Source organism: bacterium (assembly GCA_036504735.1).
Lineage (GTDB): Bacteria > Electryoneota > RPQS01 > RPQS01 > RPQS01 > DASXUQ01.
In genome coordinates this window covers 288,358-338,902 of the sequence record DASXUQ010000002.1, presented here as the reverse complement: position 1 = coordinate 338,902, position 50,545 = coordinate 288,358, and the positions used below count along the sequence as shown (strand labels likewise).

The 50,545-nt window shown below is 57.3% G+C and carries 43 protein-coding genes and 1 pseudogene (1 of these 44 cut by a window edge); 24 read left to right on the top strand and 20 right to left on the bottom strand.

The features are described from left to right. The 9 genes from VGL38_01760 to VGL38_01720 form a co-directional block, all read left to right on the top strand. The coding region (locus tag VGL38_01760; GenBank protein ID HEY3294143.1) for a T9SS type A sorting domain-containing protein at positions 1-421 on the top strand (421 nt) is incomplete at its 5' end. A gap of 395 nt (positions 422-816) precedes the next feature. Further along, entirely contained in the window at positions 817-1,113 is a 297-nt protein-coding gene (locus tag VGL38_01755) for a co-chaperone GroES (GenBank protein ID HEY3294142.1), read from the top strand. Between the two features lie 110 nt (positions 1,114-1,223). Continuing rightward, entirely contained in the window at positions 1,224-2,861 is a 1,638-nt protein-coding gene (gene groL, locus VGL38_01750) for a chaperonin GroEL (protein HEY3294141.1), read from the top strand. A gap of 306 nt (positions 2,862-3,167) precedes the next feature. Further along, positions 3,168-3,710, top strand: coding sequence for a hypothetical protein (locus VGL38_01745; protein ID HEY3294140.1), 543 nt, complete (start codon positions 3,168-3,170; stop codon positions 3,708-3,710). Positions 3,711-3,733: 23 nt separating this feature from the next. Next, the gene (locus VGL38_01740) at positions 3,734-4,162 is read left to right on the top strand and encodes a hypothetical protein (protein ID HEY3294139.1); all 429 of its coding nucleotides are present in this window, start codon (positions 3,734-3,736) and stop codon (positions 4,160-4,162) included. Then, entirely contained in the window at positions 4,159-4,932 is a 774-nt protein-coding gene (locus VGL38_01735) for an ImmA/IrrE family metallo-endopeptidase (protein HEY3294138.1), read from the top strand. Before VGL38_01740 ends, VGL38_01735 begins: the two co-directional genes overlap by 4 nt. Positions 4,933-5,086: 154 nt before the next feature. Then, the gene (locus VGL38_01730; protein HEY3294137.1) at positions 5,087-5,275 is read left to right on the top strand and encodes a hypothetical protein; all 189 of its coding nucleotides are present in this window, start codon (positions 5,087-5,089) and stop codon (positions 5,273-5,275) included. Then, positions 5,275-5,964 carry a DUF5343 domain-containing protein gene (locus VGL38_01725; protein ID HEY3294136.1) on the top strand — a complete coding sequence of 230 codons (690 nt, stop codon included), beginning with the start codon at positions 5,275-5,277 and terminating at the stop codon, positions 5,962-5,964. Before VGL38_01730 ends, VGL38_01725 begins: the two co-directional genes overlap by 1 nt. Further along, the gene (locus VGL38_01720; GenBank protein HEY3294135.1) at positions 5,961-6,557 is read left to right on the top strand and encodes a Swt1 family HEPN domain-containing protein; all 597 of its coding nucleotides are present in this window, start codon (positions 5,961-5,963) and stop codon (positions 6,555-6,557) included. The genes VGL38_01725 and VGL38_01720 overlap by 4 nt, the downstream gene beginning before the upstream one ends. Positions 6,558-7,048: 491 nt before the next feature. Here VGL38_01720 and VGL38_01715 read toward each other — a convergent pair whose 3' ends face one another. Both VGL38_01715 and VGL38_01710 read right to left on the bottom strand, forming a co-directional pair. Further along, on the bottom strand, positions 7,049-7,591 hold the full coding sequence (locus VGL38_01715) for a hypothetical protein (GenBank protein ID HEY3294134.1): 543 nt from the start codon (positions 7,589-7,591) through the stop codon (positions 7,049-7,051). Continuing rightward, positions 7,588-8,202, bottom strand: coding sequence for a sigma-70 family RNA polymerase sigma factor (locus tag VGL38_01710; GenBank protein HEY3294133.1), 615 nt, complete (start codon positions 8,200-8,202; stop codon positions 7,588-7,590). The genes VGL38_01715 and VGL38_01710 overlap by 4 nt, the downstream gene beginning before the upstream one ends. A 173-nt stretch (positions 8,203-8,375) precedes the next feature. On the opposite strand from VGL38_01710, the gene VGL38_01705 reads away from it, so the two are divergent. The 4 genes from VGL38_01705 to VGL38_01690 all read left to right on the top strand — a co-directional run bounded on the left by VGL38_01705 (position 8,376) and on the right by VGL38_01690 (position 10,976). Beyond that, positions 8,376-8,702 carry a helix-turn-helix domain-containing protein gene (locus tag VGL38_01705; GenBank protein ID HEY3294132.1) on the top strand — a complete coding sequence of 109 codons (327 nt, stop codon included), beginning with the start codon at positions 8,376-8,378 and terminating at the stop codon, positions 8,700-8,702. Next, positions 8,695-9,168 carry an SRPBCC family protein gene (locus tag VGL38_01700; GenBank protein ID HEY3294131.1) on the top strand — a complete coding sequence of 158 codons (474 nt, stop codon included), beginning with the start codon at positions 8,695-8,697 and terminating at the stop codon, positions 9,166-9,168. Before VGL38_01705 ends, VGL38_01700 begins: the two co-directional genes overlap by 8 nt. 731 nt (positions 9,169-9,899) lie before the next feature. Continuing rightward, the gene (locus VGL38_01695) at positions 9,900-10,409 is read left to right on the top strand and encodes a DUF1579 family protein (protein HEY3294130.1); all 510 of its coding nucleotides are present in this window, start codon (positions 9,900-9,902) and stop codon (positions 10,407-10,409) included. 57 nt (positions 10,410-10,466) lie between these two features. Then, a complete protein-coding gene (locus VGL38_01690) occupies positions 10,467-10,976 on the top strand; it encodes a DUF1579 domain-containing protein (protein HEY3294129.1) in 510 nt (169 codons plus the stop codon). Positions 10,977-11,053: 77 nt separating this feature from the next. Here VGL38_01690 and VGL38_01685 read toward each other — a convergent pair whose 3' ends face one another. From VGL38_01685 to VGL38_01640, 10 genes and pseudogenes are all read right to left on the bottom strand, one after another. Further along, on the bottom strand, positions 11,054-13,804 hold the full coding sequence (locus VGL38_01685; protein HEY3294128.1) for a T9SS type A sorting domain-containing protein: 2,751 nt from the start codon (positions 13,802-13,804) through the stop codon (positions 11,054-11,056). 258 nt (positions 13,805-14,062) lie between these two features. Beyond that, positions 14,063-14,227 (bottom strand): stress-induced protein, encoded by a 165-nt coding sequence (locus tag VGL38_01680; GenBank protein HEY3294127.1) that lies wholly within the window; start codon positions 14,225-14,227, stop codon positions 14,063-14,065. 77 nt (positions 14,228-14,304) lie between these two features. Next, positions 14,305-14,445, bottom strand: a pseudogene (locus VGL38_01675) (KGG domain-containing protein). A gap of 384 nt (positions 14,446-14,829) precedes the next feature. Further along, a complete protein-coding gene (locus tag VGL38_01670) occupies positions 14,830-15,012 on the bottom strand; it encodes a KGG domain-containing protein (GenBank protein ID HEY3294126.1) in 183 nt (60 codons plus the stop codon). A gap of 313 nt (positions 15,013-15,325) precedes the next feature. Then, positions 15,326-18,622 carry a DUF2341 domain-containing protein gene (locus tag VGL38_01665; GenBank protein ID HEY3294125.1) on the bottom strand — a complete coding sequence of 1,099 codons (3,297 nt, stop codon included), beginning with the start codon at positions 18,620-18,622 and terminating at the stop codon, positions 15,326-15,328. A gap of 247 nt (positions 18,623-18,869) precedes the next feature. Beyond that, entirely contained in the window at positions 18,870-22,706 is a 3,837-nt protein-coding gene (locus VGL38_01660; GenBank protein HEY3294124.1) for a DUF2341 domain-containing protein, read from the bottom strand. Positions 22,707-23,247: 541 nt separating this feature from the next. Then, positions 23,248-25,260 (bottom strand): penicillin acylase family protein, encoded by a 2,013-nt coding sequence (locus tag VGL38_01655; protein ID HEY3294123.1) that lies wholly within the window; start codon positions 25,258-25,260, stop codon positions 23,248-23,250. A 320-nt stretch (positions 25,261-25,580) separates the two neighbouring features. After that, positions 25,581-27,890, bottom strand: coding sequence for a T9SS type A sorting domain-containing protein (locus VGL38_01650; GenBank protein ID HEY3294122.1), 2,310 nt, complete (start codon positions 27,888-27,890; stop codon positions 25,581-25,583). Between the two features lie 18 nt (positions 27,891-27,908). After that, positions 27,909-30,152, bottom strand: a complete 2,244-nt coding sequence (locus VGL38_01645) for a T9SS type A sorting domain-containing protein (GenBank protein ID HEY3294121.1) — start codon at positions 30,150-30,152, stop codon at positions 27,909-27,911. A gap of 388 nt (positions 30,153-30,540) precedes the next feature. Next, positions 30,541-32,022, bottom strand: coding sequence for an alpha-amylase family glycosyl hydrolase (locus VGL38_01640; protein ID HEY3294120.1), 1,482 nt, complete (start codon positions 32,020-32,022; stop codon positions 30,541-30,543). A 208-nt stretch (positions 32,023-32,230) separates the two neighbouring features. Between VGL38_01640 and VGL38_01635 the strand changes: the two genes are divergently transcribed. After that, positions 32,231-32,662, top strand: coding sequence for an FKBP-type peptidyl-prolyl cis-trans isomerase (locus VGL38_01635; GenBank protein HEY3294119.1), 432 nt, complete (start codon positions 32,231-32,233; stop codon positions 32,660-32,662). A 211-nt stretch (positions 32,663-32,873) separates the two neighbouring features. On the opposite strand, the gene VGL38_01630 is transcribed toward VGL38_01635, so the two are convergent. The 5 genes from VGL38_01630 to cutA form a co-directional block, all read right to left on the bottom strand. Then, positions 32,874-34,352: a T9SS type A sorting domain-containing protein gene (locus tag VGL38_01630; GenBank protein ID HEY3294118.1), complete on the bottom strand. Its 1,479-nt coding sequence runs from the start codon at positions 34,350-34,352 to the stop codon at positions 32,874-32,876. 1,020 nt (positions 34,353-35,372) lie between these two features. Further along, positions 35,373-37,880: a M20/M25/M40 family metallo-hydrolase gene (locus tag VGL38_01625; protein HEY3294117.1), complete on the bottom strand. Its 2,508-nt coding sequence runs from the start codon at positions 37,878-37,880 to the stop codon at positions 35,373-35,375. A gap of 161 nt (positions 37,881-38,041) precedes the next feature. Then, positions 38,042-38,371 (bottom strand): hypothetical protein, encoded by a 330-nt coding sequence (locus tag VGL38_01620; GenBank protein HEY3294116.1) that lies wholly within the window; start codon positions 38,369-38,371, stop codon positions 38,042-38,044. An 81-nt stretch (positions 38,372-38,452) separates the two neighbouring features. Beyond that, positions 38,453-38,896, bottom strand: coding sequence for a DoxX family protein (locus VGL38_01615; GenBank protein HEY3294115.1), 444 nt, complete (start codon positions 38,894-38,896; stop codon positions 38,453-38,455). Beyond that, complete coding sequence (gene cutA / locus VGL38_01610; GenBank protein HEY3294114.1) at positions 38,893-39,243, bottom strand: divalent-cation tolerance protein CutA; 351 nt, start codon at positions 39,241-39,243, stop codon at positions 38,893-38,895. The genes VGL38_01615 and cutA overlap by 4 nt, the downstream gene beginning before the upstream one ends. Positions 39,244-40,152: 909 nt before the next feature. Between cutA and VGL38_01605 the strand changes: the two genes are divergently transcribed. Continuing rightward, complete coding sequence (locus VGL38_01605) at positions 40,153-40,314, top strand: hypothetical protein (GenBank protein ID HEY3294113.1); 162 nt, start codon at positions 40,153-40,155, stop codon at positions 40,312-40,314. Between the two features lie 867 nt (positions 40,315-41,181). Here VGL38_01605 and VGL38_01600 read toward each other — a convergent pair. From VGL38_01600 to VGL38_01590, 3 genes are all read right to left on the bottom strand, one after another. Continuing rightward, positions 41,182-41,730 (bottom strand): hypothetical protein, encoded by a 549-nt coding sequence (locus VGL38_01600; GenBank protein ID HEY3294112.1) that lies wholly within the window; start codon positions 41,728-41,730, stop codon positions 41,182-41,184. A gap of 285 nt (positions 41,731-42,015) precedes the next feature. Then, positions 42,016-42,648 (bottom strand): YceI family protein, encoded by a 633-nt coding sequence (locus VGL38_01595; GenBank protein HEY3294111.1) that lies wholly within the window; start codon positions 42,646-42,648, stop codon positions 42,016-42,018. 181 nt (positions 42,649-42,829) lie between these two features. After that, positions 42,830-43,102: an HU family DNA-binding protein gene (locus VGL38_01590; protein ID HEY3294110.1), complete on the bottom strand. Its 273-nt coding sequence runs from the start codon at positions 43,100-43,102 to the stop codon at positions 42,830-42,832. 243 nt (positions 43,103-43,345) lie between these two features. Between VGL38_01590 and VGL38_01585 the strand changes: the two genes are divergently transcribed. From VGL38_01585 to VGL38_01545, 9 genes are all read left to right on the top strand, one after another. Next, complete coding sequence (locus tag VGL38_01585) at positions 43,346-43,813, top strand: OsmC family protein (GenBank protein HEY3294109.1); 468 nt, start codon at positions 43,346-43,348, stop codon at positions 43,811-43,813. A gap of 11 nt (positions 43,814-43,824) precedes the next feature. Beyond that, positions 43,825-44,061 carry an FmdB family zinc ribbon protein gene (locus tag VGL38_01580; GenBank protein HEY3294108.1) on the top strand — a complete coding sequence of 79 codons (237 nt, stop codon included), beginning with the start codon at positions 43,825-43,827 and terminating at the stop codon, positions 44,059-44,061. A gap of 335 nt (positions 44,062-44,396) precedes the next feature. Further along, a complete protein-coding gene (locus VGL38_01575; protein ID HEY3294107.1) occupies positions 44,397-45,326 on the top strand; it encodes a M23 family metallopeptidase in 930 nt (309 codons plus the stop codon). A 248-nt stretch (positions 45,327-45,574) separates the two neighbouring features. Beyond that, complete coding sequence (locus tag VGL38_01570) at positions 45,575-46,189, top strand: L-threonylcarbamoyladenylate synthase (protein ID HEY3294106.1); 615 nt, start codon at positions 45,575-45,577, stop codon at positions 46,187-46,189. Positions 46,190-46,347: 158 nt separating this feature from the next. Continuing rightward, positions 46,348-47,967, top strand: a complete 1,620-nt coding sequence (locus VGL38_01565; protein ID HEY3294105.1) for a hypothetical protein — start codon at positions 46,348-46,350, stop codon at positions 47,965-47,967. Between the two features lie 243 nt (positions 47,968-48,210). Beyond that, positions 48,211-48,960, top strand: coding sequence for an electron transfer flavoprotein subunit beta/FixA family protein (locus VGL38_01560; GenBank protein HEY3294104.1), 750 nt, complete (start codon positions 48,211-48,213; stop codon positions 48,958-48,960). A 718-nt stretch (positions 48,961-49,678) separates the two neighbouring features. Continuing rightward, on the top strand, positions 49,679-49,885 hold the full coding sequence (locus VGL38_01555) for a hypothetical protein (GenBank protein ID HEY3294103.1): 207 nt from the start codon (positions 49,679-49,681) through the stop codon (positions 49,883-49,885). A 3-nt stretch (positions 49,886-49,888) separates the two neighbouring features. Further along, positions 49,889-50,404 (top strand): GNAT family N-acetyltransferase, encoded by a 516-nt coding sequence (locus VGL38_01550; GenBank protein HEY3294102.1) that lies wholly within the window; start codon positions 49,889-49,891, stop codon positions 50,402-50,404. Positions 50,405-50,498: 94 nt separating this feature from the next. Next, positions 50,499-50,545 carry the 5' end (the start) of a hypothetical protein gene (locus VGL38_01545; GenBank protein HEY3294101.1) on the top strand. Its footprint extends 388 nt past the window's final position, so the window shows 47 of its 435 coding nt (coding positions 1-47); the start codon lies at positions 50,499-50,501; its stop codon lies off the right edge, out of view.

The window sequence follows — 50,545 nt, the reverse complement described above, 5'->3', positions numbered from 1 at the left end:
GGGCAATTCCAGCACGGCCCAGCAGTACAGCTACCTCGATGCCGATGTGGTGGCTGGCACCACCTATTCCTACTATCTGACCGATGTCTCCATCAACGGTGACCGCCGCGAACACCGCAACCTGTTGCGTTCGGCCACGGCCTTGTCGACCCCGGTGCCGGTGGAGTATGCCTTAAGCGTCTACCCGAACCCCTTCAACCCCACGACCACCGTCTCCTTCAGCTTAGTGGATGCGGCCAAGGTTAAGCTGACGGTCTACGATGTCACCGGTCGTGTGGTGAGCACTCTGGCGGACAAGAACTACACCGCCGGAACGCACACCGTACTGTTCGATGCGGCCTCCCTGCCCGCGGGCATCTACTTTACCCGCATCGAATCGGCCTCCTTCACCCAGACCAGGAAGATGGCACTGATCAAGTAAAAAAATCAAACCTGCTTACTCAAAGGCCAGAGGGGCACGCCCTTCTGGCCTTTGCTCTTTTTCGGAGCCTGCCCTACCCAAAGTGCTCCGGCAAAGCCCGGTTAGAGCAGGGTGATGATCCGGTATTTTTTGAAGAACCTTGAACAATTCCGTGGGATCCTTTTCCCCTCTGGTTTTTCTGATCCCCTGATTGCCTTTCCGCCCTGCGGAGAGGACTTCTGCCACTTTTCCCCGCCGATTTCGTAAGCTTAGAAAACACGCTATCCGCCTCATCGGGTTATGCTTGACAAGGAACTTTCCTCTTTTTATATTGTAGGATGGTTAGCACTCGCACCCAGAGAGTGCTAATAACCCTGCCCATAAGTTCAATCCAATAATCCAAACGGAGCCCATCCATGAAAATTACCCCCATTGACGAGCGCGTGCTGATCAAGCCGCTGAAAGAAGAAGCCCGCAGCATCGGCAACATCATTATCCCCGATACCGCCAAAGAACGCCCCCAGATGGGTGAAGTTGTCGCCGTCGGTGATGACGTCGAAATCGCCGATCGCAAGCAGAAGAAGCTCTCCGACATCGTCAAAGTCGGCGACCGCGTCGTCTACGCCCGCTACGGCGGCACCGAATTCAAGATGGACAACGAAGACTATCTCCTCGTCTCCCGCACCGACATCCTCGCCATCGTCCAGAAATGACCCTTCAGGGTCATCCTGAAGCCGAAGGCTGAAGGATCTCGGGTTTGTCTCTCCTTTTTGGTTTTTCATTTCTCGTTTTTCATTTGTCAACTACAAGGATTCCAAATACCATGCCCAGCAAAATCATTACCTTTGATGTGGAAGCCCGCACCGCGCTGAAGAAGGGTGTCGACATCCTCGCCGACAGCGTCAAGGTTACCCTCGGCCCCAAGGGCCGCAATGTGGTGATCGAGAAGAAGTGGGGCGCGCCCACCGTCACCAAGGACGGCGTCACCGTCGCCAAGGAAATCGAAATCGAAGACGCCGTGCAGAACATGGGCGCCCAGATGGTCCGCGAAGTCGCCTCCAAGACCAGTGATGTCGCCGGCGACGGTACCACCACCGCCACCGTGCTCGCCCAGGCGATCATCGCCGAAGGCCTGAAGAATGTCACCGCCGGCGCCGATCCCATGTCCCTCAAGCGCGGCATCGACAAGGCCGTCGCCGCCGTTGTCGCTCACCTCAAGGCCAATGGCAAGCAGGTCAGCGGCAAGAAGGACATCGCCGCCGTCGGCACGATTTCCGCCAACAATGATAAGGAAGTCGGCACGCTCATCGCCGATGCTATGGACAAGGTCGGCAAGGACGGCGTCATCACCGTCGAAGAAGCCAAGTCCGCCGAGACCACCCTCGAAGTCGTCGAAGGTATGCAGTTCGACCGCGGCTACATCTCGCCCTACTTCGTCACCAATCCCGACAGCATGGACGTCGAACTCGAGAAGCCGTACATTCTGATCTATGACAAGAAGATCGCCGCCATCAACGAACTCGTTCCCGTGCTGAACAAGGTCTCGCAGGTCGGCAAGTCCATCGTCATCATTGCCGAAGATGTCGAAGGTGAAGCCCTCGCCACCCTCGTCGTCAACAAGCTCCAGGGCCGCCTGCGCTGCGTCGCCGTCAAGGCCCCCGGCTTCGGTGACCGCCGCAAAGCCATGCTCGAAGACATCGCCGTCCTCACCGGCGGCCGCGTCATCAGCGAAGAAGCCGGCTTCAAGCTGGAAAATGCCGTGCTGTCCGACCTCGGCGAAGCCAAGCGTATTCTGGTCGACAAAGACAACACCACCATCGTCGAAGGCGCCGGCAAGCCCGAAGACATCAAGGGCCGCATTGGCATGATCCGCAAGCAGATCGAGAACACCACCAGCGATTACGACCGCGAGAAGCTCCAGGAACGTCTGGCCAAGCTCGCCGGCGGCGTCGCGGTGCTCAAGGTCGGCGCGGCGACGGAAGTGGAAATGAAAGAGAAGAAGGCCCGTGTCGAAGACGCGCTGCACGCCACCCGCGCGGCCGTCGAAGAAGGCATTCTCCCCGGCGGCGGCGTGGCCCTGCTGCGTGCCGCTTCGGCCCTCGATGATATGAAGCTCGAAGGCGATGAGAAGCTCGGTGTCAACATCGTGCGCCGCTCCCTCGAAGAGCCGATCCGCATGATCGCGCAGAACGCCGGCTGGGAAGGCAGCGTCGTCGTGGAGAAGGTCAAAAACAATGGCCAGTACTCCTACGGCTTCAACGCCGCCACCGAAGTCTACAGCGACCTGATTGATGACGGCGTCATCGACCCCACCAAGGTCGTGCGCGTCGCCCTCGAGAACGCCGCCTCCGTCGGTGCCCTTCTGCTCACCACCGACTGCGCCATCTACGAGAAGAAGGAGCCCAAAGCAGCAGCCCCGGCCATGCCCGGCGGCGGCGGTATGGGCGGCATGGACTACTAAGTTTCGTCCAGTGACCATGAGACGGGCGGCCACAAAGGGCCGCCCGTCTTGTTTCATAGGTCAATTCTCAGTCAACCGACAAAGGCTATTCTATTGGCTATTCAGCGTCTCCATGTGTCTGAATACTCCTCCCGCACTGTCGCATTTCGCAGCATGGAGGTCGCAACCTGCCACTTCGAGTCACCCGGGTACAAGAGTCACCTCTATTTGATAGAAATGAACTTTTCCTAAGTCCATATACTTATTAGCGATAAGGCTAATTCGAAACTAAATAGTATATGGTATTAGAAACATCAAGGAGCGGTAATGAGTCCTGACAAACCTGATCCACCGTACAAAGCGCTGATGGATGCTCAGCATTGGGAATCGATCTACAAGCAGTTGTATGTATTTCTTGACATTCATTATCCGGATTTGGACAAACAGGCCCGAAAGGAGCTTGTTGCCGAGGCCGTATTCAAGGTTTACACCCAAGCGCGGCCGTGGGATCCCCAATCGGGCCACAGTATCATAACGCATCTCAAGTGGACGATGCGCAGCATTCTCAGTAATACGCGTGCTAAGAAGTCCGCAAAGGACATCTCCTGGGAGTACCTGAAAGAGACTGGCGAAGGCGAGACTGAGCTTGCCCCGCTTTCAGGCCCGTCTATTGAGGAACTCGCCGAAACTGAGGACAATATCAAGGAATTGCTTAATCGCGTATCCGGTGACAGTGATTGCGAAATGGTTCTCCTTGCCATTTTGGACGGACACGAGAAAGTTGCGGACATATCGAAAGCGACCGAAATCTCGGTTGAGAGAGTCATTGATGCGATGAAAAGATTGCCACGATTGTTGAGCGGTCGCTAACCAAGGATACAAGAGGAGCAAAAATGTGTGGTGAAACCAAAATCCCGAGTTCTTTCGAGTATATCGAGAGGGCGTTTGAGAGCTTCTATGCGGAACATCCCGAAGCTCTCGACGAGCGCATTCGAGAAATTGGAGACGACCCAAAGACACTTTTCGTGCAAATAGATTCGCGAGTCAAGACTCTAGTGGGACAACACGTTGTTCAGGCGGCAAAGGTGAAGAAGGCTCTATTCGAGAGAGTAGCATCGAGAATCCGAGGGAGATATGATTCGCTATCAACCGCGGAATTGAGAACCCGTGTTAAAGCCATGTTTGAGCCTTCGCAAGCCGAACTCCAACCGTCATTCAGAGACTTCGAACGCATGGATGAGTCCACTATGCGATCAATGCTAGAGGATGCCGATATTCTGAGAGAACTCGAGAGAATCTCAAGGTCAGAGAGCGGCGAATGAGTAGTACGCTTGTCGCGCGACGGAAAGCGCAACAGTTGTTGACACAATACGGCTCCCTGCGCTTGTGTGAAATGGACATAGAGGACTTCGCTGCTGTGTTTGATGTCAACGTGGAGCGCAAGGCTTTGGTTGGTACCACGGCTACTCTCTTGCGCAGCAATGAGCGAGCGGTGATTTCGGTAGACCAGGCATTAGCTCCAAGTCAAGGCCGCTATCGCTTTACCATCGCGCACGAGCTAGGTCATTTCTTCTTGCATCGTGAGCTTCAATCGGCGTTCAGTTGCACCGACGAAATGTTCCTCCCTTGGTACCAAGCGAACGGTGCAGAATTCGAAGCCAACTCATTTGGGGCTGAGCTACTGATGCCGGAGGATGACTTCCGCACGAGGACCAAGGGTCAAAACGCCACGGCGGCTCTTGTTCGCCATGAGGCAGAGTATTTCGGGACATCGTGGACTTCGATATGTGTGAGATTCGTAGAACTCGCCGCCTATAGACTCATAATGTACGTCGTAGCTGACGGAAGGGTGAAATGGTTCAGAGCATCATCAGCCGTTTCGCTCAATGAGATCTTGCCGATTGGAACGACAGTGTCGGACGACACATCGGCTGGCAGTTACTTCCTGACACAAGACGATGACGAGTCAACTGGAATCCTGCCTTCAGACCTTTGGCTACGCGATACCACCAACTGGCACGAGCAGGTGTGTGAAAGCCCACTCTACCTAAAGAGCATGAATACAGTGATTAGTCTGATCTGGGAACCATAACAGCTAGCACTCCAGGCAAGGCGTTCACATACCTACAACGAGCTTCATCCGCTCAATCATCATTGTTCCGGACTCCGGCCTGTTTTAAAAAACGGTCTGGCCGAAGCCCATCAGGTTCTCGGTCACGCGTTTCAAAACAGAAAGGAATTGTCTAATGGCTGACAAAGGACTCAAACCCGGCCAGACCGCTCCGCGTTCTGGCCAGTACGAAATCATCGGCCCGCGCGGCGGCCACACTGGTGTCGAGCGCACGATCCCCAAAGGAACCATTATCCCGCCAACACCAGAGAAGGGCCAGACGCTGAAAATCGTCGACCCGACGAAGAACGAGAGTGGAAAGTAATGACGCAACTGCAAAGGGCGAACCTTTGGTTCGCCCTTTGCATATACAAGAAGGTCTTCAAGATGCCTGAAAACTTGCCGTACACGACCAATGCTGGTACGCTGCTCAAAATGTTGGAGAAGATCCAGACGGCAGCAGTGCCAATGAAGTTCACAACAGAGTTCCTTGAGAACACCCTTTTGATGAAAGGTGGCACCGCGCGTGGCCTCATGCCGTTCTTGAAGAAGATAGGGCTTCTCAAGGGCGATGGCACTCCCACTGAACTTTATAGCAGATTTCGTAACCCCAGCAGCTCAGGCCACGCCTTAGGTGAAGCGATGCGGCGTGCGTATCCTCAAGTATTCAATATCAACGAGAAGGCACATCAGCTTGGTGATGAAGATCTGCGCGGCATCATCATGCAGATTACCGGGCTCGAGAAGGATAACAGGATTGTGGGGGCAATCCACACTACTTTCAAAACACTCCGCTCAAAGGCATCGTTCAGTAACGAGCCACTGCCTCCAGCCTCGAGCAACGGGTCGCAGTCCATTCAACCCTCAGTGCTCAACGGACACGAAGAAGAGTCCGGTCAAGAGTTGCCTCTCAACTTTTCTTACACGATCACCCTAAATCTGCCGGCGACTTCCGATATTAATGTGTTCAACGCGATCTTCAAAAGTCTTAAGGAGCATCTCCTCAGCCGATGAACCGAACCCTATCCACAACAGAAAGGTTGAAGCTCTTTGGAGTCACGCACCAACTCATTGACAACGAATTGTCGAAAGTCGAGTCTGACTTAGGTGTTGATTTGGGACGGACTGCTCCGAGACTCGCCGAGATTGACAGCACATATTACCCACAATTTGAGCAAGCACTACGTAAAGAAGCTTCAAGCATGGCAGAGCATTACGAGGTGTTCTACTGTCTCGAAAACACTATCCGCCAGCTTGTGTGCGATACGATGGAAGGTGTCCATGGTGCCGATTGGTGGAATAGCGATAAAGTGCCTTCAAAACTGCGAGACGATGTCGCAATGAGAATGCAAAGAGAACGCGATTCGGGTGTCACACGTCGATCCAACGAGCCGCTAGACTATACCAACTTTGGCGAGTTGTCCGAAATTATCAAGGTGAACTGGGACGCCTTTGGGTCAATCCTAAACAGCCAGAAAGCCGTAGAGAAGGTCATGTCTGCTCTGAACACTCTGCGAGGGCCGATAGCACATTGCTGCACTCTTGCGGAAGACGAAGCCCTTCGACTTCGCCTGAGTGTTCGGGACTGGTTTCGACTGATGGAGTGACTGGTACGGTCCGAGACATGCGGCGAAGCCAACGGCTACTTTCTTCCTTTGCCTCCCCATCCCCCCACACCCCACCCCATCCTTCACCCATCCCTAACCCCAAAGCCTTCAACCCCTTCCCCGCAGCCTGCCCCCGCCTTCACAATCCACCTTCAGTCTGGACCAGCACTTGCACATCGGTTCACTTTTCTCTTGCCTTCCCCTTGAACATATGTTATATTGTAGCTGTGAGGTCAGCCGGAACACAACCAATTCGTCGCTCTTCCGCCAAACCCATTTTCACCCGTTCTTTGCCCCAAAAAGAGCCGAAAAATGCCTTCCTTTCAGCCTTTCAGAGTTGCAGAATTTCAGCATTTTCTAAGGGTAAGGGGGTTCGTTTGGTACAAAATAATTTCCGTGTAAAGACCACAAAAAAAGGCGAGCCGCATCGGCTCGCCCTTCATTGTAGGGGCCGATTGCATCGGCCCGCCTCCCCTTATTGCCGTGGATCGTTACTGTCCCGTCGAAATACTCCAGCTCGTTCCCGGTCCTGCGGTGTATGTGATGTGCCGCCCATCGCGCAGCGTCACACGATAAAAGCGCATGCCATCCTGCACAAGGAACTGCACCGCCTGCCCGCTGCGCACCTGGGCTTCGGCTTCGGTATGCATCGCTTCCAGAGCCGGATCAGTGCCCGAAGTCTGCGTGGCGGAAACCGATCCATCCCCGTTCACCGTGACATGTGTGGTGCCGCCTCCGGGAGGCGCATCGGTCTGATACGTGCGCACGGTGGCCTTGTGCCCATCCTGCGTCGTCACCTTGCTCTCGCGGATCAGCACTAAGTGGATAATATCTTTTGCCCAACTCGGATGGACGGCGGTCAACCCGCCCAGCAGAACCATCGCCAGCATTCCCAGTGCCAGTGCTCTGCGGCGATAGAGAGGGACTCTGGCCGGAACGGGGCGCATCAGCCGGTAGCCCAACTGGGTGCGGTGCGACTCGACGTGCACGTCCGGCGCGTGCACCTCTTTCAGACGGTCTTCTACGGATTTCATACTTGGCCTTTCGTGGGTTGCGGTCTTGCCTCAGTGAAGGACAAACCGAGACTCTCGCGCAGGCCCTGATCCTGCCGCAGTCTCGCCAGGCCCCGGTGAACCAGGGATTTCACCGTGCCAACCGGCCGCCCGAGGACAGCGGCGACCTCTTCAAACGTCTGCGATTCGAAATAGTGCAGCAGCAGCGGCGTTTCATATTTTTCGGGAAGGGCCGCAATGGCTCTGCGCAGTGACCGGTAGGCTTCGTCCTTCTCCAGCGCTGCGACGGCGGCGTTGACTTCCGTCAAATCCACGTGCTCCGCTTCCCAGTCCGTGGCAGAGGGTTCAGGCAGCGGCAGCAACCGCGACAGTTTGCGCCGCCGCAGTTCCCGCCGCCATTCATTCACCGCAATCCGCAGCAGCCACACCTCCACCGGCGCCGCAGACATCTCATAGCGCGGCCAGGCACGCACCGCGCGGTAGAACACGCGCGACGTCAGTTCCATCGCCATGTGCACGTCTGCCGTGGCATGCAGCACAAACCGCCAGATCCGGTCGTAATGGCTCTCGTAGACTTCGGTAAAGGACGGCTTGGATGGCATAATCGGTCCGGTGGAATTGACAGTCTTCATCCCGTAAAACCCCCGGCCCGCCCCAAGGTTGCATTCTTGGCCGTTTTCCGGGAACCCTTTTCCCGCATCCGTCGTTACATTTACGACATTGGTACCTTCCGTCCCGCGGCTTCGTCTCTGCGGGGCGGTTTTTCAAGATCTAACATGCAAGTAAATACTTGCATAAAGGCGCCGTGAAAGACGACGACAAAATATTCAAGGCCCTCGCCGATCCCAGCCGCCGCAGGTTGCTCGACCGCCTCTATGACGACAACGGCCAGACCTTAAGCGACCTGTGCTCCCGCATGAAGATGAGCCGGCAGGCGGTGGCACAGCATCTGGCGCTGCTCGAGGCCGCCAACCTTGTTACCACCGTCTGGCGCGGTCGGGAAAAGCTTCATTACCTGAACCCCGTTCCTATCCATGAAATCTATGATCGCTGGATTAAGAAATTCGAGAGTAATCGTCTGCAAGTATTAAGTAACCTGAAGCAGGATCTTGAAGGAGGCCGTAATGAGTAAAACGAAATTCGTATACGTCACCTACATCCGCACCACCCCCGAAAAAGTCTGGCAAGCCATCACCGAAGGGCCCGTAACGCGCCAGTACTGGGAACATGAAAATGTGTCCGACTGGAAGCCCGGTTCCCCTTGGGAGCATCGTCGGACCGATGCGGCGCACACCGTAGATCTGGTGGGCAAAGTGCTGGAAACCACGCCGCCCCGCAAACTGGTCATCAGTTGGGCTGCTCCGCAGGACCGCGATGTCCCCGCCGGGCACAGCCGCGTCACCTTCCTCATCGAGCCGATGGAGGATATGGTCCGCCTCACCGTCACCCATGATGACCTCGAACCCGGATCCAACATGGAGCAGGGCATCACCGAAGGCTGGCCGCGCGTGCTCTCCAGCATGAAGTCCTTCCTCGAAACCGGACGCCCGCTCGCCACCTGGTTCGGAAAAGAGAAAGCGGCTAAACAGGAAGCCTGAACTTTTCCATATCCGAACAAAGGGCGGGCTTTTGGCTCGCCCTTGTCGTAGGGATCGGTTCAAGACTGCCGGCCACCACTCATCCCTCTGTACTGAATAAACCTCGTGTAGTTGCGCAGCTTGCTGCGTCCGGGAAGACCAAACCATCCACACCCACCGTAGGGGCGCGATTGTGCGCCCGCCTGACGGGTCACCAAACCGTCCACGGGCGGTTGTCGGAGGGGCGGATCTCAGATTCGACCGCCATCATGAATCATCCGGCCCAGCTCCGCAAGGCTCGCCCTTTCTTTAGCCTCCCTCGCCTCCCCATCTTCCCCCAAACATCCTCATCCTCCACACCCAGCCAACCGCCTGAAAATCCGATTCTTCCAACTCTATTGCCCCCATTTTCACAACTCACCTTCAAGCGCACACGTCACTTGCGCATCAGTTCAATTCTTTCTTGTCTTCTTCTTGAACAGATGTTATATTATACCCGTGCATTCTGCGAAAAGGTGCTTCAACCATCCATCAGTCGGTAGGCCGAACCGAAAGCGATTTGATGCCCTGCAGCACTCATTTCGCCCCTTTTTCTGCCGTAGGGGCACGGCATGCCGTGCCCGCACTTTCTGTAAAGATGCCGGATCAAATCTGCCCTGCTGTGCGTGAGCAGGTATAGACGTATCCGTTTTGGCTTCTATAGCTCTTGGCTTCTTATTTTCAGACTTTCAGCATTTATGAGGAGAGTAGTCATGCCGGAACAAGAGACCATGCAGGATCTGATGAAGACCGCCCAGCCGGGAAAGGAACATGTGATCCTCGCGCAACTCGCGGGGGAGTGGAATACCGTGATGCGTGTGTGGATGTCGCCCGATGATCCGCCAGCCGAAGCCAAGGGCCTTGCAATCGTGAAGTCGCTGCTTGGCGGCCGCCTGCTGACAGAAGAACTGCACGCCAAGTTCGGGGACATGGATTTCGAGGGCTTCGGCACCATGGGCCATGACAACTTCCGCGGCAGATTCTGGCAGACATGGACGGACTGGGATACATGTCTCTATCATGGCGAAGGCACGGCCAGCGCCGACGGAAAAACAGTTACCATTTCCGGCATGACGGACCGGCACGAACTGAACCGCACGAACGTCCCGCGCCGCACCGTCTTTCATTTTGTGAATGACAACCTTCACACCTTCGAAGTCTTCGAGAAAGACCCCAGTGGCAAAGAGTCCCGCACCCTCGAGATGGAATACCGCCGCAAATAGAGTTTCACACACACCCTCATAAATCCGTCAGGTAATCAAATCACTAAGGGAGAGACCATGGCAGAGCAGGAAACCATGCAGCAGGAATGGATTAAGCGCGGAACGCCCGGCAAAGAACATCAGATGCTCGCGCGGCATGAAGGCGAGTGGAATGTCATCCTCCGCACGTGGATGAACCCCGATGAGCCGCCCTCCGAAAACAAAGGTACGGCCAGCTACAAGATGATCCTTGGGGGTCGTGTGCTGGTGGAAGATTTCCGCGGCGACTTTCAGGGCATGCCCTTTGAAGGCCACGGTATGATCGGCTATGACAACAACCGCGGCCGCTGGTGGCAGACGTGGAATGACAACATGAGCACCGCCATCTTCAAGGGCGAAGGCACCGCCGGCCCGGACGGCAAGACCATCACCATGACCGGCAAGTCGGATCGTCCGGATCGCAAGGATGTGGAGTCGAAGGGCGTCTACCATTTCGCAAGTGACAACGAGCATACCTTCGAGACCTACGAGAAAGGCCCCGACGGCAAAGAACGCAAGACCATGGAAATCCACTACCGCCGCAAGTAGCGGAGGCACCAAGGCGTAACAGAACAGGCGAACTCGGATGAGTTCGCCTGTTCTGTTTAGAAGAAATCTCCCGGCGGCTACTTCAGCAGCAGCAGCTTCTGAGTCATCACACGGTTTGACGTCGTCAGGCGCGAGAAATACAGCCCGGAAGGCAGTTCCGCGCCATCGAAGCTCAGAGTATGGCGGCCCGCGTCAAACGTACTGCTTGCCAGCGTGCGCACCAGCCGTCCCGCCACGTCATATACCTGCAGCTCCACATGCGCCGCCACCGGCAGCGTGAAGGAGAGTGTGGTGGAAGGATTGAAGGGATTCGGATACGCGGCCACCGAATAGTCCAGCGCCAGCGCCGCCGACTGCCACGTGGCCGAAGCCATCCTATCGCGATGCTCCGTCCGCGCACCGTTCACATCGACGTCCGACAGGTAATACCAGTAGGACTCTCCCGCCGTCACGTGCGTGTCGGTGAACTCATAACGCTGCTCAATGGCTGACGCGCCCTGCGACGGCACCGTCGTCACCCGGGAGAACTCCCCGTCGGCGGATGTACCGCGCCAGATTTCGAAATGGTCATTGCGCGTTTCCGATGCCGTTGCCCAATTCAATGCAATGCCGCGCTCCGCGGACGTTGCCGTAAACGCGGTCATCTCCACGGGCAGCATCTCATCGTACTGGAATTCAAGACACGCGCAATTCAGGTAACCACCATAGGACGCCTGCGCATCGCGAATCAGGATCTGCCAGATGCCCGCCGCATTGTGACCGTTCACCGCGCTCAGAAATTCTTCCGGACGGTAGCTTCCCCAGTAAGGCGGATACCCCGTGGTGATCGACGTGCTCGCCTGATCGTCGAAGACCGTATTGGAATAGTTCTGCCCGGAGTTTCCATTCGCGGTGGACAGTTCAAGCGTGTCGTTCCACGGAGTGATGAGATACATAAACAGATCGCGGTCGCGGCGATGATTCAAATCCACGCGCACATTCAAATCGGTAATGTGATATTGAGCCGCCACGACGATGGGATAAACCACGGTGGACAGATCCGTGATCGGTCCCACGCACGGACCGATGCAATGCTGGTTCGGCATCGGTTCTGCCGGACAGGACACAGGTTCGGTGGTGACTTCCAGCCGGTACGGTTGCCCCGGAGTATAGGCTGACGTGGGCCGCACGGTAATCCAACCGCCGTTCCAGACAGAATCGCATCCGCCGAACGTGTACAGCGGAGTTCCGATGGGATAGGCGCTCGTGCCGCAATCTCCATTGGGCAGCGTGGCCCAGCCGAGACGGATTCCCTGCGGCGGATAGGTGCTGCACCCCGGCCCGGAATAAAGTCTGACAACGGTTCTTTGCCCGGGTGTGGTCGGCGGCACCCGCCAGTAATCGATATCGTCGACATTGCAGATGATGCCGCCATAATGGACGGTTGATCCGGACAGACACGCCAGATCGAGGATGCGCATCTCATCGGCAATGCAGTTGCCGTTGGGCTCGACTTCGGCGGGATCCTGCGGGAAGCAGAGCGTTGCTCCCGAACAGAGGTTTGTTCCGGAGACTACAAAGCCATCGAACATCGGGCCGTAATCGGTGTTGGCCGAATTGGTCTGCAGGGCAATCCGGAACTTCAGCACATGGCCGGTGAGCGAGGTGAGGTCAATGACAGGGAGGTATGTCTGATTAAAGAGACTCCACGTCACCGGCAGATCGATGTACACATAGTTTTGGCCATTGACGTCACAAGTTGGATTCGAGATGTGACACCACGTCGCACCGGAATCGATGGAGACCTGCATGCCCCAGTAATCGCAATCGGGAAATTCCGCGCAGTCATAAAGGGAGCCGGTCACCCAGAGGTCGGCCTCCACCGGCCCATTGAACGTGCGCAGATCCACATACGGTGACTCGATCACCGTATTCATGTTGTTGTTGTACAGGTTCGTGCCCGCATTGTTGCACGCCAGAATGTGTTCTCCCGCGGGAGACGTAGCGTCGGTAGCTATGCGCCACAAGTTACCCCCGGTGGGTGTGATGGACTGGGTGCTCCAGTCCGCAGCATTATCCGCATTCGACGCAAAGATCGTATCACCTCCCGCCGCATAGACGCGAATGTTGTCCACCATCCAGCCGAACATGGCCGGATTGTCGGGCGTCGAGTAGGCGACGTCTGACGCAAAGGCCCAGCGCAGCATGACGCTTTGCCCTGCCCACGCGCTCAGGTCAACGGTTTGAAGATGCCACGCCGTGCGGGCGCCGCACCAGCCGGGAACGTTCAGGCCCTCCTGGTGCTCAAACCCAAAGCTGTAAAGACTTGTGCGATCATAGGCCGGACTCAAAGCAGTGGAGGGGACAATCGACCACGACGAGCCGCCGTCGGTGGAGATGCGGAGGTTCATCCCGTCCCAGCCGTTGTAGCCGGCAGGTTCGCCGCCGGGTGTCTCACAGCTATACCGATGCCAGAAGAACATGCCGGCGCTCGCCGGAAGCTGGATCGGCGGGGAGTCCAGCACCATGTACCACCCGTTGCGGTAGCCGTGCAACGCCGGATCGGCCATCCACCAGGATGTGCCGCTGCCGCCGAACGCGTTGTAGCTGTCCAGATGCCACATGCTCGGCGCGGCGGTCAGATCAATCGGTGTCCAGCCATCCAGCGTGCCGCTTTCCCAATCCTCATAGAAGATGACATCATCGAGGCTGTGGCGTGTCCCATGCAGTACGGCACCGGAGGGAGACCCTGCGGCTGATGTCCGGGGAGACACCGAAGGGGCGGCCGCCAAAGCCGTCTGCACTGCAAACGCCGTAAGAAAAAGAACAAACCAAAATGTGCGGATCATGATGTGCTGCCTCATGTTGTTCTGGAGGTGTGCTGAAGGTCCACTCGACGGTCGCTGCTGACCGTTTGCTCTCGCGTGTTACCTCAATAAGGTGCCTGCTACCGCAAAATGCAAGCAATCGTTCTGGATTTTTACCTAAAAATCACATCCTGTGCTACTAAGTATGGTTTGCTATATTGTGGAGCGAAAAGTCAACAAATAAAAAGAGGGCAAACCTTGCGGGGTTTGCCCTCTTCCATTGCCGTGTCGGCAGATCGGTTAACGGTCGCTTTGCTGACCGCCCATGCCGCCCTGCTGCCCGCCTTGCTGCCCACCCTTGCGGACGCCCTCGCCGGTTTTTCCGGGATCGTTGGGCATATTGCCCGGGATATTCTCTTTGTTCTGACCCTGGCCGGTTTGTGATCCTTGCTTCTGATCTGGCATGATTGTCTCTCCGTGATTATGATGGCTTAACGATGGTCAAACAATCCGCGAAGTTGACTTATTCCGCGGAAAAAAGTTCAGTGATCGGAACCGCCTCGGTTCGAATCATTGTCATGGCTGTGACGGCCCGCCTCCCGAGCCTTCTCCGGATCATTGGCGAAGTTGCCGGGATTGTTTTCTTTGCCCTGGCTTCGGCCGCCGAGACGTCCAGCTTCGGCCACACTCATCGACCCTTTTCCAGCTTTCGACCCGTCTTGCTTTTGATCTGGCATGATTGTCTCCGCTGTCATCCATCTCCCTACTTGCCCTTGCCGCCACCACTCTGGCCGCGTCCGGAACCGCCGGAATTGCCCCCAGATCGAGTAGTGGAACCGCCGCTACGGTTACTGCCCCCTTGAGAGGAGCCCCGCTTATTACCTGCCATGATTCCCTCGTCGTTGATGATGTTCGCCGGTTCTTCCTATTAGGCAGAACGTCCATCGCCTTGCAATGGACGTTCATGCTAAGAAGCCATTTCGGCCTCAACATAGTTGCCGCTTAACACGGCTGGATCTATCTTCACGGCCAGACTTAACATCTTTACCGCTTAGTTACTGCCGTGATCAGCGATTTCCCGGCTCGCGGCCGTGACCGCCGTGCGAATGCTCGCCGCCCTTGCGTCCGGCCTCGCTGGCCTTCTGCGGATCATTGGCGAAATTGCCCGGATTATTCTCCTTGCCTTGGCTCTGGCCGCCCTTGCGCCCAGCTTCTTCACGGGACATACCCTGACGTTCTTCCGGTGCCATGATTACATTCTCCTGATACACTTTAATCGTTCTAAATTATTCACGAATGTGTCGCTTGCTTGCCAGAATGTCTTCGGCAAGCTATTTGTTACACAAAACCGCTATATGAAAGTTCCCACTTGTGGAGCCTCATGTGGTGAATCTAAGCCGAAGCGGGAGCAGAATTTAACCACACTTTGGACCATCGCGTATGACGTGAGAGTAATTCCTAACGGGATTGGCAAATCCTATAATTCGTATCGAACTCTCATCTGCGGGAAACGCAAAGGGCGCACGTCTGTGCGCCCTTTGGCAGGCAGAAGAGTGCGAGCGATTACTCGGTGTTATCAAGGTGTTGCGGCGCAATAACCGCCGGTGCCTGAGGGTGCGTCGACAGTTGCAGCATGGCACTGGTCACGGTGCGGACCATGTATACTCTGCTCTGCGGCAGATCCGCGTTTCCCGCATCGACATAGCTGCTGTCACCGGTGTTGGCCACTATGGTGAAGGGCCCTCCCCAAGCCGGCGCGGCATAGACCCGGTACCATACGTCCGGCAGCGTACATCCGGCTACAGAATGGCTGACCGGCGGCCAGTGCAGGCGGATATCATCGCCATCGATGATAATCGTGACCTGCGGCGCAGGGGGTGTGGTCACGCGATGTCCCGAGAGCGGAATGCGGACAAAGCCGCCGTTCTGGTTGGCGGCATCGGTGGGGATCAGCAGAGTATCCTGAAACAGGCCGTCATGATCGGGCAGGCCGAAGGTCAGCACCATGTCACAGGCGCTCATCTGCCCCGGGGGCAGTGTGATGTAATCCCCACAGGAACTGCGCGTGGAAAAGACGCTGTCCGCAGGAAGCGGCACCGCGTAGACCGTTACATCCTGCTGTCCAAGATTCCGCAGGAGGAATGTATCCGTGGGCGTGAAAGGGCATTCCACCGTGCCGACGTCCCAATTCACTATGGGCACGCCGGGCTGATTGGGCCGGACCAGCGCGAGGTATCCCTGCGAGGCGGTAATCCCAAAGTCAGCATCGGACATATCCTGATAATCGGCGCCCAGGGTGCTGAGGCGAATCCGGCAGGCGTCGGAAACCGTCTCGCCCGCATCCGCAAAGGCCGCACCGTTGTTCGGCAAACTGTCCGCCAGCAGCGTCCATTCTCCCGATGGGTAGGATCGGTTCAGTTCCAGCCGCATAAGCCCCGGCCAGCCGATCGCCATCCACTGCACGGCGTGGGTCTCATGGATTCGCCACTGCTCGCCGCCGTTGGGGGTTAGCAGGCGAACATCCGGTCGAATGCTGAAATCCGCATCGGACACGTCGCTCAGAGTGTCTCCTATGACCTCCACGCGCACCCGGCAATGCTCGGCAAGTAGCCCGGAGACTTCTACCGTCAGCGGCCCGGGGTCAACCACGCTATCAGCCAGAATCTCCCAATCTCCGGTTGGAAAGGTGCGGTTCAAACTCACCCGGAGCGGATGCGATACCCCTTGGCCGGTCCACTGAATTCCGGCGGGCACGCCTATAGTCCAGATCTCACCGCCGTTGGGAGTGACAACGCGCACAAAGCGGTGAATTTCCGGCGTGCCAATCTGAAGGGCCGGCTCACGGTCCACACGCTTGCGCACCGCGACCCAGTCGATGTAGCGCACACCGCCCGTCGAATCCGCAAATTCACTTTCGGCCAGCATGATCTTCTTGGCATTGGCGTGATAGCCGGTGGAATCGAGGCTGGCGCGATACACCGCCGAATCGGCCATCGTCCAGATCAAAGAATCCCGCCCATGCTGCGCGTCCCAGAAGAAAGACAGCTTCTCCACGGCATAGTCGGAGAGGTCGCGGTTCAGGAGCAGCATCGTCGCCAATTGCGATTGAGCGCCATTGGCCGCCATCCGCCGCACGAATCCCCGGCCCTCGATGGTGAACATATATCCGGACAACAGACACGGTAGATTCCATGCTCCCGGACTGACCGTGGAAAAGGCACCGCTGCCGATAGCCAGTGTGGACCGCTGTTTAACCGTTCCGTTCAGGACCTTATGGCGTACCATCACCTCAAAATCACTGGAGAACGCGGGAACGCTGATCATCGCCCGTGTGCCGGTGACCCAGGCCTCTGCGGCCAACTGGATCACTCCGTCGGCGCTATTGGCCAGTCCATGGTTGGCGTTGAAGTTGGACAATCGCCATTGACTTCCGTACTGCCACTTTGTCGTATCGCGCAGCACAATATTTCCGAAGTAGTTCTGACTGCCGGAGCCGCTCATGTTCTGCGAGCCGCCCTTGAAGCATTGCAGCGATCCGTCGCGGTCGAGCCAGATTTGCGGGCCGTAGGTGTAGATATCGAGACCGGACATGCGCGGATAGCGGGTCCAGTGAATCAGATCGGTCGAGGTTGCGTAGCCCATCTTCCAGGCAAAGGATCCGTTGCCGAACCCCTGATAGGCCATCCAGTAGGCGGAGTCCTGCCACACGACATAGTCGGCAAACAGGGTGTGGCCGGGAGGGCCGTCCCAAGCGCCGTATGTGCCGGGGCCTAACACGGGCGCGGAACGCACCGAATAGTGCACGCCATCGGTAGACCAGGCCATGCCCGGAGTCTTGCCGCCTTCACCGCCAGAGATGCCACAGGCTTCGAAGAACACCACCAGCGCTGTGTCCGTAGCTATCGTGGTGGGATGGGAGACATACGAAAACCGGTAGAGCTGCGACGTGCTTGTGTCTACCGCCACGCCCTGCCAGGTCCAATGCTCACCGTCGGGCGATGTCCAGTGCTCCACCTTCTCCGGCCCGGTGTGCGCCAGTTCCGCAACCTTGCCTTCGGTGTGCATGTGATAGAGCCCGTTGAAAAAGGCGACGGTGGGGCGGTCTCCATAGATGGTGTCGCCGCCCTGCGAGGCATCCATAATGAGTTCCGGGGGAGACCACGTTCTGCCGTCGGCACTGAACGACTGGGCGAGCAGCGAGCGCATGTCCACGTCGTTGTTCCAGAGCGAGTCATGCAGCACGCCGAAGTAATGCTTGTAGACGTGATTGGGATTCGGATCCCAGGGCTCCACCAGAATATTCCCTGCTTCGCGGATGCCCCAGTGATACCACGACCCGGCGGGGCCGCGCGGGATGACCGGTTGGGTAAAGTGCGGATCATACACCACGCGCGTGAACGTGTCGAGGCCGGCCGGCGCTATCACGTTAAAGGTGGAATCGAAATCCGAGAACATCAAAAACGTCTGCGCCCCGTTGGAAGCGGGCAGGGCGCTGGGGTTGCCCGAATACAGGTAAATACTGCGCACGGAACCGCCGGCAATCTGCGGCACCTTGACCCAAATGGTAGCCGACGCTCCCGCCGGATCATAGGCCTGAATCCAATAGGACAGCGCGGTAAGGCCATCGCTGTCCGTGAAACGCAGATCCTCGCCGTGAGGCAAGGCTTGTGCAAAATCAAAGGCAGAAGCCGTCAGGATAACCTTGACCGCATAGTCGGTCAGGTCGCCATTATGTGTGACATTATTAATCGTCACGGGCTGGCGAATGGCCCAGGCGCTGTCAAACCAGTTCTGGGCGTGCGCCGTGCTGCAGATAATACCAATACTGAAAAGTAAACTAAGATTTGCACATCGCTTCAAGATACCATCTCCTCATCATCTCTGTGAGCGGGTTCTCATCGTTCCTTGCCAAGGCAAGGAGCGACCGTTACGTCGAGGCTGATTCGAACAGATCCAGTCTATGCGATATTTTTCACAGTGACGGGCGCGCCTGATCTGAACACCGCAACGCCTATCCCTGTTGGCCGATGTTGTCCAGCCACCCCCATAAACGCCGAGAGAGTACACGTGGGTGCACTCTCGGCAAAATCCTTCGGGGTGTGGCTGGTTAATGCAGGCTGACCTTGCGCCCTCCATTTTTCTGTCCGCCGGAATTTCCGTGGGGCATTCCGGCAAGCTGCAGTACGGTATTATTGGTGACCGTCGTGACGGCATACAGTCTGTGCTGAGTGGATTGCACCGCTCCCGGATCCAGATAGGTCGTGTCCGGAGTAGTGGTCAGGAGATCATAGGGTCCGTCCGCCGTAAGCGCACCGTACACATTGTACTGCACGGACGAGAGCGCGCATCCACCGGCGGTTTGAGTGACCGAAGGCCAGGTCAGCCGGGCGTCGTCCCCTTCCATGCTGATCGTCACCTGCGGCGCGGGGGGTGTGGTCACGCGATGTCCCGAGAGCGGAATGCGGACAAAGCCGCCGTTCTGGTTGGCGGCGTCGGTGGGAATCAGCAGAGTATCCTCAAACAGGCCGTCGTGGTCCGGCAGGCCGAAGGTCAGCACCATGTCACAGGCGCTCATCTGCCCCGGGGGCAGCGTGATGTAATCCCCACAGGAACTGCGCTCACTGAACATGCCGCTGGCCGGCTCGGGCGAGTAATACACGTTCACGTCCTGCGAGCCCAGATTGCGCAGCATGAAGGTATCGCTGGCCACCATCGGGCATTCCACCGTGCCGATATCCCAGTTGGTCACCGGCAGTCCCGGCTGGTTAGGCCGCACCAACACCAGGAGTCCGTCGGAGGCCAGAATCGAAAAATCGGAATCCGAAACATCTTCGAAATTGGTGCCCAATGTGCTGATGCGGATGCGGCAGGTCTCCGAAAGAGAATCGCCGGCGTCGATGTAGGTTATACCCGTGTTCGGCAGACTGTCCACCAGCAGCGACCACGCACCCTGCGGATAATTGCGGTTCATTTCGAGTCTCACCAGTCCCGGCCAGCCCGCGCCGATCCACTGCACCGTGCTGGTTTCATGGATCCGCCAGCGCTCCCCGCCATTGGGCGCAACCAGCAGCAAATTGGGGATAATCCGGAAATCCGCGTCGGAGAGATCATTCAGAGTATCGCCTAATTCCTGCACCCGCACCCGGCAATGATCCGAGACCGGCTCGATGATTTCCGCATCATACTGTCCGCTGTTGTCGATACTGTCGGCCAGCGATTCCCATGGACCATCGGGATAGTCACGGTTCAACTGAACGCGCACGGCGCCGGACACAAACTGGCTGGTCCAACGAACTGTGCCGGGCACGCCGACTTTCCACTCTTCACCGCCGTTGGGAGATACCACCTGAATCGTCGCTCCGGAAATGGAGAAGACGGAATTGGAAACGGCGGTGAAACCTGTGGCATCATCCGTGATGCGGATCCGGCAACTGTCCGATACCGGCCCGGCCACCGTGATGCTCAGATTGCCGGTATTGGGAAGGCTGTCGCCAAGAATAGCCCAGGATGAGGTGGCAGCATGGCGGTCAAGCTCCACACGGATCGCTCCGCCGATGCCGAACGATTGCCACTGCACCGTATGAACCTCTCCGATCAGCCAGCGCTCGCCGCCCGATGGCGAGGTAATCATCAGGCGCGGGAGAATATGAAAGTCCGCATCGGACATATCCGAAAGCATATCGGACACCGCGCTCAGGCGGATACGGCAGTGATCAGATGCTATCCCATTATCAGTAAGGGAGTAAGTGCCGGTATCGGCCAGGCTGTCCGCCGCCATCTCCCACGTTCCCGAGGGAAAATTGCGGTTGAGTTCGAGGCGCAGCAGACCGGTAATGCCGCGGCTGGTCCATGTCACCGTTGCCGGCAACCCCGCCTGCCAAATCTCTCCGCCGTTGGGAGTGGTCAGATGCACGAAGGCATGGTTCTCCGAATTTCCGACCAGAGTGGACGGCTCATGATGGATGTATTTGCGAACGAACATCCAATCGAGGGACATTTCGCCGCCCGCACCGGAAACGTACTCTCCCTGCGAAACCAGCACCCGCTTGTTGGCGGTACGGAATGTCGCATCACGGAAGGCGGCGCGTAGTGTATCGCCCGCATACCATTTCAAGCTGTCCGTATCATCGTAGATAAAGCGGTGGATGTTGTAATTTTGCATCAGCCCCGGGGACGGCGACCAGGACGAGAGTACGGTCTTGCCGCCGGAGGCAGGCATCCGCACCATTACGCCGCTGCCCGAGGTAAACCAGGCGTAACCGCTTTGAAGGACCGTGGTCTCCCACTGTGCCACGCCGCCTACGTTCATGTCCACAACTTCGCCTGACCCGATGGCTACCGAACAATAGGGCGGACTGCCCGTGCCATAGTTCTGGCACTTGCTTTTCATCTCGATGGAGAAGCCGTCGGTGAAGCGCTGGGTGCTGACGATGCTGGCGGAAGACCGCAGAAACGCCTCGCCGCTGAGCGTCAGGACGCTCGCCGAATCATTGGCCAGACCGTAATTACTGCCCTTCTGCACCAGAGTGAACACGCTGTTGTACGGCCACTGTGCGGTATCCCGCCGGCACAGATAGGTTCGGAAGATGCCACTGCGGTTGACCGGGTAATAGTCGATGCACTCGGTGCCCTGCAGGGCTCCGTTCCGGTCCCAGAAAAGCTGCGGGTCCCCCGTATCTGAGGCATTCAGGTTGTTGGAACCGTTGGTGACTTTGGTCCAATGAATCAGGTCGTTGCTGACCGCAAAGCCCGCCTTCCAATTGGGATTGGAGTTGGAAAGCCCATGATAGATCAGCCAGTATTGTCCGTTGATCTTGATGATATTGTCCGGCACCATCGCGCCATCGTCCCACTGGCCGGTACTTCCCAGCGGGATGATGCGATCCTGTCCATAAACGGTAAAATGATAGCCGTCGTGCGACGTGGCCAAACCAATGGAGCCACCGCCGCAATTTTGACAGCTTCCCTTGCCTTCGAAGTAAACATACCACGTGGTATCGGTCGCGCCATATTCTACCCAGACGGTGGGCGAACTGGGGCTGGTATCCATCCATGGCCGCGTGGGATCGGGCGGTACGGCGAAGCCCTGATAGGTCCAGTTCAAGGCATCGGTGGAGGTCATCAGACCGACGCGGTCCCAGGTGGGATTGGTCTTATCCTCATAATATAAGAAATAGGTGCCGCCGACCTTGACCACCCACGGGTCTTCGCCGTAGGTCCACGGGTTGACCCGCCCCTGCTTTACCCATGTGTACCCATCGGCGGAGAAGGCCGCTCCCAGTTGAGTCACGCGGTCGGTCGTGTAGATTGAATCGCGGTAGGCGGAGAACCACATCTTGTAACGGCGGGAGGGATCGGGCTCGGTGCTGTCCACCAGCACATTGCCGTGCTCCCGGAAACCGAAATGGTCATACTCTCCGAAGGTCCCCGGGGCCACGAGCGGCGCCGCGCATTCGGGGGAGCGGATCATGCGGTCAAAGGCTCCGGGCAGCGCCGGGGCGACAACATTGAAGGTCTGATCGAAATCCGAGAACAGAGGGAATGTGGCGGCTCCGCTTTGTGCGTCCGGCGCGGATGAATTGCCGCTATAAAGAAAAATCGAGCAGGTCGAGCCGGCTGGGATGTGAGGCACCTTGACCCATACGACGGCCTTCCGTGCCGCCGCATCATACGATTGAACCCAATACGCGAGAGGTGTCAGGCTGTCCGAGTCGGTAAAACGCAGGTCCGCACCATTGGCTTGAGCCAGGGAGAAATCAAAATTAGCCGTAGTGAGTGTGATTTTTACCGCATAGTCGGTCAGATCCACTGTGCGTGCGGTGTTGCTGATAGTAATGGGCCGCCGCGAGGTCCACGCATTGTCAAACCAACTCTGACTATGCGCCGTCCCCGCACTCAGCCATAGCGCGATAAGAGGCAAAAATATGAGTATCGGTCGCTTCAATACGGTCTCTCCTGAAGGTATCCTTCATTCGGGATCAAGCATGCTGGCATGTTATTCAACGCGGACTTTTCCGTGCGGTATCCCGCTTTAACGCGATTTTTCAAAAAGAGTACGGAACAGACCCGTGTCCCGTAATATTTCTCTGTGTCTGCTTTATTTCCTTGAAGGATTGAAGACCCAACCGCACAGATGTGTTGGCTCTCTACTCCCGCTATGGAATCCCTTTGAGGCAAGTTATCCACCTCAGGGCACAAAAAAAGCACGCGTGCGAACGTTAAATAACTAAATCTTCTTCAGTTCGCAGGTGCTCTCGGGTAACGTCAAAGTATCTGAATTAATTTAGGTCGGCCTGAACCGGAAGTCAAGAGAAAATTGGGGTCAGTAAAATTATTAGAAGGGCCGGATTCCAATCTTAAATTGATGCAGTCGGACAACTGCAAACAATATACCGTGAAGAATGTAGAAAAAAAGAGCCTGTGGCATGGTGCACAGGCTCTAACCGTCCTATATTACTGACCCCGATAGGTAGGCGATTCATGCCTCAGTTCGGCAAAATAATCCTCGTCTTCAAGGCACTGCTCTTCGTCGTATGTGGCCGCGCTTTGGCATCCAACATAGGGTACTCGGATTCGAGGTAACGGTCGGCAATCAACCGCGAGAAGACGGGCGGGCTCATGTCGCCCTGCGAATTGCCGAATGATGCAGCGGCGATCCAGTTCTGCTGCGCATTCCACGGAGCGGCAAAACGCATCTCTTTAAACTGCCAGCGGGAATGCAGACTCCATTGATCAACGGTATGTGAATTGGGCTCGCCGCCCATGGCCACAAAGGCACTCTGACCCGGTGGCACAATATTCTGCGAACGCCACGGACCGGCGCCCAGTTCGAAAGCCTGCTGGTATGTTCCATGATCGCCGATCTTCTCCGGAATTGCCGTAAGCTGTTCATAGGAGAAGAGGTCTGCCGGCTTGATCACGTCCTCGATTTCCGTGACATGGTTGCCGCCCATCCACGGCACGTTGTCGCCCTGATCCCACCAGGATGCGGGCTTATTATTCCAGTTGGCAAAGTAGTCCTGTCCGGACTGATCGGAGGAAGGCAGCTTGTTAAACGGGATGAATCCTGCCCATTCTTCGCTGCCGTCGCCGCGATGGGGAAGCCGCGGGTCTATGCCGTCGGCGCGGTTCTGATACTTGCCGATGTGCCAGTAATGCACCCGTCCATCGTCCGCCGCGCAGAACACGTTGAAGGACATCGGATTGAGCACCAGCGCCTGCTCGAAGCGCTCCATCGTCTGGGCCCGCGCCGATTCGTACAGGGACTGGAGCATATCCAGTTCACTGCCGCGGAAGGTCGTCTTCAGCGCGAAGACCTGGTGGTTTTCCAGATCAGCGCCAACAACTGGACCGTGCGCAGTGCGGTAATGTGTGAAGACGGTCGCCTTGTCTTCGACGTAGATGGTATCGGTAAGCGTTTCGAACTCATGCCAGGTTCCCTTGTAGTAGTAGCGGCTGTAGGATGCCGTTTCAGTCGAGTCGATATACATGTCGCTGTTGTCGCTGTAGCCGCTGGTAAAGGTCCACGCCAGACGGTCATTGCGTCCGATCAGCACGCCCGGCATCCCCGCGATGGTCATGCCGCTAACGTGCAGGGTGGGGCAGGACAGCTCCACCTCATGGATCGTATTGGCTTGTCCCAGTTGTGGGGAGCCCATCTGCGGACATCCCAGCAGCATGGCCTTACCCGAGCTGGACTTCTCCGCCGAAATCAGCACGGCAAAGCTGCCGAACTTCAGCGGCATGTGAATCTGCCGGATCAGGTCGCGCGACTGCTTCCATCTCTCGGCCAGCTTGCGCACCGGCTCCAGTTGCACCTTCATGCCCGAGTAGTGGTAAGCCCGTGGCGCGCGCTTGCCCTCACCGCGCATGGTGGTGGGCGCCGACGCATCGTTCAACGGACGGTGGCTCTCGAACCACGGGCGGCCATTGGTCTCCAGTTCGGCGAGCCGTGTCAACTCCTCGCCGCCGAACTGTCCGAAGACGCTGGTGGTGAATTGCGTTACCGCCACCACGTCTTCCACCGTCCAGCGCTGCAAGTCCACGTGCGCGAACTCGCGTGGCTTGTAGTGCGCAGAATCCACGGCGATGGAATCCAGATAGGCGTTGATCCCGGAGGCATAGGATTCGATCATCGTCTGCAGCGGCAACGACAGGCTGCGGAAGGTGGCCTGCCGCTCATCGAAGGAATAGAGCATCGTGCGCATCTTCTGGTCCAGCGGCAGATAGCTCTTACCGAACCACTCGGCCAGCTTGCCTTCCGCGCTGCGGCGGTAGGTTTCAAGTTGCACCAGCCGATCCTCCGCCACGGCAAAGCCCTGCCCGAAGAAGACCGCCGCTTCGGTTTCACCCGTAATATGCGGCACGCCGTAGGTGTCCCGGGAAATCTCCACCGTGGTGCCGTCCGGTGCCGGCAGATAGGTGGCGTCCGTCTTGGCGGCCCGGCCCGAAAACATGCAGACCAGACTCAGCACCAGAAGAAGTGAAATAAGTCGCAAACTGCTCAGACGCATGTTCTCCACGCTGCAAGAAGGATTCAGCCGCCAATGGATCTCTCTATGTCAAAATATAAGGAGAGTTTTCACGAATGCAAGCAAAAAGTTCCATAGGAATATGTTGCCGATTTTCCCAACTCCAGCGTAGAATTATCCACTCTTACTCGTAATTTTTCATACCAATAGCGGCAGCACCTCATTGAGGATGTCGAAGTCAAGTATTCCTCCATTATTGACCTCTCTGGGCAACAAAAACGGCGGCCAAATGCCGCCGTTTTCAGGTCCAAAAATGGACTGGAGGCGGGCCCCCGCCCGTCCACAGCTTACTTCAGAAGCAGAATCTTCTCGGTTCTGGTCATTTCCGCAGATTGCAATTTCACAAAATAGGTCCCCGAGGCCAGCCCTTCGCCATCGAGGCCGATCTCATGGCGTCCAGCGTCCCGGATCTCATCGCAGAGGGTTTGCACATGGCGTCCCTGCAGATCATACAGATCCAGCGTGACCTTCTGCCGTGTCAGCAGATCAAAGCGGATGCGCGTGCTGCCGTTGAAGGGATTGGGATATGCCGACAACACCGCGTAATCGGAAGGCTTGAAGACTAACGGCTTGCCGGTGTCGGAAAGCACCTCTGAGAGATCCAGATAACATGGCCCGATGCCCGCAGCGACCCATAACCGGTTGCGGGGGGCATCGTAGGTGAGATTTTCCATCAATACATTCTGGGAAGCAAACGGAAACTCAGCTTGCAGCACCTCCCAGCTTGCGCCGAGATCGGAGGAGATCCAGAGTGCGCTGGAATCCATTTGGATCGCCACAAGCACCGGATTGGGCCGCGGTATGACAATGACCTGATTGCTGCCCGGAATCTCGTAGTAGGATTCCCCAAAAGGCAGCAGGCCGTTGGAATGCCGGGTACCGTCTTCCCAGTGCAGCAAATCGGTGGCGGAGGTTACAAACACATCATTCCCGATGACCGTCAAATTGCTGAGCGGCCCTGTCAAAGACCCCAGATACTGCCATGTCTGGCCCAGATCTGCCGACCTGCAGACCGCTGATTGCGAGCCCAGAGAGCCGTCCTGGAGAATATACACACAACTATCGGTCAGAACGATCTCCTTGGCACTGGCTTGGAACGGCAAGCGGGGCAGCATCCGCCACGTGCTCCCAAGGTCCTGCGAGAGGAATAGAGTGTCACCATAAAAATCACTCATCGAGGCAATAAGGCGTGTGCCGGATGAACCTGTGTGCTCATGGACGTTCCATGGACTGAATCCCCAAGGCAGAAAGGGATCGAACGTCCACGTCGTCCCATTATCGCTGCTGTGAGCCATCTGGCCGAAGCGGTGGTCACCCGTATCGTCGGCAAGATGTTTCATTGCGTAACACAAAAGAGTGTCGCCGGATTTGCGAAGCACCCGGCTTAGAATGATCGCCGTATCGGAATGGGATTCGGGATACGGAAACGGCTGCCATGCCGAATAGGGAGGCTCCAACCGGTAGCCAGTGTAATGCACGACATCGTCGAGAATTGTAAAGTCGCCGTCCGGCCTTCCCAGCGGAGGCGTGCTCAAGGGCTGCCATGTCTGGCCATGGTCACGCGATTGATAGAGGCCATGATCCGAAAGCACCACGTAGAGCGATCCACTAAAGGGGTTCTGGTACAGTGAAAGCGCACCCACCGTATCTTGCGGCAGTCCGCTGCCGCAAGGCATCCATGAATCGCCACCGTCTGTCGAACGCAGAAGGCCGCCCGGACATCTGCCCGTCATAAAGAGCAACCCCGGCTGGAAATCATCCTCGACGATCTGCACCGCATCTTGAATCTGCGATTCCAGTCCTTCGAGAATATCCCACGTCTGCCCATCATCCCATGAGGACAGCACTCCGCACGATCTGGCTCCCCAAGCAGAACCAAAAGTTGCGAGGAGCCGCCCCGTTGAAACCCGTACCATGCTGCGGAGATTCATTAAGTAACCCGGAACATAATCCGCAAGGCACAGAATGCGGGTCCACGTATCACCGAGATTGGCACTCCGGTAGAGTTCGCCGCGCGTCGGAGCAACATAATACAGCGTGCTGTCCTGTCCGGAAGGCTGGTAGAGTTTGACTTGAAAGCCTGTCGGGGTCGTGCTGACCGTATCCCATGTCTGACCGAAATCTTGCGAACGCAGAAACCGACCGTTGCGCAGGTGGAGCCAGACATTGTGCTGCACCCGCCAGAAGGCGACGTCGCCTGACTCGTCGCTCGAACTGTCGGCAAGGATACGCCAACTTCTTCCTCCGTCGAAGCTGTATTCATGCAAGCAAAGCGTGCCGGACACGGCGGGACTGTAAACGTCTACTGAAGCCAGCAGAGTGTCCGCCGCAGCGTCCAGCGCGTCAAAATCGGTGTGCCCAATGCGGTGATACGGCGGAAACCGGTCACTGACAGGCTGCCAGTCTCCACCGCCATTTTCAGTCTGCCAGATCCCTGCCACAGCGGAGCTAAGAAGCATCTTCTGGCCGGAAGAATCGGCAATCGCCGCTCCATAGGTCGGCTGCCCGGCGGGAAAAAGTGTCCATGCGGCCATGAGCGGACTGCAACTCAGCAGTACTCCGGCGCTCAGCAGGAGCCAATAACGTAAATGCATCATCCCTCCCCTTATCGACAATTACTTTAACAGCAGAATTTTTTCCGTGCGTTGTGTTTCCGCTGAGTTCAATCTCACAAAATAGGTCCCCGAAGCCAGCCCCTCGCCTTTCACGGCAATCTCATTACGTCCAGCGTCCCGGATCTCATCGCAGAGGGTTTGCACATGCCGTCCCTGCAGATCATACAGATCCAGCTTCACCTTCTGCCGTGTCAGAAGATCAAAGCGGATGCGCGTACTGCCGTTGAAAGGATTGGGATATGCCGACAACACCGCGTAATCGGAAGGCTTGAAGACTAACGGCTTGCCGGTGGAAAGAAAATCGGACCGATCCAGATAGCACAGACCCACGCCGCTGCTGGCCCAGAGCCGCTGATGCACGGCATCATAGCGGAGGTTGAACAGCATATGGTTTTGGCCCGGCCAGGGCAATTCGTAATCCCGCGCTTGCCAAGTGGTGCCGAGATTCTCCGACATCCATAAGGAACTCGAGTTTTCACAGGCAGCAAACAGCAGGGGGTCGGGCAGGGAGATGCCGATCAGGCTCCACCGGACGTTGAACTGAGCCGAGAAAGGCAGCGTGGAGACGATACTCCAGTTCTGGCCGGTCCAATGCGCGCAGTAACCTTGCGTCAAGCAGAACATCTGTCCGGCCAGACTGACGACGTTACTCGCAAGCGCGGGAAAGGAAAAAGAATTCCACGTGATGCCCTCGTTCGTGGTGCGGGTGATGCGAACCGCTTCCCCATCATAGCCTTCCATCACCCAGATTGCGGAATCCAGCCAGAGGGCATCTATCAGTCCGCTATTCGGGAGCCGTGTCGTTGTGCGCCACGATCTGCCCGTGTCTGCGGAAAAAAAGACGTCCTGTCGAGCGTTACCTATGGCATGATTCGGCGCCGCTAACAGCTTCAATCCTGTCGGCGTGGTGAGTGGCCGGATGCATGTGGGGTCCGGATTCACGTCAAGTTGCGGCCCATATTGCCAGCTCTCGCCATCATCCGTGCTTTGCGTAAAATAGGAGAGATGCAACGTTCTGTTGCTGGAGGGAGTCTTCACGATGATCGCCGTCAGGGTGTCGCCGCTCTTGCAGAGCACGGGACTCCGTTCGACGACCGTGTCTCCGCGACTGGGCAGCATGGAGATTTCGTGCCAGCCGGCAGACGGATCCGCGCTTTCCCATTCGCGCAAAGCGACCTCGCCGTCGCTTTGGCAGAATACGGCATCCCCCACAAACCGCACCGCGGCGCGTGTTCCGACCGGCGGCAGCGGGATGGGCTGCCACGTTTCAATTTGAGCGGTATAGGCAAACAAGCCGTAGTCGGCAAAGTCGGCGTAGATGATGCGCGTGAAGGGATTCTCTTGCAACCACCGGGCACGGGTCAAGTGCAGTGGCGTCCCATTGACGGCTGGCCACCATGTCTGGCCGAAATCCTCAGATTGCCGGAGTCCTCCCGTCATCGCGGTCGTCAAAAACAGCCGTCCCGGATGGGCCCGGTCTTCCAGACAATACAGACTGGTCTCCCAAGGATCCGTGTAGATGGAAAGGGGAACCGTACGGTTCCACGACTGGCCATTGTCGGTTGATCGCACCAGCGAATACGATATGCCATCGCAAAACGGGATAAGGATTTCGCCGTTGCTCAAGCGTTCAGCCGCTCCGGGATATCCATAACTTCCTGTCCCCAGCACACTGCTTGTCCACGTTGCCCCATAGTCGGTGCTGCGCGTCAACCTGTGCGGATAGCTGGAGCGACTCATAAGAAACAGTCCGCCGTCTACCTGAGGGTCTTCGCTCAACCACTGAGGCAGATGATTTTCCGTAGGGGCACTCCATGTCTGGCCGTAGTTTGTGGTGCGGCACACATAGAAGTCGGTTAAGGCGATCCACAAGTTCGGGTGGCTCCGCATGACCAGAATATCTCCGAGGAGATTTTGCAGCAGAGTATTTGTGCTGGCATGCCACGTGATCCCACCGTCGAACGTCGAGTACAGTACCCGCGTTTGTCCGCGCTGAAGATTGGCTACGAGGGTGTCGCCGGCAGGATCTACCGCCGCAAAATTGGCCGTTCCGGCCTGATCGGACTCTCCGAAGCAACTGTCTGCCTCAATCCAGGTTTCTCCGCCGTTGCTGCTCCTCCAGATCCCTGCATCGCGCAAACTTACCCATAGCCGCTGGCCGTCCGCACTGGCTGCCAGAGAGACGACTTCGGGCTGACCGGCCGGCAACGCATTCCACGCGGCAAAAAGCGGGCTCGCAGTCACAAGCAAGGCCAAAACGGCAATAAGCCGCCTCGACTTGTAACCACAAGCCCGAAAAGCAGTTAGAATGGTCTGGAAAGGTGTCAGCAGAAAACACGCGGCAGGGAGGGGAGCCGCAGGGTGGAAAGAGTGAGGGGAGGGAATCATCGTGCCATCCTTTCTGGAGCTGCTAAGAGTGTCACTTTGCAAAGGGTTCCGTTCGGGAATCCTCTGCAAAAAGACATCAGCGAAAGGAGGTCGGCTAAATAATAAGCAAATTCACATCCATCCGCAAGGGATTTGAGCAATTTTGCAAAATGGACATATATATCCGTTTCCGCGTTGGCTGAACCGAACAACAGACGCGCAGTTTCCCGCGCGTCTGTTGTTCCAATTCCGGATCTTAGCGTCTCTATTCATTTGCCGCCGGGGCAGGCTGCAGCACGCATTCGAAGACGTGCGTTTCCCACGGCTCAAGATCCAGGTACAGGCCGCGCATCATCAGCTCCATACCGTCGCGCACAAAGCTCTTCGGTCCCACCAAGTCGTGCAGCTCTACTTCCATTCCCGACAGACTTTCAAGGCCCAGCGGCACCCAGCACTGACTGCGGTTCTCTGACCAGTTGATGAAAATCCGCAGATGCGCGTCGTCCAAATCATAGGCCTGACCGAGAATAGCTTCAAAGGTGATATTGCCCACCCACGCGCTCTGCGGACTCAGCAGGTGCCAATGCCCGTTGCGCACCGCAGGGTGCTCGAGCGTGTGCAGCAGCGTCGCATAACGCGCGCGGAGTTCGGCGTTCACCGGCTCGTCAGGCTCGCGGAGCAGTTGCGTTGGCAGGCGGACTTTGCGGCCATCGAGCTGTCCGTCATAGAGCAGCCGCACCGTCGGCAAGGCAAAGACCCACGTGGCGGCGGCGATGTTCTGCGGCGGATCCAATCGTGACGCAACCCGCGGTTCATCGTGATTCTCCAGGAAGCGCACCCGGCGGCGGTGCTCGGACGCGGGGATGTCGAACATCGCGCGGCGCAGCGGCTTGCCATAGGCCACGATGTCCATCAACTCCTTGTCATAGGTGGCATCGAAGCCCATGTTCCGCAGCACGCCATCCAGTCCCCAATAAACCTCGGCCATCATAAAAAAATTGGGATTGACCTTCTTCGTCTCGGCAATGGCTCGCGGCCAGAACTCAAGGGGCCGCCGCTTCCAGATCTCCTCGAACACATCGGACAGTTCCAGCATGGCCATGTCGCAGCGTACTCCGTCGCAGAGGGTAGCCAGCCGCGCCAGTTCGCCGCGCATGGCAGCCTGCAAATTCGGATCGTGATAATTGAGCTGCGCCGAGTCTGTCCACGGCGGAAAATAGGGATCGCGGCCATGAGCAATCGCTCGCGGCCCTTCGGCTGTCGTGATCCAGAAATAGTGTGCGGGGTTCCGCACTACGTCCGCTTCCGTGCCTGTCACAAACCACTCGGGATGAGCGCTGAGCCACGGGTGGTCAATGGCCAGATGGTTCGGCACAAAATCCAGCAGCAGCCGCATGCCACGCTTGGCCAGCCGCGCACGGAAATCCGCCAGCGCCGCTTCGCCGCCCAGAGCAGAATTTACGGTGTAACCGCGCACGGCATAGGGAGAGCCGCCCACATCTTCGTTCCGCCAATCCGGCAGCGCGCGGTGATAGTCTTCGAGCAGAAAGGGATCTTTCAGCGCGGCATCGTAGCTTCCCGGACTGGGCAGCCACACGCCCATCAACCACACGGTGTCAAACCCCTGTTTTTGCCACTCCTCGAAGAAACTCTCCGGCACCTTGCTCAAAGAGAGCGGAGTCCCCCTTCCCAGTTCGCGCAGCCAGACACGGGTATTGATTTCGAGGATAAACTGCGGAGGATTCACAGGATGCCTCCCTGCGTAAGGGTTGCCTCAGAGTAATTTGAAAACGAGCTTGACAATATGGCTTATATTGTTATATTAATGGTCTCTGTCGTACCGGAGCGGGAACAGCAAAGCGCATCGCCGCTTAACTCCCAAGGTATAGACTTTTAACACCCAAAACAAGCGGAAAGTGTCAGGGAAATTCATCATGGCGCGTTTTATCATGATCATGCTCGCCGCCAGCCTCCTCGTCTTCAGTGTCGGTGGCTGCAACAAGGCGGGCGCTAAAAGCGGCGCAAAAGCCGAAGGAGCTAAAACGGATACCGTTACCACGGCCAGCGGCCTCAAATATGTCGATGTCAAAGTCGGAACCGGCCCCTCGCCGCAGTCGGGACAGACCGTCTCCGTGCACTACACGGGTTGGCTGACCGATGGCAAGAAGTTTGACAGTTCCAAGGATCGCAACCAGCCGTTCGAGTTTCCCATCGGACAGGGCCGCGTGATCAAGGGCTGGGATGAAGGTGTGGGCTCGATGAAAGTCGGCGGCACCCGCAAGCTGTTCATTCCGCCGCAACTCGCTTACGGCGAACGCGGCTTCCCCGGTGCCATCCCCCCCAATTCGACCCTGGTCTTCGAAGTCGAACTCCTGGGCGTGAAGTAACGCCCTGACGCGTCACTGGCTGGCACGCTCCGGCGTGCCGGATTAGGCAACGCCATACGCACAAGCGGGCACCCGAAAGGGTGCCCGCTTGGCATGAGTGGCACTCACGGCATGGCGTAAACGTCAGGCGGCCCATAAGGGCCGCCGTGTCCGGGTCGAGGAGAAGAGAATCCTTTGCCGTGAAGGCGGCTCAGGATGGCGCGAAAAAAATCTACTTCAGCAAAAGCATTTTCCGGGTTTGGGTATACTGCCCTGCCTTCAGGCGGCAGTAGTAGGTTCCCGTCGGCAGGGAGGAGCCATCGAAGTTCACAGCATGATGCCCGGCGCTTTGCATGCCGAGGGCAAGCTGCGCAACCTGCTGGCCGAGAATGTCGTACACGGCTAAGTTCACGTGGGCCGCGCGCGGCAGATCGAAAGCAATCCCGGTTTTCGGATTAAAGGGATTCGGATAATTCGGCGCCAGCGAGCACGCGGCGCTTAGCGCGTTATCCGGACCGCAACGGTTCGGCGGCTCCGAGCCTTCATAGCGTGCCAGATAAATATGCCCACTGCCGGGAGTGTTCCACCGCATCCCGGCCAGCACAAAGCCGCCGTCGCTGGTGGGGCACATCCACGCGCCGTCACAGAAATCGCTGCCCGCGGTGCACACCGTCAACCAGACCTGTTGCCCCGACGCATCCACCTTCAGCAGTTCATAGTACGCGCGGTCCGGCATGTTGGCGCCAGTCTTGCCGCTGATGATGAAGCCACCGTCGCGATCCTGCACGATGGACAAGCCTTCATCTCCCCATGTCTCCAGGCCCGTATCCCGCCCATAGGTAAAGGCCCATAAACTATCCCCCGTGGCGCTCATCCGGATCAGATAGACGTCCGTATTATGCTCCGGTGACGCATACAGCCCGCCGCACAACGCGTACCCGCCGTCCTCCGTCTGCACCACGTCATAGCCATCGTCATGCATCGAGCCGCCGAAGACCCGATGCCACAACTCGTTTCCCGCCGAGTCGGTCTTCACAACATAGATATTTGTTCCACTGCCGCTCGGCTCCAGCGTGTTACCCGCCAGAATGTACCCGCCGTCTTCCGTCAGCTTCACCGAGTAACCGTAGGTGGCCCAGTCTGTTCCGTAAAAGCGCGTCCACAGGCTGTCGCCGTTCGCATCGAGCTTCATCAGGCAGGCGCGCGTCCCTGTCGATAGGGCATGGACTTCGCCCGCCGCAATAAATCCTCCGTCCGGCGTGCATTCGATATGATGGGCATCGTCATCAAGGTCGAGATTGTAGACGCGTGTCCACAGAGTGTCGCCGTCGGCATTGGTGCGCACGAAATAAAAATCGCCGAAGTCCTGCATACCGGGGGGACACCAGGAATTACTCCTGCCGGACAAAATGAAACCACCGTCAGGACACTCGCGCACGCATTCGGCTTCTTCATCGACGCCGCCGCCGAAGGTGTGTGACCAGAGGAGGTTGCCATCGCCATCCGTCTTGCCCAGATAGACATCACCAAAGCCCTCGATGAAGCGTCCCCCGGCAACGGCAAAGCCGCCGTCGGCGGTTTGCTGAATACTGTAGGCCGCTTCCATATAGGTGGAGGGGATGGTGCGTGTCCAGAGCGTGTCTGGAGGAATTTGCGCAAAGAGCAGAAGTGGACATGCAGCAATAAGGAGGAGAACGCAAGGAGTCTTCATAGCTGCCTCTTGGGTTGGGTTGAGGGGTGTTTTGAAGTCTGGAAGCATTGGCCTGCCTTACGCCCGCATCAAAGCAGCCCGTGCCCAAGATGCAGTCTTACAGCGAGCCGTAAGTCAGGCCAATACTTCCGTCCCAACCCCATACTTCCCCGTGGCATCTTCAGGATGAAGCTGCGCACGAACCCAACATCCGGGAAGCAATCTTGCGGTCTCCTGAACCCTGCTATCGCAAGCCGTGTACCATTTGCGCAGAACTCGCGTTCAATTTGCACAGGCGTCGCAATTTTCAAGTTAAATGCTGAACAAATAGAGTATAACATAACCGAGACAGAGTGCCGCAGGATGCTCTATCGTACCGGATCGGACTCCTTGATTTCTCATTCACCATGCTTGCTTTGCACGGACGGACAGAGTTTGCACGACGTCCCAAACAAAAGCGCGAAGTGAGTGTTCACTTCGCGCCCGACAAGGAGCCTGCGATCATCGCAAGGTGGTGTGTGTGCTATTTGGTGAAGAGCATTTTCCTTGCCTGCAAGAAAAATCCGAAAGAGTTAACCTGTTCTACGGCCGCAAGACGGTGGGCTGTGCGTGTGTGTTTTTCTGCCGCAAGCCATAAAACAGGTCAACTCTTCCGGTTCACTCCCCGTACTGTGCCGCGAGGCAAAAACCTCGAAGCGGTCTCTGCGGTCTCCCACTGTATGCTAAGGCAAGCGGCATACCATTTCTGCAAGCAAGTCATTTTTCGTGCATGGAGCCGTTGGATTGATTGCCCAAGTTCCGGAAATTCAAATGGGTGTGATACTCTTTGGCTTGCAGAGTTCGCGGCCTGCTCCTGCGCTCGCCCCTGCAAACGCACCCAATAACTATGCGTGATTTGCACTCGCCAACGGCTTTTGCATTATTTCGGCGTGTGAATGAGAGCGGGCGACCTTGATGGTCGCCCGCTGAACAACTGCCCGGTTCCCTTCCCCTACGTAGGTCCCCGATTTATCGCGGGACGGGAAGGGTTAGGGTTGGGGGTTAATTTTCCGCAATCACCACGTAGAAAGCCTTGAGTAACTCTGGCCCGGCGGTGTCGGTGAAGCTTGTTCCGGTTTGGGTGGAAAGCAGAGTCATGCCGGACACAGGTTGCTCGAAACTGGTGCCGCGATAGATCTTGTAGCGCAGCGCGCCACTGGTGGCACTCCATTGCACATACAAACCGCCCTCCACCGGATAGACGGTCAGATCCTGCACGCGGGTGGGCGGCTGCACCTGCACGGTATGATAACCGAGCAGTGCCAGATCATCGAGATACCAGCCGCGCCGCGTGACTCCCTGATCGGATCCTAAGCGGAAGCGGACGCGGATGGTCTGCCCCAGATAGGCATTCAGGTTGAAACTGGCCGGCACCCATCCGGGACTGATGCTGTCATAAGCCGCCTGCCCCTGAATCGGATTGCAGGTTCCGCCGGCATTGCCCGGATAGCCGCCCACAGGCTGAAGGACTGTCCACGTGCTGCTACCCAGCGGCGCAACAGACACATTGGCGCCGTCATAGGCTTGCGTGGCGCCGTTGGGTTCGATGTTGTACCAGTGATAGAACGTGAGCCGCGCCGAATCAAGATGGGCCAGAGATACGGCGGGCATATCGAGAGTGTAGTCCGTGCAGTTGGCATAGCTGCCGCCGAGCACCGTGCCCCACACATGCGTGCCCGAATGCGCGCCGGTGATCGCGTCCGTTCCCCAGCCCCAGCCCGTGCTGTGATTATCCAGACCATAGTTCGAGGCTTCCAGATCCCACAGCGGATACAGGGTAATGTTCACATTGCTCATCTGCTGCCCGTCACTCAGGGTTACTATCTGCGAGCCTATCGCATAGCCATTCAGACTGGCGGTGATGACTTTCTGTCCGGAGTAGACCGGCGCGAGCGTGTATTGCCCGCTGCTGTTCACCGCCGCGAGGGCATCATCCACATAGACAATGGTCTGTGTGAGTACACCGCTGCCGCCGGAGAGCGTAATAGTACCTGACACGGAGCCGGGGAGAGTTGCGGTCAGGGTGATGTTCTGGTTCGCGGTCTGTTGGTCACTGAGTACGACAATGCCATGCAGCGTGTCGCTCACAAAACCCGTGCGCGCGAAGGCCACGCTGTAGGTGCCCGGCAGCAACCCTGAGAGCACATAAGCACCCGCGGCATCGGTGGTATCTGCCGCACCGCCGCCGGCGATAGAGGCGGCGACTCCGGCGGCATTGGATGAGCCTTGCAGTGTCACCTGTCCGCTGATGCTGCCTGTCCCGTGCGGCAGAGCCAGTTCCGCTCCGGTGACAATCACCACCGAAGCCATATTGCGCATAAAGCTTGCCGTGACCTGTGAGGGCAGATCGCAGGTGCGGTGATAGCAGGGATAGGTCTCATACTCATTTTCGATGGCCAATACCGCATTGAAGCCGGCGGCATGGAAACTCTCATGGTCGCTTCCCCAGCCGTCATCGGGATAGAGATACGGCACCAGCGAGGAGAACTGCAGGCAGTTATCCCGCAGCGCATTTTCCAGCCACAGGGAATTGGTGCCGGTGTGAAAGCCTTCGATCCACAGGTCCGCGCCCGCCGGATCATAATAGCCGATCATATCCATGTTGACCAGGCCGATCACCCGCCGCCCTTGGCTGGCCATCAGGCTTGCCAGCGCCGCACTGCCTTGCAGCCCCTGCTCTTCGGCATTGAAGGCTACGAACATGACGGTGTGTGTGAAGCTCTGATTGGCCAGCAGCCGCGCCGCCTCCAGCATTCCCGCGGTGCCGGTGCCATTGTCATCCGCGCCGGGCGCGGCGCTGCTCGGACTCTCGGAGGTCGCATCGAAGTGCCCGCCGATGATTACAATCGAATCGGGAGATGCTGTGCCGGGGAGCACGGCAATCACATTGTTGGCCGTGCGGCTCCAACCCGAAGCATGCGCAGTGAAGGCGTGATAGTAGACCGAGTCATAGCCATAACTCAAAAATTTGCTGCGGATCCAGGTGGCGGCATTGTCATTGGACGTGTACCGCGCATAGCGGTTGTAGGACGCCAGCGTGGTCACAAAGGACAACAGCGTATCCGCGTTCGTTTGCGCGGCAAGCTGCGACAGCCAGGCATCGAGCGCCGGATCATCGAGATGGGATGGCGGCCGCGATTCGCGCGTGATAATCGCTCCCTGCTCGAGTCTTTGATGCGGCCCTTCCCATTCCATGACCGGAGCGTCGAACTTCACCAGGGCGCGCTTCTCATCCTGCCAGAGAGCAGATAGTCCTTGCTCGCGGGCTTGCAGCACAGAGATGACAAGGTAGTGGTCCGCCGAATAGTCGGCATCGATGAGCGTGAAGGGGATGTTGGCGGTGCTGAGGTCAGAAACCTCGGCGGCGACAAACACCTGATCCTTGAGTTCCCGCAGCACCTGCACCTTGGCGACAGGGACATCCTTGCGGTCGATGATCAGCAGGGCGGGTTTGCTCCAAGCGGTGGAGACGAAGAGGGTCAGGCAGAACAACAGAAGAGATTGGCGCATAAGAGGTCCAGCATAGAGTCGGATTAGGGGGAGACAGTACAAAAAATACGCCTTTCCAGTTGCAATGTCAAAGCGGGGATGGGTCAGCAGGAAAAAAGTCCGCCCGGAAGGCGGAACTCCCGGGCGGACTGGTGAATTTGGATATAGAGGTAGAAAAAGGACTAATTCATGGAGCCGGTGCTTTGCTGCAGTTCGTCATGCAGACGCTCGAGTTCGCGTTCATAGTAGACGACGCGTACATTCAGTTCGGTCAGGGTGGTGTCCTGAGTAGAGAGGGTCATCTCCTGCGTAAATCGGACATGGGTGGCGCGGCCGAGGTCCTCGTAGGCGGTTTTCAGGCGGCGCTCGATTTGGTAAATATCCATGCGCAGCCTCCCCTGACGGGCCAGTTCATCGCCGACGGTGCGCAGGTCCCGCATGCCGCCGCGAATGGTCTCGCGGAAATCCTCCCACAGGTTCTTCTCATCAGGTGAGGGATTGGATGTAGCCATTGGGCGCCCCTTTCATCATCTATACCATCACACTTTGTCTATATGAATAAAACGTGCGCGGCACGGAGCAGGTTCCGCGCGCTACTTTTTAGGTTTCTTGGGGGCAGACCGTTTACCGCCACGGCTGCCGTCTACGGAAACATGTCCCGGTCCCATAATAAAGATTGCCGCGACCATTGTCAAATAGGTCAGCGCCAATTCCATGGTAGCGGTAGTGGAAGGGTCGATAATGGGATTGCCGGCGTTGCGCACAAAGGCAGCGACGGACAGATTAATAATCAAGGCGATGGCGGCATAGCGGGTCCAGAGCCCGAGCAGCAGAAAGAAGCCGCCCAAAAGTTCAGTGACGGTGGAGAGCCAGGCAAAGAGCAGCGGAGCAGAGTCGAAAGGTTGTCCCATTTTGGTAATGCCTTCGGCAAAGCCCGGCACACCGTGTACGACTTTCAGCCAGCCGTGATACATCAGGGCCAGGCCCACCAGCACACGCAGCAGTAACAGTCCAAAATCCGTAAAGCGGTCCTTCATGCGTCTCCCTTGGGTTTTTGCATCAGCTCTCCGTGCATCCACTGGCCATAAGCGGTGGAGAGGGCGCTGATCTCCAGCACCACGAATTCCGGGACTTCATAGGGGTGAGCGGTCTCGAAGTGCTGTTCAATTTCAGCCAGCTTGTCCCGGCGGGTTTTGATCAGCAGCACCTGTTCGGACTCCTGTGTGACGGCCTCACTCTTCCAGCGGAAGAAGGACAGACCGCTGCCGATGCAGGTAACACAGGCCGCCAGCCGCTGCTCGACGAGGCCGCGCGAGAGCAGTGCCGCCTGATCGGTGTCGGCAACCGTAGTCAGGACAATTACTTCTCCATCTGAACCGGTCATGACACACCCTCCTTGAATGGTCCATCCGCAATATAACAAACTCTACACTCTTCTACCAGCAGGGGTAACCCCTGCACCTGTGGCGCCTGCTCGGCGGCTTAGGAGTTCTGCGTGAAGACCGCGCGGTCCGTTCCGTATTGATCCCTAGCGGCGGCCTCCGGTCCGGCGAAGCCGAGATCTCGCCTTCAGCGGACCGTCAGCCCGGAGGGCAGCGATAGTGCGAAAGGGGCTTCTTAACAGAAAAATATTTTGTGACCAAACGAACTGGGTAACCTTAAGAAAACGCTGAAATACTGAAACACTGAAAGGCTGAAAAAAGTGGCAAAAACAGCGTGATTTTCCTTTGGATTTTACCCTCAGACACCCATCCCCCGGCTTGTGCGTTACCCCCATCTAACTTCCCCCCCATCCAGGCCTTCCCGTCCCGCGATAAATCGGGGACCTACCGTAGGGGAAGGGGACCAGTGCAGAACCCCCTTCTGCTTCCCCCTTTTTCAAAGGGGGAAGGATCGGAGAAGAGCGCAGCAAGCTGCGCAACTACTTCAGAACAGGATCGGACCGTAGTTGCACAGCTTGCTGTGCCCTCTTCATGAGCGGTAAACTGGCGGGGCAGGCCAAGAGGCCTGCAGCCACGAAGGGCATTATAATATATGAACAAATGTGCAGAATTGCAAGTGAGGGGAGGAACGCAGAATTTGGAATTAGGAAAATGGAGGGCAGAAAGGGAGGCAGGGGCCTCCTTGAGGTTCTCGGGTGTGTGGCTATTCTTGGTTGGAGATGCGACGGCTCTTATAAATTGCGGTATCAATTGTGAAGATGAGGTGTTTGCTTACTTTATAATTATTGGGCTTTGTTGATCGGAGTTAACAAAGATGCCACTTTAACCGTAATTAGTATGCGCAGAAGGAAATGACGGAAGCCGAATTCAAGTCACAGATGCGATCTTTCATCGGCTCGGCGGAGATGCATACTCTGACAGAAGTCGTCCTTGCAAAAGCGCGCAAAGACGCGATTCTGGATAAGGTTACCGAAATCTTGATTGACGTCGCTTTCAAGATGTTGCTCAGGTAACAACAGAGACTGTCTGATGCATCGCGATGGCGACGAAGGCTGAATGGAAAGCGAACCCGAGATTCTTCCGCGCGAAGCGCGCGTCTGAATGACAAGCTGATGGGGCGGGTGCGGGGAAGGGGGCAGAGAGATCCTGCATCCGAAGACGGATGCAGGATGACAATGTTTAGATGCGGGCGCGGGTTGGATAATGCGGCGGTAAGGTCATACGGTGCGGAGATCAGGGAGTTGGCAGACGGGTTTGTGGGACGCAGACACGGCAGGCCGTGTCCCTACCCGCCGCGGCGATGGGGTGAGCGTTCAGAAGCCAAAGAGTCAGGAAGGGTGCGATACGCCATGGCGACGAAGGCTGAATGGAAGCGAACCCGAGATTCTTCCGCGCGAAGCGCGCGTCGGAATGACAAGCTGAAGGCGGGTGGGGGGAAGAGGGCAGAGAGATCCTGCATCCGAAGACGGATGCAGGATGACAATGTTTAGATGCGGGCGCGGGTTGGATAATGCGGCGGTAAGGTCATACGGTGCGGAGATCAGGGAGTTGGCAGACGGGTTTGTGTTGCGGACACGGCAAGCCGTGTCCCTACCCGCTGCGGCGACGGGGTGAGCGTTCAGAAGCCAAAGAGTCAGGAAGAGTGCGATACGAGATTGCGATGAAGGTTGAATGGAAAGCGACCCCGAGATTCTTCCGCGCGAAGCGCGCGTCTGAATGACAAGCTGAAGGGTAGGCGCTGGGGGGCGGGTGGGGGGCGCGATGAATCGCACGGCTACCAAGAGGAAGCGGTGGCAGGGAGAGTCAGCGAGACGACGGGATGGAGCGAAGCCGCGGGAGTGATCCTGCGGCTTCGCTATTGGTGCCAGTACGTCGCGCGATTAGTGCGTACGTTCCCACGTGTCGACGAATCCGCCTTCGAGGGTGGCGGTCATGGTGTTGCCATCAAAGACGGCCTTGGGGGGATCGAAGGGCAGTTGGAAGGTGATTTTGGATCCGTCCATGGTCACGGGTTCGGTCTTGGTGATGCCTTTCATGATGTAGGTCGGGCCGCTGCCGGCGGCCTTGTCCTTCATGACGCCGATTTCGTCAACCATGCAACTGTACTCGACGGTTTCACTGTATTCCTTGCCGGTGAGTTTGTAGTCGGAAATCACGGAGTAGGAGAAATGCTTGCCCGTGTTGTCCACCCAGCCGACATTGAAATTGCGCATGGACCTGGTGAAGGTCTGGAGGCCGATGCACATCGGCGGCGTGATGGTGGTGCCGTCGGGCAACTTGCGGGAGACAAATTTCCACGTGCCGACAATGGACGGCGCGCCCATCTTCATCTCATGGCTCTTCTTCTCCTGAGCATGGGCGGCAGCGGCAAAGCCGAGAAGTGCCACCGTCAGAAGCCCGCCGGCGATACGAATCAAAATCCTGTTCATGTTTCTCCTCTTACGCGTGATGGTTGGGATCGGACACCAAATTATGGCAAACATATTGCAAACTGTCTGCTCTGAGCAAAAGATCCGCGCGTTTTTGCGACGTGAAGTGGACCATCCTTTACTTGATCTGAAGCACTCCGAATGAAGCGCGAGCTTGGAAAACAGAAAAGACCGCGTTGGGCGGTCCTTTTCAGCAGGATTGGGAGTGGCGACGTTTCGGCCGGGTTGTGGGCGTGGTAGATGTCAGCGGTCTGTGCGGCTCAACCCGGCTCGGCGAAGTTCTTTTCAGGGCGTGTCGGTGAGGGCGATGCTGATGGCGACGTGCTGCTCTTCGGCGAGGCGCATGAAGAGCATCTGGGGACGGGTAATATTGTGGTCGGCCAGTTTGAGAATCCACTCGCCGTCCACCGCCAGAATATTTCCGGTGTTGCCGCTGAGGCGCATTTTGGAGGCGGCGTCGCCCTTACCATAGGTAATGGTCAGGGGAATCTGATAAGACTTGGTCACGCCATGCACGGTGAAATCCCCTTCAGCCACGGCATGGGCAGTCTCACCGGGGGAAAGGGTGGGCTTGTCCGAGGAGATGAAGCGCGTGAGCTTGAAGGTGGCCGCGGGGTACTTGGCGGTCTCCAGAAAATCACGCCGCATGTCATTGTTGCGCATGCCGATGCCGGTGTCGAGCGTGTTCAGGTCCACATCGAACTGGGCATCATGGGTGGCGAGCACACTGTCCAGCCGCAGGGCCACATGGCCAATGACGGCGGACGTGCGGCCAATCACCGTTTCCAGAGTAGCCTTGGAGGTGAACTGGATTACATTCTTCGGATCACTGGGCACGGTGCGGAACAGCTTGTCTTCCGACCGCGCCGCCGCGCTGAGAGCGACCAGCGTGATAACAGCCAACAGAAACCGGTGCAAAGGAAACCTCCCGGATAGCATCAAAGACGTGAACAAATCGTCACGTTGTACACGCTTGGCGGGAGTTTGCGGTTCCATGATGGGCAGGAGCAGAACCCCCCTTGGTCCCCCCTTATTCTAAGGGGGAGACCGGACCCCCCTTGGTCCCCCCGTGAACGGGGGGAGAGCGGAGGTATCGGTGTTAGCGGGCCATTTCTTTGAGCTTTTTGCCGGGGGTGAAGCGGGGGGCTTTGGTGGCGGCGATCTCGATCATCTGGCCGGTCTTGGGGTTGCGGCCCTTGCGGGCGGCGCGTTCGACGAGGGCGAAGGTGCCGAAGCCGGCTAAGGTGACCTTGTCGCCGTCACGGACGATGTCGGATATCGTATCCAGCATCGCCGTCACGACTTCTTCGGCTGTTTTCTTTGTGATGCCCGTCTTTGCGGCCACTGCTGTTGCTAATTCTTCTTTGTTCATCTTTTATTACTTGGTGGTCTTGAATGCTCTTCCAAGAATTCGAAACTGCTGCAAATTACTCAATACTTGCTGGGAAAGCAAGCCGTAGTGGATTATCCCATAACATTTTGATGGGTGCTGACCCTCTGCCCTAACCATATTGCACATAAGCCGAAGGATCTCTATATTCAGATCGGCGCGGTGGACGCGGTCTAAATGTAACTATCGTATCTTAAGGGTGTTGGCATAAGCGAGGAGCCCGGCATGATGAACACGGACCCATCTTTGCACGTCTGTGAGCTTCACTGGCAAGGCAATACCGCGGACTTCGAGAGCTTCTCCCGGCTGAACGAGGTGGTGTTTCCGGGCGGGCAGAAACTACGCACCGGGCCGGCGCACAGTATGCAGGATCCTGCACAGACGAACCCGGAAGAGGTGTTCGCGGCGGCGGTGGGCACGTGTATGCTGATGACAATTCTGGCGGTGTTCTCCAAGTCGAGGGTGACGGTACTGTCCTATGACGACAAGCCGGAGGCTCTGTTGGAGTTTGTCGAGCGCCGTTTCAGGGTGACGCGGGTTACCTTGAGGCCGCGGATGGTGATAGACGGGCCGATTGAACGGGAGAAGCTGGAGAACCTGATTCAGAAGTCCCACGCCAACTGTTTTATTACGCTGTCGGTAAAAGCGGAAGTAATTGTGGAACCGACATTTGTCTCAAACGTTACATCCTAAGGGTTTTTGGAATGCCGATATACGAATATCGCTGTGAGCAGTGCGGACGCCAGATTGAGGTGTATGGCCAGACAACGGATCAGGCTCAGCCGCCGGTCTCCTGCACCTGTGGCACGGAGCAGAATTTTACCCGGTTGTTTTCCACTTTTGCCGCTCATGGACGGGGAACGGACGGCGCGGCGATGCCGGATTGCTGTGCTCAAGGCCATTGCGGCGATCACAGCGCGGGTTGTTCCTGCTGCCACTAACTCGGCACAAGTATTGCCTCTCATGATATGAGAAGGCTTTTGTCTCCTTAACAAGTCACAATAGCTATCTTTAAAGAATTTGTCCACATGAGGGCGGGCTCGCGAATCCGGATCTATGTTGGCATATCTTGATAAAATTTTCTTTTAGGCTTGACAAATAGGTCAAAAGTCTTTAATTTCCCTATGGGTCAATGAAGGTATGCCCCGGCAAACCGTATAATCTCTGGACTTGTTGGACCCGTAGCATTCTTTCGCCGCATGTCAGGTGAGTCCGCTCACCGCCTACGTCATGTAACGGCATCGTGAAACTGCACACCCCTAACTCCCAGGAGTCAATGCCGCAACGCAGGTTTAAACTGATTTACCTCTCGCATGACCTAACGAAAAAGGTCGAGGTTACTCTGACGCACCGCAAGGTACGGGCAGCTTTGCTCGGGCTTGCGGTTTGCTTTTTGGCCACCAATGTGGTGGCAGGGTTGCTGGCGAGTTTTCTTTTGAACTCGCGCGAGAGTGATTCCTTGCAACAAGAAAATCGTCAACTCAAGGCCCAGGTCAACGTTTTGCAGACCCGCATGGCGGGTGTCAGCCAGCAGTTGTCAGTCCTGGGTGAGACGGACAAGCTTTTGCGTATGATGGCGGATCTTCCGTCCATCGACGATGATTCCAAGAAGCTGGGTATCGGCGGCGCTCCGATGGAAGCTCCCGTAGACGCGGATCTGCCGGGAATCGCCAATGCCCGTTGGACCTTGGATGAAATCGAGCGGGAAATTGATTTCCAGCGCACGAGTTTTGAAGAGATTCATCATAAACTGACCGTTAATGCTGATCTGCTGGAGCACACGCCGACCCTTCGGCCTGTGGATGGCGGCTATATTTCCTCCGGTTTCGGAGTGCGCTGGGATCCCTTCACCAAGCGGGTAGAAAGCCACGCCGGTGTGGACATTCCCAAGGAGCGCGGCACCGAGATCATGGCGACGGCTGCCGGCCAGGTGATTTATGCGGGATACTACTCGAGTTACGGCCAGTTTGTAGTGATTGACCACGGTTTTGGCTACCAGACGGCTTATGGCCATATGTCCAAGATTGAAGTCCGCGAAGGACAGTATGTCAATAAGGGACAGGATATCGGCCAGGTAGGCTCGACGGGCCGCTCGACGGCACCGCACTGCCATTATGAAGTCCGGTTGAACGGCCGTCCCGTGGATCCGACCGACTATTTCTTCGAGGATGTGGCGGGTCTGCCGACCGCAGCCAAGCATCAATAGCGGTTTTTACAGAATTTCCGAAGACCCGGGGTCCGCAGACTCCGGGTCTTCTTGTTTTTGGGGGCGAGGAGTTGCGGTTAAGGATTATTTCGAGTATTTTGATACTTTTAGGGGGACCGGGCCGGGTCGACGATGCTGGTGGGGCGAGGTGCCCCTGAAGGTCCCGATTTGTACGGCGCGGGCCGGTCGAAGATCAGCCTCTATCCCTGTGCTTTTGAAGTTATGTGCGGTGAAAGGAGAAACCATTTATGATTCTAAAAACTCATCCGGACAACCCGAACATCCGGCATATCCGGCTGGCGATTGACGCTCTGGAATCGGGAGAATTAATTGCGTATGCGACGGACACGGTCTACGGTTTGGGATGCGATATTCACAGCAAGCAGGCGATGGAGAGGGCTCTGGCACTGAAGGGCTATTCCAAGTACCATGCTCTGTCCTTTTTATGTGCGGACCTGTCGGACATTTCGAAATATGCGCATGTGGATACTCCGGCATACAAGGTAATGAAGCGCGCACTGCCGGGGCCGTTCACCTTTATTCTGCCGGCGAGCCGTGAAGTGCCGCGGATGCTGCTGACCAAGCAGCAGACCGTGGGAATTCGCGTGCCGGATCATCCGGTGTGCCGCGCGCTTCTGAAAGAGTTTGGACGGCCGATTCTGTCGACCAGTGTGACGAGCCGCGACGGCGAATTGATGACCGATCCGGAAGAGATCGAGAACGAGTGGCGGCATGATTTGGCGGTGGTACTGGACTCAGGAATTCTGCTGCCGGAACATTCGACGGTGGTGGACCTGACGGATTCGGATAATCCGGTGATTCTGCGCGAGGGCAAGGGCGACGTGGCGTTGATAGGAGCTTAGGGAAAATGCTGAAAGGCTGAAATGAAACGCTGAAAGAAGAGACCCCCCTTAGTCCCCCCTTATTCTAAGGGGGGAGACCCGACCCCCCTTGATCCCCCCGTGAACGGGGGGAAGACAGAGGCAGCATTTCAGATTTTTCTTCAGAGATTGTGACTTATTTGAGACCATACCGACTACGCGCGCTGGCTGAACCGAAACGGTTGTTTGGGGCGGCGGCGCATTATCTGACCCGTAGCGTGCTGCTGCGGCTGCTGGTATTTCTGGCGGCGCTGTGGGCGGTGTGGCATTGGGCGAAGCCGTGGCATCTGGGCTGGTTGCGGATCGACGAAGCCCAGAGCATCGCCGAGAGCTTTCTGGTCAAGCAGGGCGCGGACCTTGAGCACTATACCCTGATTCGAGCCGTGGAGCGGCGACGGGAGGGTATATGGGCGGCGCGCGAGGGGCAGGCTCTGCGGTTTGGCGTGGATCCGGCGGTGGGGTATTTATTGCGGTTTTTCCGCAAGGGCACAGTCGATGGCTGGACGGTGGCGGTGGCTCCCAGCGGGCAGATCTACCGAGTGCAGCGCGAACAGCTCGATGATGAGCCCGGTGCGCGGCTGGAGTATGTGCCGGCCTTCCGGCTGGCCGTCGAGAAGCTGGCGACGGACCTCGGGATTCCTTCCTACAAGCTGAGGCCGCTCTCGGACACCCTGGTGTTCATGCCGCAGCGCAATGACTGGACCTTTGCCTTTGCCTGGCCGGAGGCCGTGGACTCGAGCGGCTCCCTGAAGGTGACACTGGCGGGTGAGACCATCAGTGATCTGCATTTTCAACCGCCACCCGGCACAGTCAAGACTCTTCCCCACCGCACGTCGCGCTCGGGACGGCTGTTGGGCTTTGCGCTGATTTTGGGCGGCGTGTTTCTGATGATGCACTATCACCGGACACCGCTGGTGCTGCGCAGCGCGGGAATGTGGGGCGGAATTGTCTTTTTGCTGACATTGGCCTGGCGCGGCTTGACCTTTGCCCAGTCGGTAATCTTGATGCCGGCAGAGGACTCTCTGACGGGGTATTTGTCGAGGGTGGCTCTGAGCGCGGTGGTGGATGCCTTGCAGAGCGGGCTGATGATGGGGCTGATTGTGGCGACGGGAGAAGCTCTCTCCCGGGATGTCTTCCGCGGTTCGACGACGCTTTCACGGCTGGCGCCGGGGATCCGCGACTGGCGCGCGGCTTGGGCACAGGCGGCACGGTGGGCCTTCCCCGCGGCGGCGGTGGTGCTGGTTTACGAAGCGGCGGCGATGCACTATCTGGGGCCGGTGGGGCTGTGCGGCAAGGTGCCCAGCCTGATTGCCGGAGCCTTTTCCTCACCCATGCCCGGACTGGCTCTGCCGGTGCAGATCGGATTGGATATGGCCTGGGACGAATGCCTGTACCGCCTGTGGCTGTTCACGCTGTTTTTGTTCTGGCTGCGGCTGCCGGTACTGGCCATCCCTCTATCCGCCTGTGCCGCGGCCTTCTTTGCGGGCTATGATATTAACCAGTTTCTGACCATCGGCGGGCTGTTCTATATCGGCTGGGGACTGATTGCGGGCTGGCTGATGCTGCGAGTGGGGATTATCGGCGCGATGCTGTTCCACTTTCTGGTGCTGGGCGGCTATGCCGGGCTGGTGCTGGTGTGGACGGGCTTTGGAAACCATTTCGGCATTGGTCTGCTGACCGGCATGGTGATGATCATTCTGATCATTGCCTGGGACCGCACCAAGCCCAAGCCTGCGCAGCTTGAAATTCTGCAGGCCTGAGGCCTGCACCCGGGGCCGCCTTCGGCGGGGGGACCGCGCGGTCCCAAGATGATGGAATCTGCCGTAGGGGCACGACATGTCGTGCCCGCCTGCCGGATGATGGATGTTACGCGGGCGGATCTGAGATCCGCCCCTCCGACGGACAGGCGGAGCGCCTGTCCCCATCAGCGCGATGAATCGCGCGGCCACAAGTCCAGATTTTTGATTTCGACATTTTTTTCAAATGGCATATAGGAAGAACCGATGAACATTCTCTTGCTTCTGAAGGCGGTGGCGGACAGTGAGGCCACCATCAAACCGGCGGCCGACGGCAAGTCCGTGGCGCTGGACGGCATCAGTTGGATTTTGAATCCTTACGACGAGTATGCGGTGGAAGAAGCCTTAAAGCTGCGCGACGCGGACGGGGCGGGCGAGGTGGCGGCGGTGAGTTTCGGCGGCGATGATGTGCCCAAGGTGCTGCGCACGGCCCTGGCGATGGGGGTGGATCGCGCGGTGCATATCAAGGGCAATGCGGGCTTCGACGCTCTGGCCACGGCCAAGGTGCTGGCCGAGGTGGTGAAGGGGATGAGCTACGATCTGATTCTGTGCGGCAAGCAGGCGATTGACCATGACAACGCCGGAGTGGGCGTGATGGTGGCCGAACTGCTGGACATCCCGTCGATTTCGGTGGTGACCAAGCTGGACCGCGCGGACGGCAAGGTGATCTGCGAGCGTGAAGTGGAAGGCGGAGTGGAGGTGGTGGAAGCGCCGCTGCCCTGTCTGGTAGCCTGTCAGAAGGGACTGAATGAGCCGCGCTATGCATCCCTCAAGGGAATCATGGCGGCCAAGAAGAAGCCACTGGACGAAGTGGCCGCGCCTGCCGTGGACGTGCAGGTGGAGGTGCTTTCCATCGAAACGCGTCCGCCGCGCAAGCCGGGCGAAATTGTGGGCAAGGGTGTGGAAGCGGTGCCGGTGCTGATCAAGAAGCTGAAGGAAGAAGCGAAAGTTTTATAATGCACATTGAACGGCGAAAAAACGAGGGCAATTATGGTCTGGGTATTTTTTTCGCGGCAAATCTTACGGTTCATCGTTCTGGCGTGTGCCACTCTGCTTATCTTGAGCACGGCGAACGCACAAGCACCTACCGATGGTAGCGTCCGAATCGGAATCGGGGTCGGGTACTTTAACGTCCCTAACGTTCATATCAACCTCGGTTATAGGTCCGCTACAGCTTTTGGGTACAGCGGCCTGCGGTTTGATACCGAGGCGGGCTTGGGCTATGGATGGGGAGCCTCCGAATCTTCTGGATCCAGATACCAAACCGGGACTGATCGCTTGGGGCGCTCCTATTGAAGGGATACGGTAACGGGGCAGTTTGCCTCGAAATCCAAATGCGAAGGCAGCGTTCCGGGATATGTTCACGGGTATTATGCAATGGGGTTGGGACCCCGGTTCAACGTGAACGCGCACGGAGGATATCTTTGGCTTGGCCCGGCGGCTATCCTTTTTGTTGATAAGGAGACAGGCGGCGCGGCATTCGGAGCCAAAGTTGGATATGTCAAGACAGATGTTTTTTCGATGCTCACCACACTTGCGTTCCGTAGTGGTGGACCTATTATTTATGCAACCATCGGCATAGACCTGACCACCGCCGAGTTTAATAGACGAATGGCACCACGGTATTAAGAGTAATTTTGTTCGAATACAAGCAGAAATCCACACGGAGGCAGTTATGGCGCATGAGCGAAACACGGGGGTGCTGATTTTGATCGGGGTGCTTTGGCTGGGGATTGCAGTGGTGTGGGGGATTCAGGTTTACGGCATCACTCAGGGACGGATGCCGGTGATTCTCACCTACGGGATGAGCGCCCTGATCGCCGGACTGTTTCTGGGACGCGCCATGCAGAAATTCCGCACCCTCAAACCTCCGAAGATCTAAGTTATGCCGCTGCCACTGGAAACCGAGCGGCTGATCATCCGGTCCTTCACGCCGGATGACGCCGAAGCGATGTTCAAGGTGCTGGGAGATGCCGAGACGATGCGGTTCTTTCTGATCTGGCTGGCCAAGTCGGTGGAAAACGCGCGCGGGTTCATCGGCTGGGTGACGGGGATGGAAAGAGATTTCGGCTACAGCTTCTGGGCGGTGGTGGAAAAGACCAGCGGCGAGGTGATCGGCGACTGCGGGCTGGCGCCCTTAGAGGGTGAAGGCCCGGAGGTGGAATTGGGCTGTGATCTGCGAAAGGACAAATGGAACCAGGGCTATGCGACGGAAGCGGGGATAGCCTGCCTCGAGTACGGCTTCCGTGAACTGAAACTGGACCGGATTGTGGCTGTGACGAATCCGCAGAATTTTGCGGCACAGCGGGCACTGGAGAAACTGGGATTCACCGAGGAAGGCCGGGGAGAACACTACGGCGGGGAATCGGTGGAGTACGCGAAATACAGGGAAAAGGGATAAATGCTAAGGGATAAGGAAGACAAGAAGAAAGAGCAGGACATTTGTTTCTCTGTGTGATGTGCAGCGAAGAAGTGAATTTCAGGCGGAAGATGTTATGACACAGCGGATGATGGGCAACGTGTGTGTGATCGGACTGTTGAC

Bases quoted from the DNA above. Each gene is read 5' to 3' on its own strand.
- VGL38_01730 (HEY3294137.1), top strand. From the start codon at position 5,087: ATGGCTGACAAAGGACTCAAACCCGGCCAGACCGCTCCGCGTTCTGGC.
- VGL38_01650 (HEY3294122.1), bottom strand. From the start codon at position 27,890: ATGATGCATTTACGTTATTGGCTCCTGCTGAGCGCCGGAGTACTGCTG.
- cutA (HEY3294114.1), bottom strand. From the start codon at position 39,243: ATGACCGGTTCAGATGGAGAAGTAATTGTCCTGACTACGGTTGCCGAC.
- VGL38_01710 (HEY3294133.1), bottom strand. From the start codon at position 8,202: ATGAAGACTGTCAATTCCACCGGACCGATTATGCCATCCAAGCCGTCC.
- VGL38_01685 (HEY3294128.1), bottom strand. From the start codon at position 13,804: ATGATCCGCACATTTTGGTTTGTTCTTTTTCTTACGGCGTTTGCAGTG.
- VGL38_01725 (HEY3294136.1), top strand. From the start codon at position 5,275: ATGACGCAACTGCAAAGGGCGAACCTTTGGTTCGCCCTTTGCATATAC.
- VGL38_01745 (HEY3294140.1), top strand. From the start codon at position 3,168: ATGAGTCCTGACAAACCTGATCCACCGTACAAAGCGCTGATGGATGCT.
- VGL38_01715 (HEY3294134.1), bottom strand. From the start codon at position 7,591: ATGAAATCCGTAGAAGACCGTCTGAAAGAGGTGCACGCGCCGGACGTG.
- VGL38_01680 (HEY3294127.1), bottom strand. From the start codon at position 14,227: ATGCCAGATCAGAAGCAAGGATCACAAACCGGCCAGGGTCAGAACAAA.
- groL (HEY3294141.1), top strand. From the start codon at position 1,224: ATGCCCAGCAAAATCATTACCTTTGATGTGGAAGCCCGCACCGCGCTG.
- VGL38_01600 (HEY3294112.1), bottom strand. From the start codon at position 41,730: ATGAACAGGATTTTGATTCGTATCGCCGGCGGGCTTCTGACGGTGGCA.
- VGL38_01700 (HEY3294131.1), top strand. From the start codon at position 8,695: ATGAGTAAAACGAAATTCGTATACGTCACCTACATCCGCACCACCCCC.
- VGL38_01590 (HEY3294110.1), bottom strand. From the start codon at position 43,102: ATGAACAAAGAAGAATTAGCAACAGCAGTGGCCGCAAAGACGGGCATC.
- VGL38_01630 (HEY3294118.1), bottom strand. From the start codon at position 34,352: ATGAAGACTCCTTGCGTTCTCCTCCTTATTGCTGCATGTCCACTTCTG.
- VGL38_01635 (HEY3294119.1), top strand. From the start codon at position 32,231: ATGCTCGCCGCCAGCCTCCTCGTCTTCAGTGTCGGTGGCTGCAACAAG.
- VGL38_01575 (HEY3294107.1), top strand. From the start codon at position 44,397: ATGCCGCAACGCAGGTTTAAACTGATTTACCTCTCGCATGACCTAACG.
- VGL38_01585 (HEY3294109.1), top strand. From the start codon at position 43,346: ATGATGAACACGGACCCATCTTTGCACGTCTGTGAGCTTCACTGGCAA.
- VGL38_01605 (HEY3294113.1), top strand. From the start codon at position 40,153: ATGACGGAAGCCGAATTCAAGTCACAGATGCGATCTTTCATCGGCTCG.
- VGL38_01550 (HEY3294102.1), top strand. From the start codon at position 49,889: ATGCCGCTGCCACTGGAAACCGAGCGGCTGATCATCCGGTCCTTCACG.
- VGL38_01690 (HEY3294129.1), top strand. From the start codon at position 10,467: ATGGCAGAGCAGGAAACCATGCAGCAGGAATGGATTAAGCGCGGAACG.
- VGL38_01625 (HEY3294117.1), bottom strand. From the start codon at position 37,880: ATGCGCCAATCTCTTCTGTTGTTCTGCCTGACCCTCTTCGTCTCCACC.
- VGL38_01570 (HEY3294106.1), top strand. From the start codon at position 45,575: ATGATTCTAAAAACTCATCCGGACAACCCGAACATCCGGCATATCCGG.
- VGL38_01740 (HEY3294139.1), top strand. From the start codon at position 3,734: ATGTGTGGTGAAACCAAAATCCCGAGTTCTTTCGAGTATATCGAGAGG.
- VGL38_01580 (HEY3294108.1), top strand. From the start codon at position 43,825: ATGCCGATATACGAATATCGCTGTGAGCAGTGCGGACGCCAGATTGAG.
- VGL38_01615 (HEY3294115.1), bottom strand. From the start codon at position 38,896: ATGAAGGACCGCTTTACGGATTTTGGACTGTTACTGCTGCGTGTGCTG.
- VGL38_01560 (HEY3294104.1), top strand. From the start codon at position 48,211: ATGAACATTCTCTTGCTTCTGAAGGCGGTGGCGGACAGTGAGGCCACC.
- VGL38_01720 (HEY3294135.1), top strand. From the start codon at position 5,961: ATGAACCGAACCCTATCCACAACAGAAAGGTTGAAGCTCTTTGGAGTC.
- VGL38_01695 (HEY3294130.1), top strand. From the start codon at position 9,900: ATGCCGGAACAAGAGACCATGCAGGATCTGATGAAGACCGCCCAGCCG.
- VGL38_01735 (HEY3294138.1), top strand. From the start codon at position 4,159: ATGAGTAGTACGCTTGTCGCGCGACGGAAAGCGCAACAGTTGTTGACA.
- VGL38_01670 (HEY3294126.1), bottom strand. From the start codon at position 15,012: ATGGCACCGGAAGAACGTCAGGGTATGTCCCGTGAAGAAGCTGGGCGC.
- VGL38_01755 (HEY3294142.1), top strand. From the start codon at position 817: ATGAAAATTACCCCCATTGACGAGCGCGTGCTGATCAAGCCGCTGAAA.
- VGL38_01620 (HEY3294116.1), bottom strand. From the start codon at position 38,371: ATGGCTACATCCAATCCCTCACCTGATGAGAAGAACCTGTGGGAGGAT.
- VGL38_01555 (HEY3294103.1), top strand. From the start codon at position 49,679: ATGGCGCATGAGCGAAACACGGGGGTGCTGATTTTGATCGGGGTGCTT.